Raw genomic sequence first — 56,490 nt, 5'->3', positions numbered from 1 at the left:
ATGCGCGCCCGAGCGGATCGGCGGGTTCATCTGGGCATAGCTGCCGAGGCGCGGATAGGCCTCTTCGCCCGCCAGCGTCAGATGCTGGGGCGTCACCTCGCAGGTGGCGATATCCTTGTTCTGGCCCAGGAACTCCAGCTCGGCGGGGGTGGTGACGTGGAGGACGTGGATGCGCCGCCCCGCCTCGCGCGCCAGCTTCACGATGCGGCGGGTGGCGAGCATCGCGCTCTCGTCGTCGCGCCACACCGGATGCGAGGAGGGATCGCCCGCCACGCGCAGATGGGCGCGCTCCTGCATCCGCGTCTCGTCCTCGGCGTGGATCGCGACACGGCGGCGCCCATGCGCCAGCACGCGCGCCAGCTCCTTGTCGTCGGACACGAGCAGGTCGCCGGTGGAGGCGCCCATGAACACCTTGATGCCGGCCGCGCCGGGCAGCATCTCCAGCTCGCCCAGCTCGGTCGCGTTGGCCGCCGTCGCGCCGACATAGAAGGCGTGGTCGCACCACATGCGATCCTTCGCGCGCTTCAGCTTCTCGTTGAGCGCGTCGACCGAGTCGGTGTTGGGCTTGGTGTTGGGCATCTCGAACACGGCCGTCACGCCGCCAAGCACGGCCGAGCGGCTGCCCGACTCGAGATCCTCCTTCTGCTCGAGGCCGGGCTCGCGGAAATGGACCTGGCTGTCGATCACGCCCGGCATCACGGTGAGGCCGGTGCAGTCGATCGTCTCGCCCGCATCGCCGCTCGCGCCGATCTCGACGATCCGGCCGCCGCGCACGCCCACCGACGTCTCGACCGGGCCGGAGGGCGTCCAGACGGTGCCGTTCTTGAGGATCAGATCATATGTTTCAGCCACAGCCCACTCCGTTCGTCCTGAGCGAAGCCGAAGGACGTGCCGGCCCGCGCGCCTCGCCCGCCGCACGCACTCCGACAAGCTCGGTGCGAACGGGTTTCATTCCGATTGGCTCCTCCCTACCTTGCCGGCATGAGCACCGCCACCCTTCTCGCTTCCCGCGCCGTCCTCCGCCTGTCCGGCCCGGAGGTGCGCGACTTCCTGCAAGGCCTCGTCACCAACGACACCCGCGAACTGGCCGAGGGGCGGCCGGTGTGGGCCGCGCTGCTCACGGCGCAGGGCAAGGCGCAGTGGGATTTCATCCTCTGGCCCGACGGCGAGGATGTGCTGATCGATTGCGAGGGGAGCCAGGCCGATGCGCTGGCCAAGCGGCTCACCCTCTATCGCCTGCGCCGCCCGATCGCGATCACGCGGGACGAGACGCTGGGCGTCCACTGGTCGGCCGAGGGGACGGGCGACCCCCGCCTCCCCGCGCTCGGCCGGCGCTGGCTGGGGGCGCCGGCGGGTGAAGGGGTGGAAGGGGCGTGGCTGGCCCATCGCCTCCGCCTCGGCGTGCCGGAGGGCGTGGCCGAACTCGGCGCCGACAAGACGCTGTGGCTGGAGGCGAACGCCGTCGAGCTGCATGGCGTCTCCTTCACCAAGGGCTGCTATGTCGGCCAGGAGAACACCGCGCGGATGAACTGGCGGCAGAAGGTCAACCGCCGGCTGATCGTGGCCGAGGTCGACTCCGATCCGGGCGAGGCTGCGCGGGCCTATTATCCGGCGCTGGGCCTCGCGGTGGCGCAGGTGCGCGTCGAGCAGCTTCGCGCGAGCGATATGGTGAAGCTCGGCGCCGTCGAAGCCCGCCCGCTCCGCCCCGACTGGCTGGAAGCCGCCATCGCCGAGGAGGAACCCGCATGAGCGATCCCGTCCACAGCCGCCCGCCGAGCCGCTCGGCCGCGCTGGGCGGCGTGGGGGTGATCTTCGTCACCGGCAGCTTCGCCATCGTCGCGACGGGTGCGGTGCTGCTGCTGGCGCGGAGCTACGGCTTCCATATGGAGGCGATCGACTGGGTGCTGCTCGGCCTCGTGCTGGCGCTCACCATCGGCGGCGGCCTCGCGCTCGCCCGCTTCATCCGCGCCAACCCCGGCGCCATCGGCGAGGCGCGCTTCGACACCTCCCACCCGGACGACCCAGCCCCGCGCTAGCCTTTGGTTTGACGCGATTTCCGAGCCAGCGGATGATCCCATCCGCTTCGAAATCGCTCTAGGCCAGCTCCATCTCCACCTTGTTCTGCGCGAAGGCGGCGACGATGCTGGCGCGCAGATGCGCCTGCCGGAAGGGCTTGGAGAGGCGCACGATATCGGGCGCGATCAGGTCGATCCCCTGATAGCCCGAGACGATCAGGATCGCGATCTCCGGGTGATCCGCGCGCAGCCGCACCGCCAGTTCCGCACCCGTCATGCCCGGCATGATATGATCGGTGACGACGATATCCGGCCGATAGCCGCCCTCGATCAGCGCCAGCCCCTCCCGCGCGCTCTCCAGCTCGCGGACGGTGAAGCCCAGATCGCGCAGCATGTCGGCGGTGCCGATGCGGACCAGCGGATCGTCCTCGATCAGCAGCAGCTCGGCCCGGCCGACCGCGGAGCGCGCCGGCGCGGCGGACACCACGCGCACGGCATTGTCGCGGCGCGCGAGCGGCAGCCAGAGAGTCACCTCGGTGCCCCGGCCCGGCTCGCTGGTGAGGGTGAGCGCGCCGCCCATCTGGCTGACCAGCCCGTCCACCATCGACAGGCCGAGGCCCGTGCCATGGCCCACCGCCTTGGTGGTGAAGAAAGGCTCGGTGGCGGACGCCAGCGTGCGGGCATCCATGCCGACGCCCTCGTCCCGGATCGCGAGCCGGATGAACTCGCCCGCCGGCAGCGTCTCCGGCCGGTCCGCGCCGGAGAGCCCGGCCGAAATCCGCACCGTCCCGCCCGCGGGCATCGCGTCGCGCGCGTTCACCGTCAGGTTGAGGATCGCCATTTCGAGCTGATGCCGATCCGCGCGGATGGCGGGCAGGCCGTCGTCCACCGCGATCTCCACCGCGATACGCGTGCCGACCGTGCTCTGGAGCAGGCCCCGCATCCCCTCGACCAGCGGGCGCAGGTCCAGCACGGTGGAGACCAGCGGCTGGCGGCGCGCGAAGGCGAGCAGGCGCTGGATCAGCGTCTTGGCGGTCTCGGCCGCCTCCATCGCCACCGCCGCGCTGCGCGAGACGATCTCGGGCGCGGCACGGCCGGCCAGCACCATGTCGAGGCTCGACATGATCGGCGAGAGCAGATTGTTGAAATCATGGGCGACATTGCCGGTGAGCTGGCCGATGATCTCCATCTTCTGGGTCTGGCGGAGGCTTTCCTGCGTCCGCTCCAGCTCGGCCGTGCGCTCGGCGACGCGGCGCTCCAGATCGGCGCCCATCGCCTCCAGCGCGGACATCAGCCGGCCATTCTCCAGCGCGGTCGCCGCGCTGCGCGCCAGCGCCTCCAGCAGCGCGATCTCGTCGCCGCCCGGCTCATGCACGGCGGCCCAATAGGCGCCCAGCGCCGCCACCGGCTCGCCCGCGCCGATCGGCACCATCAGGATGCTGCGGACGAACGTGTCCTTATAGGCCTGGAACGGCACGCGCGGATCGGTGGCGATGTCGGGGATCGAGACGATCTCGCGATGCCGCATCGCCCAGCCCGAGACGCAACTCCCCGCCGGAAAGCGCTGCCCCTGCCACAAGGGCTCCTTCGCGTCCTCTGCGACATAATGGCAGGCGTCGCCCTCGCGCAGCACGACGGCGATGCCGTCCGCGCCGACGATCCGCCGCGCGGTGCGGCGCAGAAGCTCGACGACATCGTCCAGCGATCGGGCCTGCGAAAGCTGCTCCATCGCCGCCGCCACGCGCGCCCAGCGGGTCGCGAGCACCGAGGGATCCAACACCGCATCTGCTCGGCGATCGTGCGACATCGCATACACCACGCTATGGCGCCCCCTGTCATGGGCAGCTCTGGAAACCTTCGATCCGGCTGGTAAGCGAATCTCTCAATGATCGCGGTTAATTCGAAAGGAACGGCTGTCGTAAGCGGCGAACGGATGTTTGCAATGAGACCTTTGGATAAGGTCGTTCGCGACCTTCCCGCCCCGTTGTCGCCCGCCGGGAGGCCTGCCAGACTGTTTGCCTCAAACCTTGGGAGAGATGCGATCATGACGTTTGTTCGAGGCGGAGCGCGCATGGCCCTCGCCGGCCTGATGATGGCGACGGGCGCGCGGGCGGCGTCCCCGGCCCCGGCGGCCGACCCCACCAGCTTCGCCACCTCGGCCGATGTGCAGGCGCAGGTGGCGGCGATGGACAAGGCGATGAAGCCCGGACAGGGCTTCGCCTGGGCGCCGCTGGTCCGCCATGGCGACACCGCCGCCGGACTGGAGATTTGGAAGAAGCCCGGCAAGCCGGCGGTCCACCCCACCGACGGCGAATATACGATCGTCATCGCCGGCGCGGGGACGCTGGTGTCCGGCGGCACGCTGGTCGACGCGAGCGTCACCAAGCCCGGCCTCACCGAGGGCAGCCGGATCGAGGGCGGCACCACGCGCGCGCTCGCGCCGGGCGATGTCGTGCTGATCCCGGCGGGCACGCCGCACTGGTTCGGCATCACCGGCGCGCGGCTCGTCCTGCTCGGCATCAAGCTGCCCGCTCGGGCGAAGTAAACCGCGAAAACGCGGGACGAAGAATCAGCGTAAACGCTTTTTTAACCAGCCACGACAATCAAGTCTTGGAGGCTACGGCTTATCCCGCCCTCATCTGAGGAGGTACGGCTGGTGAAATCTGCGACCCTGATCTGCGCCATGCTCGGCCTGGCGACATTCTCCGTCCCCGCGTCCGCCGCCGATGGCGAGCTGGGCTTCGCCTCCTCGGGCACCGCCACGGTGACGGTCATCATCCCGCCGATCCAGGCCGGGATCGCCGCCACCGAGGAAGGCGCGGTCGGCCTCTGGACGCTCCAGCCGGGCGCGGCCGGGCTGATGGTGCGCCTGCCCGATCAGGTGGCGCTGGGGGGCCATTCCAGCCTCGACGTGTTCCGCGCCAACGGCAACGTCTTCGACGTCAGCCTGCCGGCGAGCACGGGCTTCCACCTCCAGCCCGCGCTCCAGAGCGAGAACAAGGGCCTCACCCGCCAGAACTACACGCTGTCGAGCGACGGCATCGCCCGGCACGATCCGTTGCAGGTGATGATCCGGGGCATCTGACGCCCGCCTCCACGCCGGGGCGACGTTTACCATTTCTGTCAAGTATTTTTGTTCGCGTCGAAGGGCGGGAGCCGAAAACCGGCTCGCCGCCCCGACCGGCGTCGCGCCGCCTTGCGATCGACGCCGCCAACGGCCGACATCATTCTGAAAACTCTTGCCGAATTTCCCCCGACTCGCGCCGATCGCCGCGAAATCGGTCGGGAACGGCCTCAGTCCCCATGTCCAGATATGGCACAGTCGACACGGGGACTGCTTTGACTCCCCCAAGGCGTCATCTACCTACCGCCTCAGCGTTAAGGGGTAACGCTTTTGGGGGATATATGGCGTCTCGGTCATGGTTCGCTTGCACGCTGCTGATGCTGACGGGACTGGCAATGCCGGCCCGAGCGCAGCTTGCGGTCGACCGCCTGTGGGTGGATTTCGAGCCCCGGTCCACGCCCCGCGCGGACGTCATCGTCCGCAACGAGAGCAAGGACCGTTATTATATCACGGTCACGCCCTCCGAGATCGTCAACCCCGGCACCGACAAGGAACAGCGCGTCGAGCAAGCCGATCCCGAGAAGCTCGGCCTGCTCGTCACCCCCAATCGCCTGATCCTCGATCCGGGCGCGATCCGCTCGATCCGCATCGTCTCGCTCAACGCCGATCTGAAGAGCGACCGCATCTATCGCGTGAAGATCTCCCCCGAGGTCGGCGACATCGACACGCCGGCGGCGGGCGACAACCATGCGGTCGCGATCAAGATCCTCGCCGCCTATGACGTGCTCGTCACCGCCCGCCCCCGCAACGCCAAGGCGCAGCTCGTGACGACGCGGGGGACGGACGATCTCGTCATCCGCAACGACGGCAACACCAACATCCTTCTGTTCGACGGGCAGCTCTGCCCGCCGGGCGCCGACGACAAGGCCGCCCCCGACGCCAAGCCGGCCGAGGGCAAGCCCGCCTGCGAGGCCGTCGGTTCCCACCGCATCTATCCGGGCGCAAGCTGGGATCTCAAGACCCAGACGGCGGCCGACAGCCTTCACGCCAAGGCGCGTTCATTCGCGTCAATCGACCCGAAGAACGTCACCTTTCCCTGATTTTCCGCGCGGCTCCCGCATCGGGCCTGCCCCTGTCGGGCGGGCCGGGGGACGCGCCAGTATCCGTGTAGCGTCCGCTTATGTGCGAAAGGCCGATGCCGCCACAGCATCGACCCTTCGTCGAACATGCCCTTCGAAAAGCCTGTTTCCAAAAAACCCTACCGACTGGGAGGTTAATGAATGTCTAAGCTTCTTCGCGCGCTCGTCGCGGTTTCCGCTCTCGCCGCCGCGCCGGCGTTCGCCGCCACCGACGGCAACCTCGACACTTCGAGCAGCCAGGGCTCGGTGGACTTCACCACCGTCATCCCGCAGATGGTCCGCATCTCGGGCCTGACCGACATGACCCTCAACGTCACGCCGGCCGCGCTCCAGAACAAGTATTTCAGCCGTCAGGACGCCGAGAGCCAGTTCTGCGTCTACTCGAACGTCGGCGCCGACGGCGGCTACACGATGAAGGTCGACGGCGACGCCGGCGACGGCAGCCACGGTTTCGGCCTCACCGGCCCGAGCAAGCTCGCCTACAATGTGTGGGTTTCCGACGACGTCAACAACCACTTCAAGAACTACACCTGGCCGGGCAACGTCGTGACCGGCTACAAGACGACCTCGGGCGGCAAGGCCCGTCCGACCGACCTGAACTGCTCGGGCGGCAAGGACGCGCTGGTCCATGTCGGCGTCGACAACAAGGACATCTTCGCGGCTGTCGCGGGCACCTACAAGGGCACGCTGAAGATCACCGTCGCGGTGAACTAAGTCCTGGGCGCGGCGGCCTCCCCGCGGGGCCGCCGCAACCTTTTCCGGGGGCAGATTTCCATGCATCGAACAGCTCTTTTCGGGCTTGCCGCGATCGCGGCGTGCGGGCAGGCGGCCGAGGCGCGCGCGCCGCTGGGCGCACCGTCGATGGCGCCATCGCCGTCGGCCATGCACGCGCCGATGGCCAGTCTCCGGGTCTATGGCCCGAGCCAGCGCGACGTCTGGCAGGGGCGCGGCGATGCCCGGCAATCGGTCGATCTGTGCGTGGTCAGCACCACGGGCCGCTTCCGCCTTCGGATCACCAGCCAGAGCGGCGGCGCGCTCATCAACCAGAAGAACCGCGTCCACTACACGCTGAGCTTCCGCGACGGCGCGGGCGCCGTGCATGACGTGGACGTGTCCGATCAGGCGCTGATCCTGATCGAAGGCAGCGCGCCCAGCGCCGCCGACTGCACCCACGGCCCCAATTCGACGCTCTCGCTGCGCGCCGCGCAGGCCGATCTGCTGAAGGGGCCGGCCGGCGAATATTTCGACAGGCTCCGCCTCGTCGCCGATCCGCTTTGAAGGGTGGCCGATCGGTGAAGCCCGTTCCGTCGCATTCCGCTTCCCCGCGCGCGCTGCGCCGCTCGCTGCTGATCGCGGGCGTGGCGCTGCCCGCGCTCGCCGCCCATGCCGCCGAGGCCGCCAGCCCCGTGCGAGGGCCTGCGATCGCCATGCTCGGCCAGACCGACCGCGCGCAGATGAACAGCCAGCCCAAGGATCTGCAATTGCAGACCAAGGCGCCGGCCGGCTTCGAGGACATCGGCACCAAGGTCACCACTCTCTTCGACCTGAGCTTCCAGGGCCGCCATATCGGCTCGTTCAGCGCCACCTACGACAAGGGCAGCCTCCAGTTCGCCGATCCCGCGCGGGTCGCGGCGGCGCTCGGCGGGGATGTCGACGCCGACAAGGTGAAGGCGCTCCTCTCGCAGGCGCTGCCCGGCAACGAGCAATATCGCTGCCGCCCCGGAGACCTCGCCACCGCCACCTGCGGGGCGCTGCCGGTCGGCCAGTCGGGCGTGGTGGTGACGCCGGAGAGCTTCTCCGTCTCGCTGTTCCTCGCCCGCGACTATTTCCATCTGATCGTGCCCACCGCGCGCGTGCTGGGGGCGCCCATCTCCGGGCCGTCGCTGATCCAGGGCGCGCGCGTGTCGGTGGCGGCGGAAAGCGGGGAGGTGCGCTATGGCGGCACCTTCGACACGCTGGCCAGCATCGGCCGCACCGCGCTCGTCGCGCAGACGGTGCTGAGCGACGATCAGGGCTTCCGCGCGCAGGAGCTCTACGCCCAGCGCATCTGGTCGGACCGGCGGATCGCGGCCGGCCTGTTGCAGGATCTCAACCTGCTGACCTTCACCAGCTACCGCATCGCGGGCGCGGAGTTCGGCAGCTTCTACGGCACCTATCTGGATAGCGCGAACGATCTCGCCTCGCCGCTTCAGGTGGTGCTGCCGCAGCAGGCGCAGGTCGAGGTGTATCGCGACAATGTGCTGATCTTCACGGGCCAGTACAGCGCGGGCCTCGCCACGATCGACACGCGCTCCTTCCCGAACGGATCGTACAACGTCCACATCGTCGCGCGCGACGGCGGCAACGTCATCCTCGACGAGAACCGCAACTACACCAAGCTCGCCGGCCTGCCGCCGCCCGGCAAGATCGCCTTCGACATCCGCGTCGGCGAGCGCACCTCCGACAATTTCGAGGATGACGGCCTCGGCAGCACGCCCGCGCACCCCTTCTTCCCCCGGCTGACCGGCGAGTTCGCGGCCACCGCCTCCGCCCAGACGCGCGTCGGCCATTCCTTCGCGCTCGGCGAGAAGGTGCTGGCGTTCAATTCCGACATCTATGCCGAAACCTCGCTGGAGGTGTTCCGCGGCAAGGTGCAGGCGGTGATCGCCGGCGGCGTGGGATCGCACGGCACCTATTCGGGGCTGGTGAGCGGCACGCTCACCTTCGAGAAGACCTCGTTCAACATCTCGGCGCGCAGCACCCACACCAACGAGACGCTGCTCGACGATGCCGGCGGCTTCGACCTCAAGAAATACCGCCCCTTCTTCCGCAACGAGGATTCGATCTTCGTCTCCGCCCAGCGCAAGCTGTTCGGCGGCACGCTGTCGCTGAGCGGCGGCTATACCCGCTCGCAGGATCTGCCCAACCGCTACACCTACAGCGCGCAATATACCCGCCCGATCGTGCTGCCGCTGGTCGGCATGGCGCTGATGACGATGCAGGGCAGCGTGTCCGACATCGATCGCCGGGTGAGCATCGGCTTCTCCTTCTACCGCCAGGTGGACCGCCACACGACCGCCGCGTTCAACATGGGCGGCGAGGTCGCGCATGGCGACGACGGCTCGCTGCGCAGCGGCTTCTCGCCGGTCGCGCTCGGCACGCTCACCCGCACGCAGCAGATCGGCGCGACCGACGTGATGGCGCAGGTCGGCGGATCGACCGACGCGGACAGCGATCGCCTGTTCGGCACCGCCCGCGCCGAGGCCGCGCTCGGCGAGGTGGACGCCACCGCCCAGTATCAGCATCAGGCGAGCGGCAGCGGCGACACCTCGGTGCTGGTCAACGCCCAGACCGGCTTCGTGATCGGCGGCGGCTCGGTGAAGCTCGGCCTGCGCAACCCGTCGGACGCGATCGTGCTGCTCGACATCAAGAGCGACAAGGGCGCCGCGCAGGCCGCCTCCGACGCCCCCGCCCCGTCCGCCGACGGCCATGACGATCCGGTGGTGTCCGAGGGCGGCTATCGCGTCACGGTCGACGACCGGCCGGGCGAGTTCGTGCGCGCGGGCCAGCGGATCGCGGTCGGCCTGCCGTCGCTCGCCTCCTACCAGATCGGCCTCAAGCCCGAGAACGCGCCGCCCTTCGACATCGACGCGGCGACGCGCACCGTGCCGCTCTATCCGGGCAACGTCGTGCGGCTGGAGTTCAAGGCGCGCGAGATCGTCAGCCTGTTCGGCCAGGCGGTGGACGCGCATGGCAAGCCGATCGCCAATGCGCGGGTGGAGGCCGGCACCGATTTCGCCATCGCCGACGATCATGGCTATTTCACCGTCACCGCCCCGCGCGGCGAGGCCATGACGGTGAAGACGCCATCCGGCGGCGCCTGCCTCAACAAGCGGATCGACGATGTGATCGGCAAGGAACAGTACGGCCTGATCTATCGCGTCGGCACGGTCGCCTGCAACCAGTGACCGGGCTCGCCCCCCGGCCGGCGCGTCATGCGCTTTGAGGGGCAGGAGTTTCGCGGCCAGACGCTGCTGCTGGACGGCAACGAGTTCGTCCGCTGCACCATCATCGGCTGCCTGCTCCGCTACAGCGGGACGACGGAGATCCACCTCGCCGAATGCCGCATGGGCGGCAACGAGTTCAGCTATGACGGCCATGCCGCCAACACGGTGCGCGCGTTGCAGGCGCTCGCGCGCTCGGGCGGCGGCGGGCTCGATCATGTGATGCGGCTGTTCCTCGCCGGCGCGCCGGTGGATTGGCACGGGCTGGCGGAGATCGCGCGCCTCCCCACCCTGCCGGACGAACCGCGCTGAGCCTTTCCCCTTGCAACCGCCTCGATTCCGGCGCGTTCTGCCCGCAGCGCCGTTCCGGCGTACAACAGAGGATTCGACATGAACGTTGGATTTGCGACCCTCGCCGCCGCCGGCGCGCTCTGCCTGACGGCCGCCGCGCCCGCGCTGGCCGAGACGGTGCATTACACCGCCCAGCTCGACGGCAAGTCGGAAGTGCCGGCCAACGCCACCGCCGGCAAGGGCTCCGTCAAGGCCGAGCTGAACACCGCGACGCGGGCCTTCACCTACACCATCACCTATTCGGGCCTGACCGGCCCCGCCTCCGCCGCGCATTTCCACGGCCCGGCGGCAGCGGGCGTCAACGCGCCCCCGGTCATCGCGATCAAGAACCTCGCCAGCCCGATCAAGGGCAAGGAGGTGCTGACGCCCGAGCAGGTGGCCGATCTCCAGGCCGGCAAATGGTATTTCAACGTCCACACCAAGGCGAACCCCGGCGGCGAGATCCGCGGCCAGCTCGCCAAACCCTGAGGCCTTCCTCTGGCAGGTTCGGGATCGTGCCCTATCTCGGTCCCGAACCTCAGCGGAGACGCCCCATGTCGAGCAAGCCCGTCAGGATACCCGGCCCCGATCATCCCATCACCGTCGAGCCCGCCGCCGCCCGCATCGTCGTGACGGTCGCCGGCAGGACCATCGCGGACAGCACGCACGCCCTCACGCTCCGCGAGGCGAGCTATCCGGCGGTCCATTACATCCCGCGCGCGGATGTCGACATGGCGGCGCTCGAACGCTCGGCGACGACGAGCTACTGCCCCTACAAGGGCGAGGCCTCCTATTTCAGCATCCCCGCCGGCGGGGATCGCTCGATCGACGCGATCTGGACCTATGAGGCGCCGCACGACGCCGTCGCGGTCATCAGGGATCATCTCGCTTTCTATCCCAGCCGGGTGGACGCGATCGAGGAGCGTTGACCGTCACCGCCGCGCCCGACATGGAGGAAGCCTTCAGTTTCGGGGGCGGCGATGACCAGCATCTATGATTTCACGGCGACCGGCATCACCGGCGAGCCCCGCGCGCTCGCCGACTATCGCGGGCGGGTGATGCTGATCGTGAACACCGCCAGCAAATGCGGGTTCACGCCCCAATATGAGGGGCTGGAGGCGCTGCATGAGGATTATGCCGCCAAGGGCCTCGCCGTGCTGGGCTTCCCCTGCAACCAGTTCGGCGCGCAGGAGCCGGGCGACGCCGCCGAGATCGCGACCTTCTGCAAGCTCACCTACGACGTCGATTTCCCGATGTTCGCCAGGATCGAGGTCAACGGCGACGGTGCCCACCCGCTCTACCGTTACCTGAAGAAAGAGGCGAAGGGCCTGTTCGGCACCCAGCGGATCAAGTGGAACTTCACCAAGTTCCTCGTCGACCGCAGCGGCAAGGTCGTCCGCCGCTTCGCCCCCAACGCCCGGCCCGAAACGCTGCGCCCCGCGATCGAGGCGCTGCTCTAGGGCTCAGGCGGCGGCGCGCATCGGCTCGGCGGCGGCCTCGGCCTGCTCCGGCTGGCGGACGGGCTTGGCGCCACGCGGCGCGCGGACCAGCAGGCGGCTCGCCAGCACGGTGACGGCGAGGATGCCGTAGACGATCAGCGTATATTCCGGCTTCACGATCAGCGAGATCGCCAGCGCGATGCGCAGGAAATCGGGGTTGAAGCCCAGCCCCTCGCCGACGGCCTTGCAAACGCCGATCAGGCTGGCCTGCTTGCGGGCGGCAACGGTCTCGTCGTGGGTCATCGGTCGGCTCCATGCGGTGGAGGAGCGGGCCTGCTCCCCTTCGCACGGACCATTGCAGGGCGCGTGCCAAACCGCCGGAAGCCCGGATTTCGGGGCGTTCGCAACGATCGGCGCTTCGCCACATCGGCGAGATACGCCAACAGGTGGCGGAAATGCCTATCCCGCGACGGCGTCGCGGATCGCCAGCGTCCGGCGGGCGGCCACCAGATGCAGTCGCTCGACCATCCGGCCCTCGACGCGGATCGCGCCCTTGCCGGCATTCTCCGGCAGATCGAACGCGGCGAGGATCGTCTCCGCCCAGCGGATCGCCTCCGCCGAAGGGGAAAAAGCGGCGTTGCACGGCTCGATCTGGCGGGGATGGATCAGCGTCTTGCCGTCGAAGCCGAACTCGACGCCCTGACGGCATTGCTCGACGAGGCCGGCCTCGTCCTCGAGCTCGTTGAACACGCCGTCGAGGATGGCCAGCCCATAGGCCCGCGCCGCCGCCACCGCGAGGCCAAGCGCGCCGACGAAGGGCAGGCGCGGGGTGGTGAGCGTCGCGCCCATCTCCTTGGCGAGATCATTGGTGCCAAGCACGAAGGCGGAGAGGCGCGTGTCGGCGGACATCCGCGCGATCCCGTCGAGGCGGAAGAGGCTGCGCGTCGTCTCGATCATCGCCCACAACCGCACGGTTTCGGGCGTTTCGGAGAGGAAGGCCTGATAAGCCGCGATGTCTCCGCCGTCGGAAACCTTGGGCACCAGCACCGCATCGGGCGCGAGCCCGGCCAGTGCGCGCAGATCGTCGGCGCCCCATGGCGTCTCCAGCCCGTTGACGCGCACCACCAGCTCGCGCGCGCCGAAGCCGCCCGCCCGCACCGCCTCGACCGCCTGCGCGCGCGCCAGCGCCTTGGCGTCGGGGGCGACGGCGTCCTCCAGATCGAGGATCACCACGTCGCAGGGGAGCGTCCGCGCCTTCTCCAGCGCGCGCGGGTTGGAGGCGGGAAGATAGAGCGCGCTGCGCCGGGGGCGGATGTTCACGCTCGATCTCCTGTCCTCATGGGGGCCACTCCGCCAGCCTAGCCGGCGGCCGCGGGAAGGTCGACCGGTTCGGCGAGGCTAGCGCCCCATCGCCTCCGCCGTCAGCCGGGCGAAATGGGCCTTGAGCCGGGGCACCGCGAAATCGGCGAAGGCGCGCACCTTGGGCACCTGAAGCCGCCCCTGCGGCGCGATCAGGTGGACGGGCAGCGGCGGCGCCTCGGCATCGGCGAGCAGGATACGGAGCTTCCCCTCCCTCAGTTCGTCGGCGATGTGATAGGAGAAGATGCGCGTCACCCCCCGCCCCTCCACCGCGCTCGCCACCGCGCCCCGGATGCTGTTGATGAGGAGGCGCGGCGCGAACTGCACCGTGCGCGGCACCGAGGAACCGGGCAGCGGCGGGAAGCTCCAGCTCTCCAGCCCGAAATGCGTCATGGCGACGATCTGGTGCTTGGCGAGATCGGCGGGCTCCTCGATCAGCGGGTGCTGCTCCAGATAGCGCGGCGCCGCCACCACCACGCGGCGCACCTCGCCCACGCGGACCGCCACCAGCGTGGAATCCACCAGATTCTGGATGCGCAGCGCGAGGTCGATGCCCTCGTCGATCAGGTTGGCCGGGCGATCGAGGAAATAGAGGCGGACGTTCACCGCCGGATATGCATCCATGAAGGCGTCGACGATCGGCCTGAGCACCGTCTCGCCCGCCGCCACCGGCGCGGTGATGGTGAGCAGCCCGCGCGGGGCCGAGCGCTCGCCCGCCGCGATGATGTCCGCCTCCTCCAGATCGGTCAGCACGCGGCGGCAGGCGACGGCGTAGCGCTGCCCCGCCTCGCTGAGCTTGAGCGACCGCGTGGTGCGGTGGAGCAGCTCCGCGCCGACATGGTTTTCGAGGAAGGCGATCGCCCGGCTCACCGCCGCCGGGGACTTGCCCAGCCTGCGCCCCGCGCCCGCGAGGCTCCCCTCGTCGAGGGTGGCGACAAAGACCTTCATCGCGTCGATGCGATCCATCAGCGTTCCGTGGAGCGGAGGAATGACCCCCGCTTCATAGGAATTGTCTCGCCCGGCGACAATCAGCGCCGCGTGGCGTGCGCCGTGAAGCCCAGCGTGACGAGCGGCGACAGCAGCCCGAAGGCCAGCACCCAGCCGATGAAGGCGAGCAGCCCGCCGCCCGCCATCATCGCGGCGGCGAAGGAAAGCGCCAGCAGCGTCGCGCCCACGCCCTTCGCCTGCCGCCGCCGGCGCGCGGAAAGGCGGAAGCGTTCGGCGACGCGGCGGCTCGCCATCGCCAGCGACAGGGTCGCCGCCAGCATGAGCAGCAGCGCCCCGATCATGCCACCGCCGCCCGCTCGCGCCGCATCGCGCGGAGCTTCGGGCGCCAGCCCCGGCGCGCGGCATGGCCAAGGCCTGCCGCCAGCAGCAGCGCGGTCAGCCCGACGCCGAGGCCCGGCCCGTCGGCCCGCGCCGTCCCGCAGGCGATGTCGACCAGCGGGATCGCCGCGCACGCCGCCGCCGAGAGGGTCAGCAATTCCGTCCATGCCCGCTCGGGCCTGCGGATCGCGCCGAACAGCAACACCGCGCCCCATGTCCAGAAAACGGCATGGACCTCCGCCATCTGCCGTCCCGCCATCGCCACGGGCAGCAGCCGGTTGGCGAGGAAGAAGGCCGCGAACGCCGCCGGCGTGCCGCCGACGAAGCCGACATTGAGCCGCTCGACCAGCGCGAAGCCCCGGCCCCGGCGACGCTCGCGCCGCTTGGCGGTCCACAGGATCAGCCCGGTCGCGATCAGCCCGGTCAGCATCCAGCCGGAGATGAAATAGAGCCAGCGCGACAGCGCGCCCGCGAAACGCGCGGTGTGCAGGCCGTAGAAGGCGTTGAACACGCTCAGCACCGGCCGCCGCTCGACCTGTTCGGCGAGGATGCGGCCGGTCGTCCCGTCGAAGCTGATGACGTGGTGGGCGATCTGGAGCCGGTCGTCATCCGCGCTGGTGACGCTGATGACCGCCGACGCATCGCCCGGATCGATCACCGAGATGAGGCCGATATGCCCCCCGATGCGCTGCTCCGCCCGCCGCAGCAGCGGCCCGATCGGCACCAGCGGCGCGGGCCGTCCGGTGGCCGCGCGCGTCACCTCGGCCGGATAGAGATCGCGGCGCAGCGCCGCCTCGTCGCCCCGATAGCCGGCGATCGCGCCCCACGGCATCAGCAGGTTGGCCAGCGTCAGCGCGCCGGTGAACGAGATCAGCAGATGGAAGGGCAGGGCCGCGACGCCGAGCAGATTATGCGCGTCGAGCCAGCTCCGCTGCCCCTTGCCCGGCCGGAAGGTGAAGAAATCCGCGAAGAAGCGCCGGTGCGCGACGATGCCGGTGATGATCGCCAGCACCATCAGCATCGCCGCCGAGGCCGACAGGATGCGCCCCCACGGATAGGGAAGCTGCAACTCGAAATGGAAGCGGTAGAAGAACTCGCCGCCCAGCGTGTCGCGGATGCCCGCCGGGCTGCCGGTGCGCGGATCGAGCGCGCGCGTCACATAGTCGTTGCCATCGAGCCAGAGCGCCTGCGTGGTCGAGGAGCGATCGTTCGCGGGCTGGAGATACCAGGCCGGCGACTTCGCGGCATGGGCGGAGAGCCAGCCGATCGCCGCCTGCGTGGACTCCACCGGATCGACGGCGGCGCGCGCCACTTCGGGGCGTGCCCAGCTTCCGATCTCGGGGCGGAAGACGGCGAGCGTGCCGGCCAGCGCGATGGCGAGCAGCAGCCAGCCGATGACGAGGCCGGACCAGTCGTGCAGCCACGTCATCGAAGGGCGGAAGCCGGGCTTCACGGGCGCCACCCCGCCGCCCACGCGATGCCGCCGAACAGCGCCGCCGCGATCAGGATGCCCGCCCATGCCCGCGCCGCGCTCTTCGCCCAGAAGCAGCCCATGGCCGCCACCGGCAGCGCCAGCATCCCCGCCAGCGCGCCGGCCGTCCCCGCCTCCTCGCGCGCGATCGGCAGCGCCACGCCGAGCGCGATGGCGACGAGCGCCGCCACCGCATAGCCCCCCGCCAGCGCCGCCGCGACCCGCGCCGCGACGCCGAGGCGGTAGCGCACCGGCAGGGCGCGCGCCTTCGTCACCAGCGATAGCCGATCGTGCCCTGCACTGTGCGGCGCTGGCCGTACCAGCACCACGAATATTGGGCGAGGCAGCTCGTGAGATACTTCTTGTCGAAAATGTTGGTGGCGTTCAGGCCCAGCTCGAGGCCCTTCAGGCGCGGGCTGACCTTGGACAGATCGAGCCGCATCAGCGCGTCGAACACCGTGTAGGAGGGGGTGCGGAGCGGACGCGTCGTGCCATCCGTGAAGGTGTAATAATCCGCATAGACGCTGTCGACATGGCGCACCGCGCCGCCGATCGCGAAGCCCTCGGCCGGACCGGATTTGGGCGCCCACTCCAGATTGGCGGAGACGCCGCCGCGGGCGGTCGAGTCGAGCGGCTGGCCGATATGGGCGGGCACGACATCGTCCAGAACCTTCACGCTCTGGCGGCTGAAGGCCACCTTGGCGTTGAAGCCGTAGGGCAGCGATCCGCTCGCCTCCAGCTCCACGCCGCGCGAGCGCACGCGCCCGGCCTGATGATAGCTGAAATTATTGTCCGGCACCGCGACGTTGGTCTGGTGGATGTCGAACCAGGCGCCGGTGAGCAGGATGTCGGTGCCCGGCACCTGATATTTGGCGCCCGCCTCGATCTGCTTGCCGAGCGAGGGCTTGGCCAGCGTCCCGTCGGACAGCACGCTCGCCTGCGGCTCGAACGAGGTCGAGTAGCTGACATAGGGCGCGATGCCCCACTGCGTCTTGTAGAGCGCGGCCGCGCGCCAGGTGAACTTCTTGTTGTGCTGCACCTGGGTGCCGTCGGTCTGGCGCGTCCAGTCCTGCCGGCCGCTCAGCGTCACGCGCAGATCGCCGACCGAGATCTGGTCCTGCGCATAGACGCCCTGCTGGCGTTGGTGGACGTCGGTGAATTGCGCCGCCGCCAGGCCCGTGTCGAAGGGCGGACCATAGCCCGGCACCTCATAGGGATTGGCCGGCGTCGGCATCGTGCCATAGACGGGGTTGAACACGTCGATCGGCGTCGCCGTGCCGAAGGCATACAGTTCGGCCGAATGCGCTACCTGCCGATCGACGCCGATCAGCAGCGCATGGTGGAGCGGGCCGGTGTCGAACTGGCCGCTCAACTGGTTGTCGTAGGTCCAGTTGTTGAGCTGCTCGTGCGTCGCATAGGAGGCGCGGGAATAGAGCGTCGGCGCCGGATCGGTCGCGTCGACGGGCGCGCCGCTGGTGTAGACGATGCCGAGGTCGCTCTTCACATATTGGTAGCGGCCCGAGGAGCGGAACGTCCAGCCGCCGCCGAAATCATGGCGCAGGATATAGGTGATGCCCGCCTGCTTGCGGCTGAAATAGTCGCCCGGCTCGCCGCCGTAGAAGCGGGTGGAGATGCGCCCGTTCGGATTGTCGACCAGCGTGCCCAGCGTCGGGAACACGCCATAATTGCCGTTGGACGGATCGTGCGAATAGGCCGCGAGCACCGTCAGGCTGGTCGGCGTGCCGTCGCCCACCGTGACCGCGCCCGACACCGTCTGGCGGCGGCGCTTGCCATAGGTCTGCTGGTCGTGCGCGCCGTTCACGCTGCCATAGAGCCGCCACAGCACCTTCTGGCCCGCGCGACCGCCGACGTCGGCATCGATACGGTAGAGATCGTCATTGCCATATGTGGCGGACATCGCGCCGTAGAAATCGCGCGCGATCGGCAGCTTGCTCTCCTCCGCGATGAAGCCGCCGGGGCTCGACGCGCCATAGAGCGCGGAGGCCGGACCCTTCACGATCTCGATCCGCTCCAGCCGCGACACGTCGACCTGCGGGGCAACATAGCCGCTCGGGCTGCCGAACTGCTTGAGGCCGTCGAGATAGACCGGCGCGTCGAAGCCGCGCAGCTTGAACTGGTCATAGACCTCGGCCGACGCGCCGCGCGTCTCCGGCGTCACGCCCGAAACGAAGCGCAGCGCCTGGTTGAGGTTCTGAAGGCCGAGGCCGGCGATCTCGGAGGCGTCGATCACGCTGATCGACTGCGGCGTCTCGATGAGGGGCGTGTTGCTCTTGGTGCCCGAAATCGCCTCGGTCGTCGGGCGGTCGCCGGTGACCACGATCTCCTCTGCGCTCGATCCGCCATCGGCGGCGTGCGCGGCCCCGGCCAGCAGCGCGGAGGCGGCGATGCCGGCAAGCAGACCGGACCGGCGGACGGACATGAACATGAATCGAATACCCCTAGTCACCTGTGTGTGATCGACGGGGCGCGCTATACATTAATGATAGCTATTCGCAATAGCGCGATTGCCAAATCATAGGACAAAAGCCGGGTCCACCCGCTCGACCCGCCGGACGAGGCCGGGCAGGCACATCCCGAGCGACAGCGCGCGATAGACATAGCTGGCGAGCAGGGCGGCCCAGACGCCGACATCCCCGAGGCCCCTGAGCGCGGCGTCGGTGGCGAGATAGGCGACGGTCACCGCCACCGCCGCGTTGCGCAGCACCCGGCCTCGTGTGGCGCCGATGAAGATGCCGTCCAGCAGCCAGCTCGGCGCGCCGAGCAGCGGGATCAGCGCGCACCAGGGCAGCATCGCCGCCGCCTGCGCGCGCACCGCCGGATCGCGGGTGACGAGGTCGATCAGCACGCTCCCACCCAGCGCGATGAGCAGGGTGAAGACCAGCCCGCCCGCCAGCGAGAACTCCCCCGTCAGCCGCACCGCGCGCAGGAAAGCCGTCCGCGATCCCGCCCCCACGGCCGCGCCGACCCGCGCCTCCGCGGTGAAGGCGAAGCCGTCGAGCACGAAGGCGCTGACGCTGACGAACTGCATCAGCACATGGTTCGCCGCGAGCGGCACCGCACCGAGCCGCGCCCCCGCCCGCGCGAACCATGTGAAGAGGATCAACAGCGCCAGCGTGCGGATCATGATGTCGAGATTGACCGCGATCAGCCGCCGCATGGCCGCGAACGCGAACAGCCCCTCCCCCTTCAGCATCCGCCACCAGCCCGCGCCCAGCACGCGATGCACCGCGATGAGGCCGACGCCGAGCGCGCTCCATTCGGCCAGCGCCGTCCCGATCCCGACGCCCAGCGCCCCCATGTGCAGCCCGCTCACGAACAGCAGGTCGAGCGCGATGTTGAGCCCGTTCATCAGGAGCTGGCAGCCAAGCGCCAGCCGCGTCCGCCCCATGCCGAGCAGCCATCCGTTGATGACGTAGAAGCCGAGCGCGCCCGGCGCCCCGAAGAATCGCGCGGCGGTGAAGGCGTGGGCCGCGCGTTCGGCCTGTTCCGGCACGCTCATCAGCGCCAGCGCGGCGGGCACGATCAGCCCCGAAAAGGCCAGCAGCAGCGCCCCGATCGCCACGCCCAGCACCAGCCCGCGCAGCAATGTGGCGGGCACCTCGCGCATGTCGCCGGCGCCCTTGGCCTGCGCGGTCAGCCCCGTCACGCCCATGCGCAGGAAGCCGAAGGTCCAGAAGACGAGGTTGATGACGGTGACGCCCAGCGCCACGCCCGCCAGAGCGCCGGCATCGCCGGTGCGCCCGATCACGGTCGCGTCGACGATGCCGACGAGCGGCACCAGCGCCTGACCGAGGATGATCGGCCAGGCCTGGGCGAAGATGGCGCGGCGGGAGAGCGGTTCCATCACCGCGCCATAGCCCGGCGGACCGCCTTGCCGGAAGACGGCCCGCTTGGGGGCGTCAGAATTCGGCGGTGACGCCGAAGGTGAAGGTGCGGCCGCTGGTCGTGTAGACCTCGGTGCGGTCGGCCTTCAGGTCGGTGAACTGCTCGATCGCCTGATTGGTGAGGTTGATGCCCTCGACCACCAGCTTCAGGCGCGGGTTGATGTTGAAGTGCGCCTGCGCGTCGACATTGTTGGTGGCGCGGATGCCGTCGCCGACATTGCCGCCGCTGCCGCCGCTCGTCAGATACCGGCTGCGGTACGCGGTGGAGATGCGGGCGCCCCAGCGGTCCGTGTCGTAATAGAGGGTGGCGTTGGCCGCCCATTTGGACAGGTTGAACAGCGGGATGCGCACCGCAGCACCGCTGATGATCGCGGACTGGTGGCCGTCGAAATAGGTGCCGTTCACGTTGATGCCGAGATGCCTGAGCGCGCCCGGCAGGAAGTCGAAGTCGTGCTGGAACGACGCCTCGACGCCCTTGATGTCCGCGCCCGGCCCGTTGATCGGGCGGCTAACGTCGAAGATCGTGTCCGCCGTCTCGCCCGGAATGAGCAGCGACAGCGGCAGGCCGGTCTGGCTGTAGGGAAGCTGCGTCGTCGTCGGCGTCGTGAAGCTGTCCATATGCTTGTAGAAGAAGCCCAGCGACGCGAAGCCCTTGCCGCCCATGTAATATTCGAGCGAGCCTTCCACCGAGGTCGCCTTGTAGGGCTTGAGGAAGGGGTTGCCGAAGCTCACCGAGCCGCCGTTCGGGCGGGTGGTGATCGAGCCCGCCGCCGCGAGATCGCCGAGCGCCGGACGGTTCACGTTGCGGCTGACGCTGAGGCGGCCGATCAGGTTCTTCTGGATGTTCACCGCGAGGTTGGCCGCGGGCAGCCAGCCATGGCTGTGCGTGGTGATCGACACCGGCACCAGCGTCGTCACGCCGTTCACCGGCGCTGTCAGGTGGCCCGACGACACCAGCGCGGTGTCGTAATAGCGCACGCCCGCATTGGCGCGGACTTCCATGCCGAACAGCCAGGTATCGAGATCATATTGGGCGTATCCGCTCCATGTCTTCTCGTCGACGCGATAGTCCGAACCCGCCTGGAGGAAGGCGGCGTTGAGGTTCCGCGGATCGCCGATCAGCGAATAGATGCCGTCGATGTCGCCGCCGACATAGGGGATCAGCGAATCCTTATCGATCACCTGCTTGAGCGAATCCGGGATGATCGTGTCGGTCGGGACGTTGTGGAAGACCTTGTTGTTGTACTGGTATCCGCTGTTGGTGAAGTGCTTGTACTCGCCGCCGACCTCGAAGTTCGAGGCGTCGCTCAGCTTGTAGTTCGCGGCCAGCTTGCCGTTGGCATATTTGTTGGTGATGGCGTTCTCCTGCGTGTCGAGACGCATGAGCTGCCACTGGGACGGATCGGCGACGTCGAAGCCGTAGGTGTTGGTCGGGATGGTCGGCTGGTTGTCGAAGCTGAACGCATGGTTCTGCGATTCCAGAAACACCTTGTCGAACACCGGCTGGCGGAAGTCGGACTGCTCATAGCCGCCGAGCGCGCTGAATTTCAGCCGGTCGGTCGCCTGCCAGCTACTGGTGAGAGCGCCCTGATAGAAATCGGTGTGGTTCTTGACGATATGGTGTTCGGAGCGCTGGTCGACGCCGGTATAGCTCGCCTGCTCCAGCGTGTTGCCGACGATCGTGGCGGACTGGATCACCTGCGTGCCGCCGACCGGGCTGCCGGTCAGCGCATTGCTGCCGGCGGCCGCGATCGCCCAGTCGTCGCGATGGTCCTGCATCCGCCCGTAGAGCAGGTCGAGGTCCACCTTCAGGCTGTCGCCATGATATTGCAGCGCGCTGGTGACGCCGAGGCGCTTGCGATCGGTCCACCAGGTCGAGGGCGATTCCGCCTGGGGCGCGTAGATCGTGCCCGATTCCAGCTTGGCGGCGGTGGCGGCGTCGATGCCCGGCCCGATATTGGCCGGGTTGTACTTCACCTGCCCCCAGCCCCAGTTGCGATAGCCATATTCGTTGCTCTTGATCTCGGAGTAGGCGACCGAGACGAGCGCGCCGAAATCGCCCCAGCGATCGGATGCCAGCGCCACCACGCGCGGCGTCACGCCGCTGGTGTTGGTGTTGGTCTGTCCCTTGGCGGAGACGACGAACTTGGCCCCCGCATAGTCGAAGGGCTTGGCGGTGTAGAGCTGCACGGTGCCGGCGATGCCGCCCTCGTCCTGATCGGCCGAGTAGGACTTCTGCACCGATACGCGGTTGAACAGCTCGGAGGCGAACAGGCTGAAGTCGAACGAGCGCGAGCGGCTCACCGCGCCGCGATTGTCCATGCCCGATGCGGTGTTGCCGAGCACTTCCATGCCGTTCAACTGGGTGCGCGTGAAATCCGGGCCAAGGCCGCGCAGCGTGATCTGGCGGCCTTCGCCCGAATCCCGGCTGATGGTGACGCCCGGCACGCGCTGGAGCGATTCGGCGAGGTTGAGATCGGGGAAGGCCGCGATGTCCTGCGCGACGATATCGTCTTCCGAGCCGACCGCCATGCGCTTGTAATCCTGCGCGATCTTGAGGCTGGCGCGATAGCCGGAGACGATGATCTCGTCCGGGTTCGCCGCCGCGTCGTCATGGCCCTGCTCGATGCCGATCCCGATCGCCGTGTCAGTGGCCGCCACGCGCTCGGCCGACGCGCGGCGCGGCATAGGGCGGGGCTTGAGCACCACGATATTGCCCGAGACATGCGGCGTCAGCCCCGTGCCGGCGAGCAGGATCGAGAGCGCCTCGCGCGCGCTGTGCTGGCCGCTGACGCCCGCCGTGCTGCGCCCCTCGACCGCCGAAGGCGGCACCACCACCTGCACGCCCGTCGCCTGCGAGAAGGCCGAGAGGCCGCCGCGCAGATCGCCCGCGGCGATGCTGAAACTCGCCGGCTGGCCGAGATCGCCGTCCGCCGCCTGCGCCGCCACCGGCGTGGCGATGCCGCCCACCGCCAGCGCCAGCGCGAGGCTGTTCATCGAGAGTCCGTTGAAGCGTTGCATGGATATGTCCTCCGCTCGACCGCCGTTCAGCGGCCCCGAGCGGAAGACGGGCGCCTCCACGAAACCCGGACAAAAGAATTTTGTGTGATTTTTCAGTCTCTTTTACGTCAGTTCCGTGACGATCAGGAACGCAGTTCGAGGCGCAGCCCATCCGCCTCGCGCTTCACCCGGAAGCCATAGGCGTCCCCGATCGCATCGAGCAGCATGGCCGGATCGTCGAGCCGGAAGCGGCCGGCGATGGACATGTCGGCCAGCGCCGCCGGCGGCGCCAGCACCACCGGCCCACCCTGCCGGTTGAGCGCCTCCACCACATCGCCGAGGCGCATCCCGTCGGTGTCGAGCCAGCCCTGCCGCCAGCCTTCGCGGGTCACATCGAAGCGCCAGGGCTCGGAGGCCGCCCCCTCGCTGAAGCGCGAGCGCCAGCCGGCGCGCACCACCTGCGCGGAAGGATCGCCAGAGGCCCGCCCGAAGCGCACCGCGCCGCGATAGACCGCCAGATCGACCCGCCCGCGCGTCAGATCGAGATCGAAGGCGGTGCCGAGCACGCGCGCGCTCGATCCGCCGGCCTCGACCGTGAAGGGCCGCGCCGGATCATGCGCGATGTCGAAATAGGCCTCGCCCGCCGTCAGCGCGACCGTCCGTCTGTCCGGCGCGAGGGTGACGTCAACGCGAGTCGCGCCGTCGAGCGTGAGCGTCGATCCGTCGGCCAGCTCGACGGTGGCGCGCTCGCCGCGCGCGGTGGCGAAATGCTCGGTGCGGATCGGCGCGGGGCCGGGCCGGAGCCCCCACCAGCTTGCCCCGCCGATCGCGAAGACCAGCGCCAGCGTGCCCGCCATGCCGATCCGCTGCCGCCGGCGCGCGCGCATGGCGTGGACATCCGCGTCGGACAGCCGCTCGAAGCCGATCGGATCGGCGAGCGCCTCGGTCAGCGCCGGGTCGGACAGCAGCGCCCTGGCCGCCGCGTCGCGCGGGGTGGTGACGGGACGCGCGCTCATCGCCCGCCCTCCAGCGCGAGGCCGCGCTTCTCCAGCGCGCGGCGCAGATCGGCGACCGCGCGGGTGACATGCTTCTCCACCGCCGAGCGTCCGATGCCGAGCGCCTCGGCGACGGTGGCGGCATCCTGCTCGTCGAGGCGGCGGCGCAGGAACACCTCGCGGCGCAGCGGCGGCATCGCGCGCAGCGCCTGCCGCAGCACGTCGACCCGCTCGCGATAGCCCAGAATCTCGTCGGCGCGCGGCGCGGGGCAGGCGATCGCCTCGGTCGGCTCCTCGGTCAGCGGCGCGGCGCGGCGGCGGCGGACATGATCGCGGATCAGGTTGCGCGCCACCGCGAAGCAGAAGGCGCCGACATCGGCCACCGTCCGCGTCCGGCTATAGTCGTAGAGGCGCAGGAAGGTCTCCTGCACGATGTCCTCGCTGTCGGAGCGATCGCGCAGCCGGCCCTCGATGAAGCGCTGGAGCGCCGGATGCAGCGCGGCATCGACCGCCACCGAACGGCGGGCCGCAACGGAGCTATACTCGTTCATGCCGACACCACCGGGCACATGCCAGGCCGCCGGCCAGCCACTCTCATCATGGCGAAGCGTCCCCCTGGATCGATTCTCTGGCCGATTATTCGGGGCACCTAGGGCCGCTGCATGAAACTCCCGTGACAACGGGGCTGGCGGGCGGGCGACTTCGCTGCCATCGGGCGCGCCTGCCACACCGAAGACGGGACATGCCATGCGCCTCCTCGCCGCCGTCGTCCTCGCCGCCACGCTCGCCACGGGGGCCTTCGCGAAGGAAGCGCAGCCCGCCTTCAGCATCGGCGCGATCGCGGACTGCCAGTTCGCGGCCGAGCCCAACGCCCCGCCCCGCCTCTACGACACCGCGCCGGGCAAGCTCGAAGCGGCGGTGGCGGACTTCAACCGGCGGAAGATCTCCTTCGTCGTCCATCTCGGCGACTTCATCGATCGCGACTGGGCGAGCTTCGACACGCTGATGCCGATCACCCGGAAGCTCCGCCATCCATGGCATTTCGTGCTGGGCAACCATGATTTCGCGGTGGACGACGCGCACAAGCCGCAGGTGCCCGCGCGGCTGGGGATGCCGGCGCGCTATTACAGCTTCGAACAGCATGGCTGGATGTTCCTCGTCACCGACGGCAACGGGCTCTCCAGCTATGGCTGGTCGGCGGGCAGCGCGGAGCTGGCCCACAGCATGGACGTGCATCAGCGCCTCTATCCGCAAGCGCCGCTGTGGGACGGCGGCATCGACGAGGCGCAGATGCGCTGGATCGACGCCCGGCTCACCGACGCCGACCGGCGGGGCCTCAAGGTGATGCTGTTCAGCCATTTCCCGCTCTGGCCGGAGAACCCGCACAATCTCTGGAACGCCGCCGAGGTCCGCGCCCTGCTCGACCGGCACGCTTCGGTGAAGATCTGGCTCGACGGCCATAATCACGAGGGCAATTACGGGGTGCGGAGCGGCATCCACTATCTCAACCTGAAGGCGATGCTCGACACGCCCGAGACGGCCTATGCCCGCCTCGATTTCTTCGCCGACCGGGTGGAGGTCCACGGCGTGGGCAAGCAGCCGAGCATGACGCTGAAGCTGCGCTGAGGTCTACCGGGCGCGATCCGCCTTCCTACATGAAGGGCCACACCTTGCCGGACGCCCGTTCCGGCGGCCTTTCAGGAGCGCGTATATGCCCCGGTTCTCGATCCTCGATCTCGTCCGCGTCGGGCAGGACTGGGGGGTGCGCGAAGCCCTCGACCGGGCGCGCGACCTCGCCGCTCATGCCGAGCGCTGGGGCTATACCCGCTTCTGGGTGGCCGAGCATCACAACATGCCCGGCATCGCGAGTTCCGCCACCGCGCTCGCGATCCAGCATATCGCGGCGGGCACCAGCACGATCCGCGTCGGCTCGGGCGGGATCATGCTGCCCAACCATGCGCCGCTCATCATCGCCGAGCAGTTCGGCACGCTGGCGAGCCTCTTCCCCGGCCGCATCGATCTCGGCCTCGGCCGCGCGCCGGGCACCGATCAGGCGACGCTGCGCGCGCTGCGCCGCGCGCCCGCCACGGCCGATCATTTCCCGCAGGACGTGCTGGAGCTTCAGGCGTTCCTCGCCCCGCCGGAGGAGGGCCAGACCATCCGCGCGACCCCCGGCGCGGGCACCGAGGTGCCGCTCTGGATATTGGGCTCCAGCACCTTCGGCGCGCAGCTCGCCGCGCATCTGGGGCTGCCCTACGGCTTCGCCTCGCACTTCGCGCCCGACATGCTGAACGACGCGCTGCGCATCTATCGCGACACGTTCCGCCCGTCGAAGCAGCTCGCGAAGCCCTATGCGGCGATCGGCGTCAACATCATCGCCGCCGACAGCGACGCGGCAGCCGAACGCCTCGCCACCACGCAGAAGATGTCCTTCGCCAATCTCTTCCGCGGCGCCCGCGGGCTGAGCCAGCCGCCGATCGACGATATCGAGGCCTATTGGTCCCCGATCGAGAAGGCGCAGGCGATGCGGATGCTGTCGCGCTCGATCGTCGGATCGAAGGAAACCGTGCGCAAGGGGCTGGAGATGCTGTCCTTCGAGACGGGCGCGGATGAGTTCACCATCGTCTCCGACGTCTACGACCATCAGGCCCGGCTCCGCTCCTTCGAGCTGATCGCCGAGCTGATGGCGGACCTGCGCTAGACGACCGCGCGCACGCCCAGCGAGGGCTGGGCGAGCAGGCCGGAGAGCACCGTCAGCGCATCCTCCAGCACCGCCCTGTCCGGCGCGACGCCGAGCGAGACGCGCACCGCCTCGACCGGCGGAGGGCCGACCGAGAAGGCCGTGCTGGGCACGATCCCCACGCCCAGCCGGTCGGCATGGTCGGCGAAGTCGGCGGCCCGCCAGTGCGCGGGCAGGCGCAGCCAGAGATGATGGCCGCGCGGATCGGCCGCCATGTCCTGACCGGCGAGAATGGCGGCGGCGAGCTTCTGCCGCTCGCGATTCTCGGCGCGGATGGCGGTGGTGATCGCGCGCAGCCGATCGTCCCCGATCCATTGCGAGGCGAGCGCCGCCGTCAGCGGCGAGGCCATCAGGTTGGTCGCGCGCAACACCCCCGCCAGCCGCAGCGCCTGCGCGCCGCCCGGCGCCACGACATAGGCGATCCTCAGCGCCGGCGTGGCGCATTTGGACAATGTCGCGACATGCCAGGTGATATCCCCCGCGATATCCGCGAAGGAGGGGATCGGCTGGTCGAGCAGCGGCGAATAGGGATCGTCCTCGACGATCGCCACCCCGAAGCGCCGCGCGATGGCGACGAGCTGGCGCCGCCGCTCCTCCGGCATCGTGGCGGTGGTGGGGTTGTCGATCGCCGGGATGACGTAGAGCGCGTGCGGCGGCGTGGTGCGGCAGGCCTCCTCGAACGCGTCGGGGATGATCCCCTCCCCGTCCATCGCGAGCGGCATCAGGATCAGGCCGGTCTGCGCCGCGATCGCCTTGAGCCCCGGATAGGTGAGCGCGCCCGCCGCGATGCGGTCGCCGGGGCGGAACAGCGTCTCGCACAGCGCGAACAGGGCGCTCTGCGCGCCGCCGGTCACGAGGATGCGGCTGGCGGGCACCGCCTCCATCCGCGCCCTGAGCCAGGCCGCCGCCGCCATGCGATCCGCCTCGGCGCCGGTGCTCTCCTGATAATGGAGATGCAGCATCCCGCGCGGGCTCGACAGGAGCCGGGCGATCCCTTCCGGGATGCGGGTGCCGAGCTGGGCCGCCACCGGCTGCGGCGGGATGTTCATGCTGAGATCGAGCCGGGGCGCCCCGTCGAAGAAGCGGGCCGGCTCCTGTTCCAGATCCTCGCGGATGAAGGTGCCGCGACCGGCATGGGCGTCGACCAGCCCGCGCCGCCGCGCCTCGTTGAACGCGCGCGTGACGGTGGTGAGATCGACCTTCAGCGCCTCGGCGATGGCGCGCTGCGAAGGCAGGCGGTCGCCCTGCGCCACCCGCCCGGAGCGCAGGTCCGCCTCCAGCGCCTCCACGATGCCCAGATATTTCATCCGGGCATTCTCGACGAGCCTCGGTTGCCAGGACGGCATGGCCGCTATCTCACAGGGCTTTTCAGCATGGGGCGTGGCTAACACGCCATACCGGGGCACGCAAAGGCCGGGCCGTCACTCGTGGGCCATGGCGTGCTCGGCGGACATCTGCATCGGCATCATGTTGAGATTGGCGTTGTGCATCACCCACAGCGATCCCGAGACGAGGATCGCGATCAGCGCGGCGGTGAGCAGGAAGATCACGCTGTTGCCGCGCTGCGAGGGCGCGCTGCCCAGATGCAGGAACAGCACGAGCTGCACGAGGAGCTGCACCACCGCGAGGCCCACGATCGCCGGCAGGATCATCGCGTGCGGCACCGCCCCGCTCATCACCGCCCCGAAGGACAGGCCGGTCAGCGCCAGCGAGAGCAGGAAGCCGATGGTGTAGGAGGCCAGGCTGCCATGCGCGCCGTCGTCGGCATGGGGCTGGGAATGGGCGGTCGACATCACAATACCCCGCGCAGATAGACGAAGGTGAAGACGCAGATCCACACCAGATCGAGGAAGTGCCAGAACAGGCTGAGGCAGGCGAGCCGGCGGCGGACGATGCCGTCGAGGCCATAGCGCGCCACCTGATGCATCATCGTCACCAGCCACAGCAGGCCCGCGGTGACATGCAGGCCGTGCGTGCCGACCAGCGTGAAATAGGCCGAGAGGAAGGCGCTGCGATCCGGCCCGGCATGCTCCGCGATCAGGTGGGTGAACTCGCGCACCTCCATCCAGATGAAGCCGGTGCCGAGCAGGAAGGTCGCCAGCAGCCAACTGATGACGCTCTCCGTCTTGCGCGCGGCCATGTTGAGCATCGCCACGCCGAAGGTGAAGCTGCTGACCAGCAGGATCAGCGTCTCGCCCGCCACATAGGGCAGGTCGAACAGCTCCTTGCCGGTCGGGCCGCCGGCATAGCTGGAGGCCAGCACGCCGAAGGTGGCGAACAGGATCGCGAAGATGAGGCAGTCGCTCATCAGGTAGATCCAGAAACCGAGGACGGTGTTGCCCCCGGCATCATGGCCATGGCCGTGATCGCCATGGCCCGCGTCGATGGTGGTAACCGGGCTGCTCATCTCAGGCGGCCTTCTTCAGGAGGGCGTAGCGCGCATTCTCGATCGCCTCGACCTCGGCGGCGGGCACCCAGTAATCGACGTCGCGATCATAGGCGCGGAACAGGAAGGTGCCGATCACGCCGAGCAGGCTGACGCCGGCGATCGCCCACATGTGCCACACCATCGCGAAGCACAGCACGAAGCCGAACGCCGAGATGATGAAGCCCGTGCCCGTGTTGCGGGGCATGTGGATGTCCTCATAGCGGGTCGGCTGGATGAGGTTGCGGCCGCTTTCCTTGTCCGCCCAATGCTGCTCGACCGAGCTGATCTCGGGCAGCACCGCGAAGTTGTAGAAGGGCGCGGGCGAGGCCGTCCCCCATTCCAGGCTGCGCGCGTCCCACGGGTCGCCCGTGAGATCGCGGTTCTGCTCGCGGTCGCGGATGCTGACATAGAACTGGATCAGCAGCGACAGGATGCCCATCCCGATGATGACCGCGCCGATCAGCGCGACGATCAGATAGGGATGCCAGTCGGCATGGTCATAATGGTTCATGCGCCGCGTCATGCCCTTGAAGCCGAGCAGATAGAGCGGCGTGAAGGCCAGCCAGTAGCCGACGAGCCAGCACCAGAAGGAGACCTTCCCCCAGAACTCGTTGAGGGTGAAGCCGAACACCTTGGGGAACCAGAAGCTGATGCCCGCGAGGCAGCCGAACACCACGCCGCCGATGATGACGTTGTGGAAGTGGGCGACGAGGAACAGCGAGTTGTGCAGCACGAAGTCCGCGCCCGGCACCGCCAGCAGCACGCCGGTCATGCCGCCGACCGCGAAGGTGACCATGAAGCCCACCGTCCACAGCACCGACGTGTGATAGCGGATGCGGCCGCGGAACATCGTGAACAGCCAGTTGAACAGCTTCACGCCGGTCGGGATCGAGATGATGCTCGTCATGATGCCGAAGAAGGCGTTGACGTTCGCGCCCGAGCCCATCGTGAAGAAGTGGTGCAGCCACACGAAGAAGCTCAGCACGCCGATCGACGAGGTGGCGTAGACCATCGATTTGTAGCCGAACAGCGGCTTGCCCGAGAAGGTGGGCACGATCTCCGAGAAGGCGCCGAACGCCGGCAGGATCAGGATATACACCTCCGGGTGGCCCCAGACCCAGATGAGGTTGATGTACATCATCGCATTCCCACCAAGCTCGTTGGTGAAGAAGTGCATCCCCAGATAGCGGTCCGCCGTCAGCAGCGCGAGCGTGGCGGTCAGCACCGGGAAGACGGCGACGATCAGGATGTTGGTGATGAGCGCCGTCCAGGTGAACACCGGCATCTGCATCAGCCTCATGCCGGGCGCGCGCATCCTCAGGATCGTGACGATGAAGTTGATCCCGGTCAGCGTCGTGCCGAGGCCCGATATCTGGAGCGACCAGATATAATAGTCGACGCCCGTGGTCGGGCTATATCCCAACTCCGAGAGCGGCGGATAGGCCACCCAGCCGGTCGCCGCGAAGTCGCCGATCCACATCGACGCCATCACCAGCACCGCGCCGAACGCGGAGAGCCAGAAGCTCAGCGAGTTGACGAAGGGAAAGGCCACGTCGCGCGCGCCGATCTGGAGCGGCACGATGACGTTCATCAGCCCGAGGATCAGCGGCGTCGCCACGAAGAAGATCATGATGACGCCGTGCGCCGTGAAGATCTGGTCGTAATGATGCGGCGGCAGGAAGCCGGCGGCGTCGTTGGCGGCGAACGCCTGCTGCAGGCGCATCATGATCGCGTCCGCGAAGCCGCGCAGCAGCATCACCAGCGCGAGGACGATATACATCACGCCGATCTTCTTGTGATCGACCGACGTGATCCAGTCCCGCCACAGCGGCCCCCACAGGCGGAAATATGTGAGTGCGGCGAGCACCGCCAGCCCTCCGAGCGCGACCACCGCGCCCGTGCCCATGATGATGGGCTCGTGCCACGGGACCGCATCGAGCGTGAGTTTTCCGAGCATGTGATGTTTACTCCGAGGCCGTGGCGTCGTGGCGCATGGCCATGGCCTTCATCGGCGTGGCGCCTTGGTTCGGGGCGGCCATGTACTGGTTGACGATCCCGTCGAAGAGCCCCGGCGAAACGCGGCCGTAAATGCGGACCGGGTTCTTCTCGCTGGGCTTCGCAAGCGTGGCGTAGCTGCCCTTGTCGAGCGTCAGCGGCGAGGCCGAGGCCTGCCCCACCCATTGCTGGAAGCCGCGCTCGTCGGTGGCGATCGTGTCGAAATGCATGTCCGAGAAGCCGGGGCCGCTGAACGCCGAGGACAGGCCGCGATAGGTGCCGGGCTTGTCCGCGATCAGGTGGAGCTGCGTCTGCATCCCCGCCATCGCGTAGACCTGGCTGCCCAGCTCCGGGATGAAGAAGCTGTTCATCATCGACTGCGAGGTGAGCTTGAAATCGATCGGATGGCCGGCCGGGATCGCCAGCCGGTTGACCGAGGCGACGCCGTAATCGGGATAGATGAACAGCCACTTCCAATCGAGCGCCACCACTTCGACGCGGACAGGCGTAGCCTTGGATTCCAGCGGCCTATAGGGATCGAGCGTGTGGGACGTGCGCCAGATCAGCACGCCCAGGAAGGCGACGATCATGCAGGGGATCGACCAGACCACCAGCTCGATCGCGGTCGAGTGATGCCATTTCGGCTGATAGTTCGCGCGGGTGTTGGACGCGCGATAATGCCACGCGAAAACCAGCGTCAGGATGATGACCGGGATCACGACCAGCAGCATCAGCCCGCTCGCGATCAGGATCAGCGACTTCTCCTGCTCGCCGATCGCGCCCTGCGGATCGAACAGCTCGAAACGGCAGCCGCCCAGCGCCAGCAAGGCGAGCGGAGCCAGCTTGCGCCTCGCACGAAGCACTCCGGCTGAGGTCTTGAATGTCACCACGGCAATCCTTCGATGCATCCGGCACGGCCGGCCGCATCTCCGGGCCGCCACAAACCGAATCGACGGGAGGGCGATGCCCTTTGCATGGGCCGATATCCATGCATGCATACATTTGCAATGATTGTCTGGATGCAAAACCGGCATCGAAGCCGGACGTAATTTGCAATTACCCGTACAAACTCACAGAATTACGCGCAATTCCGTATTCAGCAGTGCCACAAATCCATACAATATGAGCATATGACTCGATATAAATCCCTACAATTCAGGGATGGCCCAGCCTTGTCCGGCATCGAGCGTGCGGAAGCGACCGGGGGCGATCCCGTTGGCGGCGAGCGTCTCGTCCAGCCGCCTGGGCGGATCGTTGATCGGCTCGCTGCCCAGCTCGAACGTGCCCCAATGGACGCCCAGCGCATAGGCCGCGCCGATCTGCCGGAAGGCGGTCACCGCCTGCTCGGGCATGATGTGGTTGCCGGTCTGGCGGCCGGTCATGTGATAGGGCGCGATCGGCAGCAGCGCGAAGCGGATCGGCGCGGCGCCCTTCGCCTCCGTCGCCCAGCGCATGTCGCCCGGCCCGGTGTCGCCGGCATAATAGACGTCGCCCCCCGGCAGCCCGATGCGGAAGCCCACCCACAGCGCCCGGTCCATGTCGTCGATCCAGCGTGCGCTCCAGTGGTGCGCGCGGGTGAGCGTCACCGTGATGCCGGGGCGGATGGGGAAGCTCGCGCCCCAGTCGCCGGCCTTCGCCTCGATATGATGCTCCGCGATCAGCCGGTCATTGCCGAGGCCGGTCAGGATCGTCGGATGGTCGCGCCGGGCGAGATAGCCGAGCGCGCGCATGTCGAGATGGTCGTAATGGTTGTGGCTGATGAGGATCAGGTCGATCGGCGGCAGATCGTGCAGCCGCACGCCCGGCTTGCGCACCCGCTTGGGGCCGACGAGCTGGACCGGCGAATCCCGCCACGCCCATACCGGATCGATCAGGATGTTGAGCCCCTGCGTCTGGAGCAGCGTGGTCGCGTGGCCGATCCAGGTGACGCGCATCGCCATGCCCTCGACGCGCCTCGGCGGCACCGTCTGCTGCACGGGCACCTTGGGCCAGAAGGGCTTGTGCGTGCGCCCCGTCGCGATGCGGACGAAATCGGAGGCGTGATAGTTGCGCGGCCCGCCCGTGCCGGACTCGCCATCGGGATTGAAGAAGCGCTGGCCGTCGAAATGATCGCTCGCCGGCCCGCGATAATAGACGCGGGACGGCGGCGTATGCTTGCGATGGACGCAGCCTGCGAGGATCAGCGAGCCCAGCGTGACGGCCAGAACAAGACCCCGGCCCCGGACACTCCTCATGCGCCGCTCCATCCAAGAGAGAGGGCGCATGATGGAGAAAAGTCCGCCGGATTTGAAGCCTCAGTCGACCGCCTCGAAGACCCGGCCCTCGGCCTGGAAATCGCCCTTCATCGGCACGTCGATGCCCGCGTTCATCCAGTAGGCGCCGCTCTGGACGGGATCGTCCGCCGAGGCGGCCGCGTCGATCGCACGCACGCGATAGCGCCGCTCGGGGTCGAGCCCCGCGACATGGATCCTGGGCAGCACGTCGATCTTGGTGCTCGAATGGAGGAAAGCGAACAGCACCGCCTGCCGCTTGTCGCGCGAGACGGAGAAGGTGGCCGAACGCTCCGATCCGTTCTGCGGGCTGATGAGGCGATAGAGATCGCCCTGCTGCACCGTCTGGCGCACCTGCTTGTAGGCGGCGACCAGCTTGGCGGCCTCGGCAAAATCACCGTCCGCCCATTTGTTGAGGTTGGCGCCGATGCCCAAGCCCCCCTGCATCGAGGACAGGAAGCGATATTTGAGCGAGGTGCTGCGGTTGTTCACCCAGTTCGGGCTGTCCGTCACCCAGGCCATCATCACCGCCGGCGTATAGGCATGGGTGAAGCCGTCCTGGATGGTCAGCCGGTCATAGGGATCGGTGTTGTCCGACGGCCAGACCTCGTCGGTCAGCCCCATGATGCCAAGATCGACCCGGCCACCGCCGCCCGAGCAGCTTTCGATCTCCAGCTTCGGGTGCCGCTTCCGGAGTTCCGCGAAGATGCCGTAGAGGTTGCGGACATAGGCGACATAGAGCTGCTGCTGATCCTGCGGATCGACGCCGGGCCAGCCGGGCTCGGACCAGTTGCGGTTGTGATCCCACTTCAGGAAGGCGATGTCGTTCTGGCTGACCAGATCGTCGACCGCCTTCAGCACATAATCCCGCACGTCCTGCCGGGCGAGGTTGAGAACGAGCTGGTTGCGCTGCTCGGTGCGCGGCCGGCCGGGCATGGAGATCACCCAGTCGGGGTGCTTGCGGTAAAGATCGCTGTCCGGGTTCACCATCTCGGGCTCGACCCACAGGCCGAACTCCATGCCTAGCGAATGCACCTTGTCGATCAGCGGCTTCAGGCCGTTGGGGAATTTGGTGCGGTTGACGGTCCAGTCGCCCAAGCCCGCATGATCGCTGTTGCGCGCGCCGAACCAGCCGTCGTCCATCACGAAGCGCTCGACGCCGATCTTCGCCGCCTTCTCGGCGAGCGCCATCTGGCCCTTCTCGTCGACGGCGAACTCGGTCGCCTCCCAGCTATTGTAGAGCACCGGGCGGAGCTTCGGCGTCGGCCCTTCAGGCAGGATCTTGGCGATCTCGAAGCGGTGCAGCAGGCGCGAGGCGCCGCCCATGCCATGATCCGAATAGCCCGCGTAGAACACCGGCGTCTCGAGCGTCGCGCCCGGCTTCAGGCGATAGGCGAAGTCGAACGGGTTGAAGCCGCCGACCACGCGCACGTCGCCGATAGGGTCGCGATCGACGCTGATCCGCCACGATCCGCTCCACGCCAGCGCGCCGAACCAGACGGGGCCGCTCTCCTCGGTGGAGAGCCCCGCGCGATCGATCGCGAACCACGGATTGGCCTGATGGCTGGTCGAGCCCCGGCGGCTCTCGATCACCGTCGAGCCGGCGCTGACGGGTCGTTCCTGCAAGGTCCATTCGGACGCCCAGCGGCCGGTCAGATAATGGAGGCGATAATCGTCCCCCACCGGCAGCGACCACGCCGCCGACGATGCCTGATCGATCCTGACCGGCGCCTTGCCCTCGTTGCGGATCACCGCCGAGCGGCCGACGATGCCGGTCGCCTCGTCGATCGTGTAGCGCAGCGTCACATGGATCGGCCGCGCGATGTCCGCCATCTCGACGAGGATCGCGCCGCCCTCCGCCCGCGCGGAGACATAATGGAGCACGACGTCGCGCACCCCGTCCGGATAGGCGACCTTGAGCGCGGGCTCGGTGTAGAGCCCCCCGCCCCAGCCCGGATATTCCTGCGTGTCGATCGAGGATGAGGGATCGACGCTCGAAAGCTCGTGCGGCGATCTCGCCTCCAGCCGATCCGAATCGGCGAGGCGCGGCCCCCAGTAGAGCGCCTTGAGCAATCCCTCCTTCGTGACGCCGAAGGCATAGCTGCTGTTCCCGCCGTCCAGCCGGAACAGCCGCGCGGACGTGTCGACGCTCACCTTCGCCTGCGCCGGGAGCCCCAGCGAAGCGGCGCCCAGAAGCGCCCCGCCAACCGCCATATTCCACCGCCAACGCCGCTGCCCCATGCTTCTCATCCTCCGTCCGATGCCCGCCTCTGCGCGGCTTGGGTCACTCGTTTCAACCGGCCATCACGATAGCGACAAATGCGCTGGACACCAGAGTATATATGTCATACTTATATGTGAAGAACGGACCTCTAATAAGATCCGGCCATTCAGAGAGGATTGAGAATGAAGGGGATTACCTGTCGTCGCGCGTCCATGCTTTTCCTCGGCAGCGCGAGCGTCGCGGCACTGACGCTGCCCACAGTCGCCATCGCCCAGGATAGCACGCCGGCCAGCACCGTAGCGTCACCCGAGGCCGGCGTCGCCCAGGACATCATCGTCACCGGCACGCGCGCCAGCCTCAACCGCGCGCTGGATATCAAGCGGAACACGATCGGCATCGTCGATTCGATCTCGGCCGAGGATATCGGCAAGTTCCCGGATCAGAACGTCGCCGAATCGCTCCAGCACGTCCCCGGCGTCTCGATCGACCGGTCGGGCGGCGAAGGCCACACCATCACCGTTCGCGGCTTCGGCCCGCAGTTCAACACGGTGCTGCTCAACAACCGCCTGCTCGCCACCGAGAATCCGGGCCGCGAGTTCAGCTTCGACATCCTGCCCTCCGAACTCATCAGCGGCGCCGACGTCTACAAGTCGTCCACGGCGGACCAGCAGGACGGCGGCATCGGATCGACCGTCAACCTGCGCACCGCGCGTCCGCTCGACCATCCGGGCTTCCACGCCTCGGCCAGCCTGTCGGGCAAGTTCGACAGCACGCGCAACAAGGGCACGCCGGTCGGCTCGGCGCTCATCAGCGACACCAACGACGACAACACTTTCGGCATCCTCGCCAGCATCGACTATGACAAGCGCGACAGCCGCTTCACCGACGTCGACACCAGCGGCTGGATCGCGCAGCCGACCCAGAATGCGGACGGCACCCCCTGGCTCTCGCCCGATCATCTCCACGGCATCACGGCGGGTCCGGGCGTGAACGCCTATCTGCCGCGCACGCTGAACTTCACCTCCACCGACAACCGGCGCGAGCGCATCGGCGGCACGCTGGCGATCGACTGGGTCGCCTCCGACAAGCTGAAGTTCCAGCTCGACGGCCTCTACACCCAGCTCAAGATCCATTCGACCACCAACCAGGTCGGCTGGTACACCGATCCGGGCGACATCCAGGATGCGACGATCAATCCCAACGGCACCGTCACCAACTTCGTCCGCAAGGCGGACGGCGGCCTGAAGACCGACAACATCCTGTCGACCGGCCCGGAGAACACCCACACCTATCAGATCGGCGTCAACGCCCACTGGACGCCGACCGATCGCACCACGATCGTCACCGACATCTCCCACTCCCGCGCGCGCAATCGCGTGGACTCGATCTTCGATGTGATCGGCGAGACCAATCCGGGCGTGAACCCGACCTTCAACCTCAACCCCGGCAGCGTGCCGACGATGAGCGGCCTGCTGCCGACCTTCGATCCCAACCGCGCCTATCTCCACTGCTGCTCGGAACGCGGCAGCGGCGTGACGGACGACGTCTGGCAGGCGAACATCGACGGCAAGCAGGACTTCAACCGCGGCATCCTGTCCGACATCAAGTTCGGCGTGCTGGGCACGCGGCGCAAGAAGTCGATCCTCTCGGTCGTCTCCCCGAGCCCGCTCGACTGCTATTATTGCGGTTATTACGCGAGCGCCGATCCGTCGCTCTTCACCGAGTTCAGCCCCGGCAGCATCCTCGGCGAGCCGGCGATCTCCTGGCTGAACTACAACCACGACGCGCTGGTCGCCTATGAAGGCAGCCCGGCGGCGGTCACCCAGAACAGCAGCGCGGCGGCACAGGCCAACTACAACGCCGTCTATGCCGCCGACGGCAACAGCACGGCACCGATCTACGATCCCAAGGGCTCGGGCGCGGTGCGCGAGCTGACCGGCGCGATCTACCTCCAGGCCGACCTGAAGGGCGATATCGGCAGCCACAACTGGACCGCGGCGGTCGGCGGCCGCTATGTCTATACGGACGAGCGCGCCACCGGCAATTCGGTGGAGATCACCAACATCTCCCAGAATCCGGGCGATCCCACCGCCTCGGTGGCGACGTTCAGCGCGCCGGTGCCGGTGACGGCGAAGAACCATTACGGCTATTTCCTGCCGTCGGCGACCTTCCGCTTCAACTGGAGCCACGCCTTCGACGTCCGCGCCGCCGTGTCGCGGACGCTGACCCGCCCGACGCTGACCCAGCTCACGCTGAGCCAGAGCTTCACCTTCCGTCCGCCGGCGCAGAGCACCATCTCGGTCGGCAACCCGATGCTGAAGCCCTATCTGGCGTGGAACTTCGACGTCGGCGTGGATTATTATCTCGGCCGCACCAGCTATATCAGCCTTGCCGGCTTCTATAAGCGGATCAGCAACTTCGTCTCCGACGGCACCTTCCCCCAGACGATCCTGGGCGAGCAGTTCCTCGTCACCACGCCGATCAACGCCAACAAGTCGACCGTCTACGGCTTCGAGGCGACCGTGCAGTACACGTTCGACAAGCTGCTGCCCGCGCCGTTCGACGGGCTCGGCTTCTCGGCCAACTACACCAAGGTGGAAAGCTCCACGACCTTCGATCCGGCGCTCACCACGCAGGTGTTCAACGTCGAGGGCCTGTCGGACAGCGCCAACGTCGTCGGCTTCTACGAGAAGGGACCGGTGCAGGTTCGCGTGGCGTACAACTGGCGCGCGCCCTTCCTGCGCTCGACCTTCGGCGACAACGGCCTGCCGACGAACGTCGACAGCTATGGCCAGCTCGACATCACGGGCAGCCTGAAGGTGACGCGCAACTTCTCGGTGTTCGTCGACGTGCTGAACGCCACCGACTCCCGCCAGCGCATCTACTCGTCGTTCAAGGACCGGTTCGCCGGCCTCTACGACACGGGCCGCGTGATCTCGGGCGGCGTGCGCGCGACCTTCTGATAGACTGTTCTCCCAAACTGGCGGGCGGCCCTTCCGGGGGTCGCCCGTCCCTGTATGGAGCCGCGATGATCGACCTGCGCGCATGGGGCCGGCTGCCGGGCGGAGAGCCGGTGACGCTCGCCACCCTCTCCGACGGCGAGGGGCTGGAGGTGCGCGTCGCCAGCTATGGCGCGACGCTCACGTCGATCCGCACGCCCGATCGCGACGGGCGGGTGGAGGATGTGCTGCTCGGCTTCGACCGGCTGGAGTCCTGTCTCGACCCGGCCCTGCAGGCGGGCTGGCCCTATTTCGGCTCGACCATCGGCCGCACCGCCAACCGCATCGCCGGCGCGCGCTTCGCCATCGACGGGCGGGAACATCGCCTCACCGCCAATGAGGGCGTCAACCAGAATCATGGTGGCCGGCGCGGTTTCGACCGCAGGCTCTGGACGATGGAGGCGCTCGACGATGCCAGCGGCGTCCGCCTGCGCTATCGCAGCCCCGACGGGGAGGAAGGCTTCCCCGGCACGCTCGATGTCGAGGCGGAGATGCGGATCGAGCGGCCCGGCACGCTGCTCATCGCCTATCGCGCCACCACCGACGCGGCGACCCATGTCAGCCTGGCGAGCCATGGCTATTTCAACCTCGCCGGACGGGCCGCGCGGACGATCGGGGACCATCACCTCTCGGTCGCCGCATCCCGCTTCCTGCCGATCGACACCGCCGCCCTGCCCACCGGCGAGCAGCGCCCCGTCACGGGCACCCCTTTCGACCTGCGGAACGCAGCGCTGCTCAGCGACGTGCTGGCCCGCGACGACGAGCAGCTCCGCATCGGCGACGGCCTCAACCATTGCTTCGCGCTCGATGCCGGCGCGGCACCGGCGGCCCGGCTCGTCCACGAACCCAGCGGCCGCGCGATGGAGCTCAGGACCACCGCCCCCGGCCTGCAGGTCTACAGCGCCAACGCCTTCGACGGCTCGCTCCACGACGAGGCCGGGCGCCCCTTCGTCCGCCGGCAGGCGGTGGCGCTGGAGGCGCAGCATTTCCCCGACAGCCCGAACCGCCCCGATTTCCCGCCGACGCTGCTGCGCCCCGGCGAGGTCTATCGCAGCGAGACGCGGCTGCGCTTCCTCACCCTCTGACTAATCGACCCGTTGCGGATGACCGCCCGCCGCCAGCAGCAGGTTCAGCGCGCTCTCGATCATCATGTACATCTCGGTCGACGCACGCGCCGCGTCGCCGGCGATGATCGCGTCCGCCACCACCTTATGCTCCTCGGCGCTGGCGCGCGGCACGCCTTTATAGGCGTTGGTGCGGCGGATGCTGAAGCGCAGCGTCGCCTCGGCGAGATCGGTGAACTGGCGGAAGAAGCGGTTGTTGCTCGCCTCCAGCACCGCGACATGGAAGGCGATGTCGGCGGTCAGCGCATCGTCGTCGCCCGCGTCTGCCGCGCGCATCCGCTCGATCGCGTCGGCGATGCGGGTGCGCTGCACGTCCGTCGCGTCGCGCGCCGCGAGCGCCGCCGCGCGCGGCTCGATCGCGAGGCGCACCTCGGTGAACTCCACCATCAGCTCGATCGTGAACTTGCGCTCCATCATCCAGCGCAGCACGTCGGGGTCGAACAGGTTCCACTGGTCCTCGGGCTGCACCGACGTGCCCTGCCGCGGCCGCGCCTTGAGCAGGCCCTTGGCGGTGAGCATCTTCACTGCCTCGCGCAGCACGGGGCGGCTCACCCCATATTGCTTGCAGAGATCCGCCTCGTAGGGGAAGACCACGCCGTCGCTGAACTTGCCCGTCACGATGGCGCGCCCGAGATCCTGCGTGATGGCGCTGGTGAGATTGCCGCCCTCGCGACTGGATCGGGTGAAACTCTCGCTCATTGTTCCTGCCTCGCCTGCCTCGGATCGCATGGCAAGCCTATGCTTTCGCCCAAGGGCACAACATTTCCCTGCTTGAACCAGCAGGACGCCGGCCCCGTCCGGGCCGATATCCGCGCCTTGAAGCTTACTTATATTACTTAATCTTGACCCGGAGGGAAAGCCGCTCATAATGGGCGGCGAAAAGAGACGCGGCGCGGGCCGCACGGAGTGGAGGCGGGGCTTGATCTCAAGGCGGCACTTTCTGGGCTGCACGGCGGCCGCGGGCGCGGTGTCGCTGCTCGGCGGGTGCGCGCGGCCGGACGGGAAGATCCGCATCGGCTTCCTCGTCAAGCAGCCCGAGGACCAGTGGTTCCAGGACGAATGGCGCTTCGCCGCGATGGCCGCGCGCGACAAGGGCTTCGAACTGATCCGCATCGGCGCCGAGGATGGCGACCGCGTGCTCTCCGCCATCGACAATCTCTATGCCCGCTATGCGCAGGGCTTCGTGATCTGCACGCCGGACCCGAAGCTCGGCACCGCGATCCGGCTGCGGGCCGAGGCGAACGGGCTCAAATTCCTCGCGGTGGACGACCGGCTGCTCGGGCCGGACGACCGGCCGATCGCGTCCGTCCCCTATCTCGGCATCTCGGCGAGCGCGATCGGCGCGATGGCGGGGCGCGAGGCGGTGGCCGAGGCGAAGCGGCGCGGCTGGCCGCTCGCCGAAACGGGCGTGCTGCGCCTCGCCTTCGACAGCCTCGACACCGGCCGCGAGCGCACCGAGAACGGCGCCCGCGCCGCGATCGAAGGCGGCATCGCGCCGGCCCATATCTTCAGCGCGGCCCAGAAGACCACCGACACCGAAGGCGGCTTCACCGCCGCCGACCCGGTGCTGACCCAGCAGCAGGCGATCCGGCGCTGGATCATCCTCGGTTTGAACGATGCCTCGGTGCTGGGCGGGGTGCGCGCGGCGGAGGGGTTGGGGCTGGGCGCGGACGCGGTGATCGGCGTCGGCATCGGCGGCTCGGGCTCGGCCAGCGCCGAGTTCGACAAGCGCGAGCCGACCGGCTTCCACGCCTCCGTCCTGCTCAGCCCGCGCCGTCACGGTTATGACAGCAGCGCGATGGTCTATGACTGGATCGTCCATAACATCCGGCCGCCGGCCGTCACCTACACCACCGGCCAACTCATGACCCGCGCCAACTACCGCGCGCTCCTCGCGGCGGAGGCGGCATGAGCGCGCTGATCGCCTATCGGGGGGTCGGCAAGGTCTTCCCCGGCGTCGTGGCGCTGGACGACGTGTCCTTCTCGGTCGCGGGCGGCGAGGTCCGCGCGCTGATGGGGGAGAATGGCGCGGGCAAATCGACGCTGCTCAAGATTCTCGCCGGTGAGCATCGGCCGGACAGCGGCGGCCTCCTGGTCGAGGGGCGACCCGTCGCCTTCGCCAGCCCGCGCGACAGTCAGGCGGCGGGCATCGCGATCATCCATCAGGAACTCCATCTCGCGCCCGACCTCAGCGTCACCGAGAATCTGCTGCTCGGCATGATGCCGACGCGGTTCGGCATCATCGACCGCCGCGCGGCCCGCGAGCGCGCACGGGCCATCCTCGCCCGGCTCGGCGAGGAGATCGATCCCGACGCCAGGGTCCGCACGCTCTCGATCGGCAAGCGGCAGATGATCGAGATCGGCAAGGCGCTCGCCCGCGACGCCCGCATCATCGCCTTCGACGAGCCGACCAGCTCGCTCTCCGCCCGCGAGACGCGCACGCTGATGCGGATCATCGACGATCTGCGCCGCGACGGCCGCGCCATCCTCTATGTCAGCCACCGGATGGAGGAGGTGTTCGAGATCTCCGACAGCGTGACCGTGCTGCGCGACGGCCGCCATGTCGCCGATTATCCCGACATGAAGGCGCTGACGCAGGACCAGCTCATCATCGCGATGGCGGGCCGCACGATCACCGACATCTATGATTATCGCGCCCGGCCCTTGGGCGATGTCGCGGTGGCGGTGAGCGGCCTCGAAGGGCCGGGCCTGCGCGCGCCGCTGAGCTTCGAGGCGCGGCGGGGCGAAATCCTCGGCTTCTTCGGCCTTGTCGGCGCGGGGCGATCGGAGCTGTTCCGGCTGATCTACGGCGCGGTGCCGTCGACCGGCGGCGACGTCCTCATCCATGGCGAACCGCTCGTGTCGGCCGACCCGCGCCGCGCCATCGCCGCCGGGCTCGCGCTCTGCCCGGAGGACCGCAAGGACGAGGGCATCGTTCCCCTCGCCGCCGTCGCCGAGAATATCGCGCTCGCCCGCCGCAACCTCCTCGGCCGCCCGCTGATCGACGAACGCGACGAGGGCACGCAAGCCGCCGACCTCATCCAGCTCATGCGGGTGAAGACCGCCTCGCCCGCCACCGCCATCGCCACACTCTCGGGCGGCAACCAGCAGAAGGCGATCATCGCCCGCTGGCTGGCGGCGGACTCGCGCATCCTGCTGATGGACGAGCCCACCCGTGGCATCGACGTCGGCGCGCGCAGCGAAATCTACGCCCATATGTACCGCCTCGCCGAAGAGGGCCGGACCATCCTCTTCGCCTCCTCCGACATGCCCGAGGTGATGGGCGTGGCGGACCGCATCATCGTCATGCGCGAGGGCCGCGTCGCCGGCATCGTGCCGCGCGCCGACGCCACGCCCGACCGCCTTCTCCGCCTCGCCCTGCCCGACGCCTCCACAGGACAATCATGAGCGCATCCCCTCCCCTTCTCCGCCGGCTGGGCGCCCTCGGGCCGCTGCTGATGCTGCTGGTGCTGTTCGCGCTGCTGGGCGCGCTGGTGCCGGACTTTCTGGGGCTGCGGAACATGCGCGGCCTCGTCCTGTCGGTGACGCTGGTCGGCACGATCGCGACGACGATGATGCTGGTGCTCGCGCTGCGCGAGGTGGACCTCTCGGTCGGCTCGATCACCGCGCTGTCGGGCGTGCTCACCGCCGTGGTGATCGCCCGGACGGGGAGCGTCGCCGCCGGCATCCTCGCGGGGCTCGCGGCGGGTGCGGCGGCGGGCTTCCTCAACGGCTGGGTGGTCGCGCGGCTCAAGGTCAATTCGCTGATCGTGACGCTCGCCACGATGGAGATCGTGCGCGGCCTCGCCTTCCTCGTATCGGGGGGCCAGGCGGTGTCGATCCCGGCCGAGCGCTTCTATGCGCTGGGCTCGGGGACGCTCTTCGGGATCAACTATCCGATCTGGCTGATGCTGCTGGCGTTCATCGGCTTCGGCTTCCTGCTCAAGCGCACCAGCTTCGGGCGCAACGTGCTGGCGATCGGCGGCAACCCGGAGGCCGCGCGCCTCGCCGGCGTTCCCGTCGACCGGGTGCGGATCGCCGTGTTCGTGCTGCAAGGCCTCGTGACCGCGCTCGCCGGCATCGTGCTCGCCGCGCGGATCACCTCGGGCCAGCCCAACACCAGCCAGGGCCTCGAACTCGCGGTCATCTCCGCCTGCGTGCTGGGCGGCGTATCGCTCTCGGGCGGCGTCGCGACCATGATCGGGGTCGTCATCGGCGTGTTCATCATGGGGGCGGCGCAGAACGCGCTCAACCTGCTCGATGTGCCCACTTTCTACCAATATGTCGTGCGCGGCGGAATCCTGCTCGCGGCCGTGATCTTCGATCGCCTCCGCCAGACCGGCGGCCTCTCGCTTCCCACCCTCCTCACCCGCTTCACCCAAAAGGACAGGCTTGCCTCATGAGCCGGATTGCCCAGATCGATGCCTTCCTCGTGCCGCCCCGCTGGGTGTTCGTCCGCGTCGGGACCGACGACGGCCTGATCGGCTGGGGCGAGGCCAGCCTCGAAGGCCATGGCGAGGCGGTGCTCGGCGCGTTGGAGAGCGCGCGGGACCGGCTGATCGGCACGGAGGCAGACCGCATCGAGGATGCGTGGCAGACGCTCTACCGCCTCGGCTTCTATCGCGGCGGGCCGGTGCTGATGTCGGCGATCTCGGGCATCGACCAGGCACTGTGGGACATCAAGGGCAAGCGGCTGGGCGTCCCCGTCTGGCAGTTGCTCGGCGGCCAGGTGCGCGAGCGGATCGACGTCTATGCGTGGATCGGCGGCGACCGCCCGCATGACGTCGCCGAGGCCGCCGCCGCGCGGCAGGCGCAGGGCTTCCGCGCGGTGAAGATGAACGGCACCGAGGATCTGGGCTGGCTCGACAGCCCGGCGAAGCTCGACGACAGCGTCCGCCGCCTCCAGCTCGTCCGCGAGACGGGGATCGACGCCGGCGTCGACTTCCACGGCCGCGTCCACAAGCCGATGGCGCGCCAGCTCGCGCACGCGCTCGAACCGCTGCGCCCGCTGTTCATCGAAGAGCCCCTGCTCTCCGAAAACCCCGAGGCCATCGCCCAGCTCGCCGCCCAGACCAGCACGCCCATCGCGCTCGGCGAGCGGCTCTATACACGCATGGATTTCAAGCGCCTGTTCGAGCTGGGCGCGGTCGACATCATCCAGCCCGATCTCAGCCATGCCGGCGGCCTCTCCGAAGCCCGCCGCATCGCCTCGATGGCGGAGGCTTACGACGTCGCGGTGGCGCCGCATTGTCCGCTCGGGCCGCTGGCGCTCGCCTCCTGCCTCCAGCTCGCGGCGGCGACGCCGAACTTCGTGATCCAGGAGATGTCGCTCGGCATCCATTACAACACGCCATCGGCCGATCTGCTGACCTACGTCACCGACGCCGGCGTTTTCGACATCCACGAGGGCAGCGTCGCCGTGCCGACCGCGCCGGGGCTCGGCGTCAGCATCGACGAGGCGCGCGTGCGCGAGGCGGCGAAGGATGCCCATCGCTGGCGCAATCCGGTATGGCGGGGACCGGATGGGAGCCTGCGCGAATGGTGAGGCGGTTCGAGGGCAAGCGCGCGATCGTCACCGGCGGGCTGGGCGGCATCGGCCTCGCCACCGCCGAGCGGCTGGCGGCGGAAGGCGCGAGCCTGATGCTGGCGGACCTCCGCTCGCCGGACGCGGCGCTGATCGAGCGGCTCCATGCGCTCGGCGCGCCGCACGTCTCCTCCTTCGCCTGCGATATCGGCGACGAGGCGGCCGTGGCCTCGCTGGTCGAGCGCACGCTGGCCGAACTCGGCGGGCTGGACCTGATCGTCAACGTCGCGGGCATGATGATCTACAGGCCGCTCGCCGAGATCGGCGGGGCGGAGTGGCGGCGGCTGCTCGACGTCAACTTCCTCGGCGCGGCGCTGCTCGCGGGAGCGGCGTTGCGCGACATGGCGGACGGCGGCGCGATCGTGAACGTCGCCTCGATCCACGCGCGGCAGACCTCGCCGCTGGTCGCGCCCTATGCGGCGGCCAAGGCGGCGCTGGAGAGCCTCACCCGCTCCACCGCGATCGAGGGCGCCGCGCGCGGCATCCGCGCCAACGCCGTGCTGCCGGGTGCTGTGGATACGGAGATGCTGCGCTCCAGCCCCAATATCGCATCGGGGCTGGAGGTGATCGCGCCCGAGGATATCGGCACGCCCGCCGAGATCGCCGCCGCGATCCTGTTCCTCGCCTCCGACGAGGCGCGGTTCGTCACCGGCGCCTCGCTGCTGGTCGACGGCGGGCGGCTGGCCCGCCTCTAGGGGCTCAGTCCATCTTCAGCACGACGCGGAAACGCGCCTTGCCGCTCATCATGCGATCGTAGGCGGCCTGCGCCTCGGCGAAGGGATAGATCTCGTTCATCGAGCCGATGGCGTGCAGCTCGCTGAAGCGCAGCGTGTCCTCCGAATCCGCCGACGTGCCCGAATACCAGCCCTTCACGCCCGCGCTCTTCATCAGAAGCTCGATCGGGTTGATGCTGATCGGGCCGGTCGCGCCGATCAGCATCATCGTGCCGCCCGCGCCCAGCCCGCCGACGATCGCCTGCATCGCGTCGGCATTGGTGACGGTGGCGATGATCGCCCTGGCGCCGCCCATCTTCTGGAGGGCCTCTGCGGGATCGTCCGCCGCGCTGTCGATATAGTCGTGCGCGCCGAGCTTCCGGGCCAGCGCCTCCTTGTCGCGCCCGCGATTGACCGCGACCGTGCGGAAGCCGAGCCGCGCCGCGAACTGGATGCCAAGGTGGCCGAGGCCGCCGATGCCCTGCACCGCGACGAGATCGCCCGCCCGCGCGCCCGAATTGCGGATCGCGTTGAAGGTGGTGATGCCCGCGCACAGCAAGGGCGCGGACTCGACCGAATCGAGCGAGGCCGGCACGCGCGCCAGCGCCGAGGCGTCCGCGATCATGTGCGTCGCATAGCCGCCGTCGCGCGACACGCCGGTGGCGCCATGGACATTCTCGCAGGCGAAGGCCTCGGCCCGCCGGCAATGGCCGCAATAGCCGCACGAGCCCGGAAACCAGCCCACGCCGACACGCTCTCCGGCGCTCCAGCCATCCACGTCGGCGCCGACGGCCTCGATCGTGCCCACCACCTCATGGCCGGGCACGCGCGGATATTCGATGCCGGGGAACAGGCCCTGCACCGTCACCGAATCGCTGTGGCAGACGCCGCAGGCATGGACCCTGATCCGAACTTCATGGCGGCCCGGCTCGGGAACGGCGCGTTCCACCAGCTCCAGGGAAGCTCCGGGTTGCGGAACGATCATCGCGCGCATCGTCGACATAATGGCATCTCCAGCGAAGGGGCCGGGTGGCTATAGCGCGATTATCCGCCAGCAGCAGCGTCGATTCCGGGCAGCTACGCCGTCCCCGACCGGGGGTACGGAAAAAATAAATCGCATACGATTGTTTTGGGGGTTGACGCCGCGCGGCGGCCAAGCCTAATAACTCGCATCCGATCTGATCGGACACGATTTAACAGGAGTGACGGACATGACTGACACGATCCTCTACACCGGCCGCACCCACACCACCGGCGGCCGCGACGGCAGCGCGCAGAGCAGCGACGGCCGGCTGGACATCCGCCTGTCGCCTCCGGGCAGCGCGGGTCAGGGCACCAATCCCGAGCAGCTCTTCGCCGCCGGCTGGTCCGCCTGCTTCATCGGCGCGATGGGTCTGGCCGCGCAGGCGGCGGGCGTGAAGCTCCCGGCCGATACCGCGGTGGATGCCGAGGTCGATCTCGCCAAGGGCGACAGCGGCTATTTCCTTCAGGCCCGCCTCAAGGTGAGCCTGCCGGGCCTCGATGCCGCGACGGCGCGCGTCATCGCCGATCAGGCGCACCAGACCTGCCCTTATTCCAAGATGACGCGCGGCAACATCGCCGTGGAGATCACCCTGAACTGACATCCTCTCCCCGTGCGGGCCGCCCCCTCCGGCCCGCACACCCCCTCCATTCCCCGGAGAAACCCGATGCCGGCTCACCCCCTCAAGGATATCCGCTTCCATGCCGTCTCGCTGGTCGTCGCCGCCGTCGCGGGTGTCGCGACCTACGGCACGATCGCGGTGATGCTGCCCGCCTCCGCCATGTTCCTCGGCTGGGTGGCCTATAATCTCGCCGGCGCCTCGACGCGGGACAATCTCGCCGATCTCGGCTGCTTCCTGCTGGGCCTCGCCTTCGGGATCGGAACCGCGATCGCGATCAGGCTGCTGACGCCGACGCTGGGCGACGCCGCCACGCCGCTGGCCGTCTCGGGCGTCGTCATCCTCGTGCTGAGCCTGCGGACGCTGGCTCCGCTCAACAATCCGATCGCCTATTTTCTCGGGCTGACAAGCTTCTTCTATTCGGGTCTCGCGCCCGTCGCCTCGACGTACGCCATTCTGGCATGTTCCGCCGCTATCGGTGCGGCCTCCTGCGCCGCAGCCACGCTGCTTCAGGCGGCCGTCCAGCCGCGGGCGGAACCCGAAGCGCAGGCCTGAACGGGGAGATCATCCATGACACGCAACATGACGCTCCGCACGCTGGGGCTCGCCACGCTCCTCCTCCTGCCGGCGACGGGCGCAGTCTGCGCCCAGACGGCGGGCGAGATCCTCGGCCCGGCCGGCGTCGTCCCCCTCGCCGAGCCGCAGCCGCCGGCGCGCCTCATCGTCGGTCCGCCGCTCCCCGGCCCGCTCGCCGAAGGCCGTGTGTTCATCCAGTACCGCGCCGAAAATCTGCGGATCGAGCCCGTGTTCGGCCCCAAGGCGCTCGACGTCAGCCCGCGCATCGGCCACATCCACGTCGCGGTCGACGGGGCGCCATGGCATTGGGCGGATGCCTGCGGCGAACCGCTGATCCTCGTGGGCCTGCCCGCAGGCCCGCACAGCGTGGAGGTGATCCTTGCCAATGCCAACCACCAGCCGCTCGATCGCAAGACCATCCGCTTCGTCGTGCCGCAGACAGACGCCCAGCCGCACGCCGCCCACTAAGACCCTCGCAGGAGATATCGACATGACGACCCTTCCTTCGGATCAGCCGGCCGATCCGAGCCGTCGCAATTTCTTCGGGCTGGCCGCGATGGGCGTCGCGGCGCTCCAGATCGGCGGGGTGGAGGGCACGGCCCGCGCCGCCGTCCCCGCCACGCCGACCGGGAACGCTTTCCCCCCGCTCCGCCAGATCGATGCCGGCCCGCTCAACGTCGGCTATGTCGACATGGGGCCGGCGAACGGCGCGCCGGTGATCCTCTTCCACGGCTGGCCCTATGACATCTACGCCTTCGTGGATGTGGCGCCGCTGCTGGTGAAGGCGGGGCATCGGGTCATCATCCCCTATCTGCGCGGCTCGGGGAGCACCGTCTTCCGTTCGGCGGACACGGTGCGCAACGCGCAGCAGGCGGCGCTCGCGCTCGATGCGATCGCGCTGATGGACGCGCTCAAGATCCCCAAGGCGCTGCTCGCCGGCTTCGACTGGGGCGCGCGGACCGCCGACATCGTCGCGGCGCTGTGGCCGGAGCGGTGCGCAGGGCTCGTCTCGGTGAGCGGCTACCTGATCGGCAGCCAGCACGCCAATGCCGCGCCGCTGCCGCCCAAGGCGGAGCTGGCCTGGTGGTATCAGTTCTACTTCGCGACCGAGCGGGGCAAGCTCGGCTATGAGCAGAACCGCCACGATTTCAACAAGCTGATCTGGCAGCTCGCCTCCCCGCAATGGCATTTCGACGATGCCACCTACGAGCGCACCGCCCGGTCCTTCGCCAACCCGGATCATGCCGCGATCGTGATCCACAATTATCGCTGGCGGCTCGGGCTGGCCGAGGGCGAGGCGAAATATGACGCCTATGAGCAGAAGCTCGCCACCGCGCCCGCCATCGTGGTGCCGACCATCACCATGGAGGGCGACGCCAACGGCGCGCCGCATCCCCAGCCGGCCGCCTATCGCGCCCGCTTCACCGGCCGCTACGAGCATCGCCTGATCCGCGGCGGCATCGGCCACAACCTGCCGCAGGAGGCGCCCGCCGCCTTCGCCGACGCGGTGCTGGCGCTGGCCCGCCCGGCCTGACTTGCCTCAAGGGGGCGGCGGGCCTAACCTGCCGCCCTCGTTACCCGGAGTGCCCGACAATGGATCTTACCCTGACCGCAACGCCCATCCGCCTTGCCGCCAGGAAAGCCTCGATCCATGCCCGCCATCTCCGTTTCGCATCTCGCCTGGTCCACGCCTGACGGCCGGGCCGTCCTCGACGATCTGACGCTCGATTTCGGCCGCGAACGCGCCGGTCTCGTCGGCCGCAACGGCGTCGGCAAATCGACGCTGCTGCGCCTGCTGACGCGCGAGCTGGAGCCCTCCCGAGGGTCCGTCCGCATGCAGGGCACGGTCGGCACGCTGCGCCAGATCGTCCAGCTCTCGCCGCGGGAAACGCTGGCCGACCTGCTCGGCATCGCCGATGGCCTCGCCCTCCTCCACCGCGCCGAGGCGGGCGTCGCCACCCTCGACGAGCTGGCCGAGGCGGACTGGACGCTTGAAGCGCGCGCCGAAGAGGCGCTGGCGCAGGTGGGCCTCGACCTGCCGCTGGACGCCCCGCTCGTCCGCCTGTCGGGCGGGCAGCGGACGCGGGCGGCGCTGGCGGGCGCGATCTTCGCCGCGCCCGATTTCCTGCTGCTCGACGAGCCGACCAACAATCTCGACCGCGACGGACGGCAGGCGGTGCGCGATCTCCTCCACGGCTGGCGTGCCGGGGCGATCGTCGTCAGCCATGACCGCGAACTGCTCGACGCCATGGACGCCATCGTCGAACTGACCACGCTCGGCGCCCAGCGCTATGGCGGGAACTGGAGCCAGTATCGCGCGCGCAAGGCGATCGAGCTGGCGGCGGCCGAGCAGGATCTCGCCTCCGCCGAGCGGCGCGTCGCCGAGGTGGAACGCAAGGCGCAGGTCGCGACCGAACGGCAGCAGCGCCGCGACGCCGCCGGCAGCCGCAGCGCCGCGAAGGGCGGGATGCCGCGCATTCTTCTGGGCGCGCGCAAGGAGAAGGCGGAGAATAGCGGCGGCGGTGGCGCCCGTCTCGCAGACCGGCTGCGCGCCGACGCCTCGCAAGCCTTCGAACAGGCCAGGGAGAGGATCGAGCGGATCGAGCCCCTCTCGGTGCAGCTCGCCCCCACCGGGCTGGCCCCCAGCCGTGAGGTGCTGGCGCTGGCCCATGTGACGGCGGGCTATGATCCGGCCGAGCCGGTCCTGCGCGATGTGTCGCTGAAGATCGCCGGGCCGGAGCGGGTCGCCATCGTCGGCGCCAACGGATCGGGGAAATCGACGCTGTTGCGCGTCGTCACGGGCGATCTCGCGCCTTTCTCGGGCCGGGTGGTCGTCCATGTCCCGGCCGCACTCTTCGACCAGCGGGTAAGCCTGCTCGATCCGGCCGGGACGATCGCGGAGAATTACGCCCGCCTCAATCCGGGGGTCGACGAGAATGGCTGCCGGGCAGCCCTCGCCCGCTTTGGGTTCCGTGCCGAGGCCGGCGACCGGCGCTGCGACACGCTGAGCGGCGGCCAGATGCTGCGCGCCGGCCTCGCCTGCGTGCTGGGCAGCCCCGCGCCGCCGCCCCTCCTCATCCTCGACGAGCCGACCAACCATCTCGACATCGAGTCCGTGACGGCGGTGGAGGCGGGGCTCCGGGCCTATGACGGCGCGCTGCTGGTGGTGAGCCACGACACGGCGTTCCTGGAGAATATCGGCGTGACGCGCCGGCTCCCGCTCGACGGGGCCTAGCCGGCCGCCTCGAAGCGGATCGTCCGGCGCGCCATGTCGACGCCGTCGAGCTTCACCCGGATCATGTCGCCGGGATGCAGCCCATCCGTCGCCACCCGCGCCACGACTGGGCGATCGCAAAGCTGGATGCGCGCGCCGCGATCGTCGACGTCGGTGACGGTGGCGGAGAAGGCCTCGCCCTCATGATCGGCGAGCAGCACCGCCTCGGCGAGATCGATGACGGCGCGCTCGATCTGGCCGGAGCGGGCGTCGGCGCGGGCCATCACGGGAGGAATCCGCTCGAACGCCGCGCTCACAGCATCGGGCACGGGCCGGCCGTTGGCGACCGCCAGCGCGGCGCGGATCACATAACGGTCGGCCAGCCTGCGGAGCGGCGCGGTCGCCTGCGCATAGGTCGCCGCCATCGCCGCGTGCCACGGCGTCACGCCATCGCGATAGGGCGCGTAGGAGGCGCCGTTCCCCGCGCGGCGGATCGCCAACATGAACGCGGCCTGCTTCGGATCGTTGGCGCTCAGAGTCTGCGAGAACTGGTCGAGCGGCTGCCCGGCCGGCCAGTCGAGCCCGAACGCCCCGGCGGTATGGCGCAGCCGCGCGATCGCGCCGGGATTCGGGCCGGCCATGACGCGGAACAGGCCGGTGCGGTGCGCCTGAAGCGCATCGGCCACCGCGAGGTTGGTGGCGAGCGACAGCGCCGCGTTGCGATCCTCGGAGACGCAGCGGGGCCGGAAGGCCAGCCGCAGCCTGCCGTCGTCGTCGCGCGCCACCTCCTGCTCCGGCGGATCGACGCGGGCCGCGCCGCGCGCCGTCTCGGCGGCGTCGATGCGGCGGGCCAGTTCCTCGAAATCGGGCGGCAGATCCTCGGGCCGCACCGTCTCATAAGCGAGCTTGGCGGCCGAGCGGATCACCGCACGCTCCGCCCCCTCCAGCACCGACTTGCCGTCACCGCCGACGCGCACCGTGAAGATCACCGCCGCCCTGTCCCCATTGGGCAACAGGCTGGCGGCCTGCTCGCCCAGGATCGGCGGATGCAGCCCCGCCTTGCCGTCGGGCAGATAGAGCGTCTCGCCACGCGCCCACGTCTCGGCATCGATCGCATCGCCGTCGGTGACGAACCACGCGACGTCCGCGATGGCATAATGGAGCAGGATGTCGCCCCCCGCCCGCTCGATCGCGAAAGCCTGGTCGAGATCGGTCGAGGACGCCGGGTCGAGCGTCACGAAACGCATCGCGGTGCGGTCGACATGCTCGGTGAAGGGCCTGCGCGCGGCCGCCTCGGCGGCGGCGAGCACGGCGGGCGGGAAGCCGGCCGGCACCTGAAATTCGGCTCGGAGCGCGGCCAGTCCGTCCGCCAGCGCGCGATCGGGATCGACGATTGTTTTCATGCTCCCATCTGATGCCGCCTGCGCCGGGCAATGGGAAGAGCGGCTTGCCTGCCCGGCGATCGTCGCTAAAGCTCTGCCGCGTATCTCCGGGGGGAAATGGAGATCGATCTTGCGCCGCAGACAATTTCTCGCCTCGCTCCCGGCCGCCGCGATGGCCGCCCCGCTCCTCGCCGAGACCCGGCCGGCCGACCTGCCGAAGTTCGAGCCCGCCGGCGCCGAGCGCTTCATCCGCCCCGACGTCCATGCCGGTGATCGGCCGGTCGGCGCCAGCTTCGCCTCGCGCAGCGCGGTCTACGGCACGCATGGCGCGGCGGGCTCGGCCCAGCCGCTGGCGACGCTCGCCGCGATCGATATCCTCAGGAAGGGCGGCTCGGCGGTGGATGCCGCCATCGCCATGAACGCCTGCCTCGGCGTGCTGGAGCCGACATCGTCGGGGATCGGCGGCGACTGCTTCGCCATGCTGTGGGATCCGAAGGCGAAGAAGGTGATGGGGCTTGCGGGCTCCGGCGGCTCGCCGCGCGGGCTGAGCCTCGAGACCGCCCGCTCGCGTGCGAAGAACGGGGCGCTGCCGGCCCTCGGCGCGATCTCGGTGTCCGTGCCGGGTGCGCTCGATGCGTGGTGGATGCTCCATCAGCGCTACGGCAAGCTCAAATGGGCCGAGCTGTTCGAGCCCGCCATCGGCTATGCCAGCGAAGGCGCGCCGGTGCCCGAGATCATCGCTTATTATATCCGCCGCAACCTCAAGATATTCCTCCGTCCCGGCTCGGGCGTCGAGGAGACGGAGAATGCGATCCGCACCTACGGCCTCGGCCATGGCGGGCCGGAGACGGGGCAGATCTTCCGCAACCCCGATCTGGCCCACACCTACAGGCTGATCGCGCAGGGCGGCCGCGACGTCTTCTACAAGGGCGAGATCGCGAGGACGATCGATGCCTATTTCAAGCGGATCGGCGGCTGGCTGCGCTATGAGGACTTGGCCGCGCATCATGGCGAATGGGTCGAGCCGCACCAGACCGACTATCGCGGCACCACCGTCCACGCGCTCGGCGCCAACACGCAGGGCATCGCCACGCTTCAGATGCTCAACATGCTGGAGCATTTCGACATGCGCGGCGCGGGCTTCCAGTCGCCGCTGTCGATCCATTTGCAGGTCGAGGCCAAGCGCCTCGCTTATGAGGACCGCGCCCGCTACTACGCCGATCCGCACTTCTCGAAGGTGCCGGTCGAGTGGCTGATCTCCAAGGAATATGCCGCCGAGCGCGCCAAGCTGATCCGGCCGGACCGCATCCTCACCCCCGTCTATCCGGGGCAGGCGCCGAGCCATGGCGACACCACCTATTTCTCCTGCGCCGACAAGGACGGGATGATGGTGTCGATGATCCAGTCCAACTTCCGCGGCATGGGATCGGGGCTGGTGGCGGACGGATTGGGCTTCATGTTCCAGGATCGCGGCCAGCTCTTCAGCCTGAAGGACGGGCACCCCAACATCTACCAGCCCGGCAAGCGCCCGTTCCAGACGATCATCCCCGGCTTCGCCACCGTGAAGGGCGCGCCATGGCTCGCCTTCGGCGTGATGGGCGGCGACATGCAGCCGCAGGGCCAGACCCAGATCATCGTCAACCGCACCGATTATGGCCTCGACGTGCAGGCGGCGGGCGACAGCCCGCGCTGGCACCATGAGGGCTCTTCGGAGTCGATGGGCGAGGATAGTCCGGGAATGCCCGCCAACGGCCTGCTCCGCCTCGAAAGCGGCGTGCCGGAGGCGACCAGGGCGGCGCTCGCCAATATGGGCTGGAAGCTTGGGGAATCGGATGGTGGCTTCGGCCGCTACGAATGCGTCGAGTTCAAGCCCGATCAAGGCCAGCTCGTCTACGCCGCCGCGTCCGAGATGCGGGCGGACGGCTGCGCGCTCGCTTATTGAGGCGGGCCGAACTGGATCGGGGAGCGCAGGTGCGGCCGGTAGAAGATATGGTTATGAACCTGCGCGATCTTGTCGAGCGAGCCCTTCCAATAGGGCACGATCCAGTTGGCATGATAATGGGTCGCGGTGCTGACGGGCGCGAAGACATAGCCGCCGAGCGCGCGCTTCGCCTCCGCCCGCGCCGCGTCCCAGCCCTCATGCTCGGGGCGACGCGCCTGCGATCCGTCGCAGGTGAAGGAGAACTGGCACCCTGTCACCCGTGACGCGCCCTGATAGACCACCCCGCACACCGTCTTGGGATATTGCGGCAAGGCGAGCCGGTTGAGCACCACCTGCATCACCGCCCTGCGGCCCCGCTCGTCGCTGCCGGCCTCGTAGATCGCGGCGGTGGCGAGGCATTGCACCGCCTGCTCGCGCGCCGCCGGGCTTCCCTGGAAACGGAACGGCCGGGCCGCGCGCGGATGATCGTCGGCAAAGGGCGTGGCGGCGTTGACGGCGCGCGCTTCCTCGGCGGTGAGACGATGGGGCGCCGCCGGCGGCGGAGCCGGCCGCCAGTCGCGCGTCGCCAGCCACACTCCCACCACCGCGATGGCGAAGGCGGACAGCACCGCGATCTCGAGGCGCGTCCAGCGATGCGCGCGGGACGCCTTCCTCCCCTTCCGTCTCGCGCGTGTCGCCATGCGGCCCGATTATCGAGGGGATCGGACCCCGCCAAGGCGCATTTCCGTTGCCGCCTCGCCCCGGCGTAGTAACATGCCTACATCAGAGAGGCTTTCGGGGGGCCGGTCGAGGGGCCATGAAGATCGTCAGCAGCCGCGATTTCAATCAGGATGTCAGCCAGGCGAAGCGCGCGGCGCGGATCGAGCCGGTGTTCATCACCGATCGCGGGCGGCCCACCCATGTGCTGATGAGCATCGACGCCTATCGCCAGATGAGCGGCCAGACGGAGAGCATCGTCGATCTGCTCGCCATGCCCGCCCCGGCTGACGCCGCCGATCCGCCGCGCTCGACAGGCGTGTGGAGCCGTCGCGGTGCGGCCGACTGATGTATCTGCTGGACACCCCCGTTCTCGTCGATCTCGGGCGCGCCAAGGCGGGCCGGGCCGATCCCGGCCTGATCGCCTGGGCGGGCAGCGTGTCGCGGCAGACGCTCTTCATCTCCGCGCTCACCCTGCTGGAGCTGGAGAATGGCGCGCGCAAATCGGGCAGGCCGGGCAAGGCCGCGGGCGCCGCGCTCCGCCCGTGGATCGACGAGCAGGTGATGCGCGCGTTCGAGGGCCGCATCCTGCCCGTGGACGCCGCCGTGGTCCGCCGCAGCGGGCAGCTCGGCTATGCCGATGCCCGCGACGGCCTGCTCGCCGCCACCGCGATCGAGCACAAGCTGACACTCGTCACGCACCAGACCACCGCCTTCAAGGCGGGGCGGGTCAAGCTCCTCAACCCGCGCGGCTGGTCCGCCGGGGACGAGGATGATGGCGACGACTGGCGTCAGGCGGCGCGCACCGGGCCGGCATGGCTCAAGAATCTGTTCGTGAGGGCTTAGGGCATGCGCTCGATCCTGATTATCGGCGGCGGCACCGCGGGCTGGCTGACGGCGGCCTATCTCGCCCGCTTCCTCGATCTCGCCGATCATC

At 68.9% G+C, this 56,490-nt stretch carries 54 protein-coding genes (2 of these 54 running past the window's edge); 30 read left to right on the top strand and 24 right to left on the bottom strand.

Annotation, left to right across the window (positions count from 1 at the left end; genetic code table 11):
- Positions 1-852: the 5' portion of a dihydroorotase gene (locus FHS98_RS13200; protein ID WP_167105746.1), read on the bottom strand. The gene continues 477 nt to the left of window position 1, outside the view; 852 of the gene's 1,329 nt are visible here — the first part of the coding sequence; it begins with the start codon at positions 850-852; the stop codon falls past the left edge of the window.
- A gap of 129 nt (positions 853-981) precedes the next feature.
- On the opposite strand from FHS98_RS13200, the gene ygfZ reads away from it, so the two are divergent.
- Complete coding sequence (ygfZ, locus tag FHS98_RS13195) at positions 982-1,749, top strand: CAF17-like 4Fe-4S cluster assembly/insertion protein YgfZ (protein WP_167105743.1); 768 nt, start codon at positions 982-984, stop codon at positions 1,747-1,749.
- Positions 1,746-2,036: a hypothetical protein gene (locus FHS98_RS13190; RefSeq protein ID WP_167105740.1), complete on the top strand. Its 291-nt coding sequence runs from the start codon at positions 1,746-1,748 to the stop codon at positions 2,034-2,036. The genes ygfZ and FHS98_RS13190 overlap by 4 nt, the downstream gene beginning before the upstream one ends.
- 58 nt (positions 2,037-2,094) lie before the next feature.
- Here the strand turns inward: FHS98_RS13190 and FHS98_RS13185 are convergent, their stop codons facing one another.
- The gene (locus FHS98_RS13185; protein ID WP_341786068.1) at positions 2,095-3,795 is read right to left on the bottom strand and encodes an ATP-binding protein; all 1,701 of its coding nucleotides are present in this window, start codon (positions 3,793-3,795) and stop codon (positions 2,095-2,097) included.
- 291 nt (positions 3,796-4,086) lie between these two features.
- Here FHS98_RS13185 and FHS98_RS13180 point away from each other — a divergent pair, with 291 nt between their 5' ends.
- From FHS98_RS13180 to FHS98_RS13135, 10 genes are all read left to right on the top strand, one after another.
- On the top strand, positions 4,087-4,560 hold the full coding sequence (locus FHS98_RS13180) for a cupin domain-containing protein (RefSeq protein ID WP_208402261.1): 474 nt from the start codon (positions 4,087-4,089) through the stop codon (positions 4,558-4,560).
- 111 nt (positions 4,561-4,671) lie between these two features.
- Positions 4,672-5,100, top strand: a complete 429-nt coding sequence (locus FHS98_RS13175) for a hypothetical protein (RefSeq protein WP_167105734.1) — start codon at positions 4,672-4,674, stop codon at positions 5,098-5,100.
- A gap of 356 nt (positions 5,101-5,456) precedes the next feature.
- Positions 5,457-6,179 carry a hypothetical protein gene (locus tag FHS98_RS18990; RefSeq protein WP_167105731.1) on the top strand — a complete coding sequence of 241 codons (723 nt, stop codon included), beginning with the start codon at positions 5,457-5,459 and terminating at the stop codon, positions 6,177-6,179.
- Positions 6,180-6,359: 180 nt separating this feature from the next.
- Complete coding sequence (locus FHS98_RS13165; RefSeq protein WP_167105728.1) at positions 6,360-6,932, top strand: hypothetical protein; 573 nt, start codon at positions 6,360-6,362, stop codon at positions 6,930-6,932.
- A gap of 60 nt (positions 6,933-6,992) precedes the next feature.
- Complete coding sequence (locus FHS98_RS13160) at positions 6,993-7,496, top strand: hypothetical protein (RefSeq protein WP_167105725.1); 504 nt, start codon at positions 6,993-6,995, stop codon at positions 7,494-7,496.
- A gap of 14 nt (positions 7,497-7,510) precedes the next feature.
- On the top strand, positions 7,511-10,165 hold the full coding sequence (locus FHS98_RS13155) for a TcfC E-set like domain-containing protein (RefSeq protein ID WP_167105722.1): 2,655 nt from the start codon (positions 7,511-7,513) through the stop codon (positions 10,163-10,165).
- Between the two features lie 27 nt (positions 10,166-10,192).
- On the top strand, positions 10,193-10,513 hold the full coding sequence (locus tag FHS98_RS13150) for a hypothetical protein (RefSeq protein WP_167105719.1): 321 nt from the start codon (positions 10,193-10,195) through the stop codon (positions 10,511-10,513).
- A 78-nt stretch (positions 10,514-10,591) separates the two neighbouring features.
- Positions 10,592-11,020, top strand: a complete 429-nt coding sequence (locus FHS98_RS13145; protein WP_167105716.1) for a CHRD domain-containing protein — start codon at positions 10,592-10,594, stop codon at positions 11,018-11,020.
- A 65-nt stretch (positions 11,021-11,085) separates the two neighbouring features.
- Complete coding sequence (locus FHS98_RS13140; protein WP_167105713.1) at positions 11,086-11,460, top strand: DUF427 domain-containing protein; 375 nt, start codon at positions 11,086-11,088, stop codon at positions 11,458-11,460.
- Positions 11,461-11,511: 51 nt separating this feature from the next.
- Positions 11,512-11,991 (top strand): glutathione peroxidase, encoded by a 480-nt coding sequence (locus tag FHS98_RS13135; protein ID WP_167105710.1) that lies wholly within the window; start codon positions 11,512-11,514, stop codon positions 11,989-11,991.
- A 3-nt stretch (positions 11,992-11,994) separates the two neighbouring features.
- Here FHS98_RS13135 and FHS98_RS13130 read toward each other — a convergent pair whose 3' ends face one another.
- From FHS98_RS13130 to FHS98_RS13080, 11 genes are all read right to left on the bottom strand, one after another.
- Positions 11,995-12,273, bottom strand: a complete 279-nt coding sequence (locus FHS98_RS13130; protein ID WP_167105707.1) for a PspC domain-containing protein — start codon at positions 12,271-12,273, stop codon at positions 11,995-11,997.
- A gap of 156 nt (positions 12,274-12,429) precedes the next feature.
- Positions 12,430-13,290 (bottom strand): aldolase/citrate lyase family protein, encoded by an 861-nt coding sequence (locus tag FHS98_RS13125; protein ID WP_167105704.1) that lies wholly within the window; start codon positions 13,288-13,290, stop codon positions 12,430-12,432.
- A 78-nt stretch (positions 13,291-13,368) separates the two neighbouring features.
- Complete coding sequence (locus FHS98_RS13120; RefSeq protein WP_167105701.1) at positions 13,369-14,295, bottom strand: LysR family transcriptional regulator; 927 nt, start codon at positions 14,293-14,295, stop codon at positions 13,369-13,371.
- 62 nt (positions 14,296-14,357) lie between these two features.
- On the bottom strand, positions 14,358-14,618 hold the full coding sequence (locus FHS98_RS13115; RefSeq protein WP_167105698.1) for a hypothetical protein: 261 nt from the start codon (positions 14,616-14,618) through the stop codon (positions 14,358-14,360).
- The gene (locus FHS98_RS13110; protein ID WP_341786067.1) at positions 14,615-16,117 is read right to left on the bottom strand and encodes a PepSY-associated TM helix domain-containing protein; all 1,503 of its coding nucleotides are present in this window, start codon (positions 16,115-16,117) and stop codon (positions 14,615-14,617) included. Before FHS98_RS13110 ends, FHS98_RS13115 begins: the two co-directional genes overlap by 4 nt.
- Positions 16,105-16,401 (bottom strand): DUF3649 domain-containing protein, encoded by a 297-nt coding sequence (locus tag FHS98_RS13105; RefSeq protein ID WP_341786066.1) that lies wholly within the window; start codon positions 16,399-16,401, stop codon positions 16,105-16,107. Before FHS98_RS13105 ends, FHS98_RS13110 begins: the two co-directional genes overlap by 13 nt.
- Positions 16,398-18,572, bottom strand: a complete 2,175-nt coding sequence (locus tag FHS98_RS13100) for a TonB-dependent siderophore receptor (protein ID WP_167105695.1) — start codon at positions 18,570-18,572, stop codon at positions 16,398-16,400. Before FHS98_RS13100 ends, FHS98_RS13105 begins: the two co-directional genes overlap by 4 nt.
- An 87-nt stretch (positions 18,573-18,659) precedes the next feature.
- Entirely contained in the window at positions 18,660-19,991 is a 1,332-nt protein-coding gene (locus FHS98_RS13095) for an MATE family efflux transporter (protein ID WP_167105692.1), read from the bottom strand.
- 55 nt (positions 19,992-20,046) lie between these two features.
- Entirely contained in the window at positions 20,047-23,052 is a 3,006-nt protein-coding gene (locus FHS98_RS13090) for a TonB-dependent receptor (RefSeq protein WP_167105689.1), read from the bottom strand.
- Between the two features lie 122 nt (positions 23,053-23,174).
- On the bottom strand, positions 23,175-24,047 hold the full coding sequence (locus FHS98_RS13085) for a FecR family protein (protein WP_167105685.1): 873 nt from the start codon (positions 24,045-24,047) through the stop codon (positions 23,175-23,177).
- The gene (locus FHS98_RS13080) at positions 24,044-24,577 is read right to left on the bottom strand and encodes an RNA polymerase sigma factor (protein ID WP_167105681.1); all 534 of its coding nucleotides are present in this window, start codon (positions 24,575-24,577) and stop codon (positions 24,044-24,046) included. The genes FHS98_RS13085 and FHS98_RS13080 overlap by 4 nt, the downstream gene beginning before the upstream one ends.
- A 196-nt stretch (positions 24,578-24,773) precedes the next feature.
- On the opposite strand from FHS98_RS13080, the gene FHS98_RS13075 reads away from it, so the two are divergent.
- Both FHS98_RS13075 and FHS98_RS13070 read left to right on the top strand, forming a co-directional pair.
- Positions 24,774-25,652 (top strand): metallophosphoesterase, encoded by an 879-nt coding sequence (locus tag FHS98_RS13075; protein ID WP_167105678.1) that lies wholly within the window; start codon positions 24,774-24,776, stop codon positions 25,650-25,652.
- A gap of 85 nt (positions 25,653-25,737) precedes the next feature.
- Positions 25,738-26,727: an LLM class flavin-dependent oxidoreductase gene (locus FHS98_RS13070; RefSeq protein ID WP_167105675.1), complete on the top strand. Its 990-nt coding sequence runs from the start codon at positions 25,738-25,740 to the stop codon at positions 26,725-26,727.
- Here FHS98_RS13070 and FHS98_RS13065 read toward each other — a convergent pair.
- The 7 genes from FHS98_RS13065 to FHS98_RS13035 all read right to left on the bottom strand — a co-directional run bounded on the left by FHS98_RS13065 (position 26,724) and on the right by FHS98_RS13035 (position 35,673).
- On the bottom strand, positions 26,724-28,112 hold the full coding sequence (locus tag FHS98_RS13065; RefSeq protein WP_167105672.1) for an aminotransferase-like domain-containing protein: 1,389 nt from the start codon (positions 28,110-28,112) through the stop codon (positions 26,724-26,726). The two genes, FHS98_RS13070 and FHS98_RS13065, sit on opposite strands and share 4 nt — an antisense overlap.
- Before the next feature lie 75 nt (positions 28,113-28,187).
- Positions 28,188-28,559, bottom strand: coding sequence for a cytochrome o ubiquinol oxidase subunit IV (cyoD, locus tag FHS98_RS13060; RefSeq protein ID WP_167105669.1), 372 nt, complete (start codon positions 28,557-28,559; stop codon positions 28,188-28,190).
- Positions 28,559-29,173: a cytochrome o ubiquinol oxidase subunit III gene (gene cyoC, locus FHS98_RS13055; RefSeq protein WP_167105666.1), complete on the bottom strand. Its 615-nt coding sequence runs from the start codon at positions 29,171-29,173 to the stop codon at positions 28,559-28,561. Before cyoC ends, cyoD begins: the two co-directional genes overlap by 1 nt.
- Position 29,174: 1 nt before the next feature.
- Positions 29,175-31,151, bottom strand: coding sequence for a cytochrome o ubiquinol oxidase subunit I (gene cyoB / locus FHS98_RS13050; RefSeq protein ID WP_167105663.1), 1,977 nt, complete (start codon positions 31,149-31,151; stop codon positions 29,175-29,177).
- 7 nt (positions 31,152-31,158) lie between these two features.
- Complete coding sequence (cyoA, locus tag FHS98_RS13045; protein WP_341786065.1) at positions 31,159-32,076, bottom strand: ubiquinol oxidase subunit II; 918 nt, start codon at positions 32,074-32,076, stop codon at positions 31,159-31,161.
- A gap of 261 nt (positions 32,077-32,337) precedes the next feature.
- Entirely contained in the window at positions 32,338-33,423 is a 1,086-nt protein-coding gene (locus FHS98_RS13040) for an MBL fold metallo-hydrolase (RefSeq protein ID WP_167105657.1), read from the bottom strand.
- 60 nt (positions 33,424-33,483) lie between these two features.
- Positions 33,484-35,673, bottom strand: coding sequence for an alpha-galactosidase (locus tag FHS98_RS13035; RefSeq protein ID WP_243848023.1), 2,190 nt, complete (start codon positions 35,671-35,673; stop codon positions 33,484-33,486).
- A 222-nt stretch (positions 35,674-35,895) separates the two neighbouring features.
- Here FHS98_RS13035 and FHS98_RS13030 point away from each other — a divergent pair, with 222 nt between their 5' ends.
- Both FHS98_RS13030 and FHS98_RS13025 read left to right on the top strand, forming a co-directional pair.
- Positions 35,896-38,646 carry a TonB-dependent receptor gene (locus FHS98_RS13030; protein WP_167105651.1) on the top strand — a complete coding sequence of 917 codons (2,751 nt, stop codon included), beginning with the start codon at positions 35,896-35,898 and terminating at the stop codon, positions 38,644-38,646.
- Between the two features lie 65 nt (positions 38,647-38,711).
- Complete coding sequence (locus FHS98_RS13025; protein WP_167105648.1) at positions 38,712-39,767, top strand: aldose epimerase family protein; 1,056 nt, start codon at positions 38,712-38,714, stop codon at positions 39,765-39,767.
- On the opposite strand, the gene FHS98_RS13020 is transcribed toward FHS98_RS13025, so the two are convergent.
- Positions 39,768-40,505, bottom strand: coding sequence for a FadR/GntR family transcriptional regulator (locus FHS98_RS13020; protein WP_167105645.1), 738 nt, complete (start codon positions 40,503-40,505; stop codon positions 39,768-39,770).
- A gap of 220 nt (positions 40,506-40,725) precedes the next feature.
- Here FHS98_RS13020 and FHS98_RS13015 point away from each other — a divergent pair, with 220 nt between their 5' ends.
- From FHS98_RS13015 to FHS98_RS12995, 5 genes are read left to right on the top strand one after another with little or no spacing between them, the layout of a single operon-like run.
- Positions 40,726-41,718, top strand: a complete 993-nt coding sequence (locus FHS98_RS13015) for a substrate-binding domain-containing protein (protein WP_243848022.1) — start codon at positions 40,726-40,728, stop codon at positions 41,716-41,718.
- Positions 41,715-43,214, top strand: coding sequence for an L-arabinose ABC transporter ATP-binding protein AraG (araG, locus tag FHS98_RS13010; protein WP_167105642.1), 1,500 nt, complete (start codon positions 41,715-41,717; stop codon positions 43,212-43,214). Before FHS98_RS13015 ends, araG begins: the two co-directional genes overlap by 4 nt.
- Positions 43,211-44,209, top strand: a complete 999-nt coding sequence (gene araH / locus FHS98_RS13005) for an L-arabinose ABC transporter permease AraH (RefSeq protein WP_167105639.1) — start codon at positions 43,211-43,213, stop codon at positions 44,207-44,209. Before araG ends, araH begins: the two co-directional genes overlap by 4 nt.
- On the top strand, positions 44,206-45,351 hold the full coding sequence (gene dgoD, locus FHS98_RS13000; protein WP_167105636.1) for a galactonate dehydratase: 1,146 nt from the start codon (positions 44,206-44,208) through the stop codon (positions 45,349-45,351). Before araH ends, dgoD begins: the two co-directional genes overlap by 4 nt.
- Entirely contained in the window at positions 45,345-46,085 is a 741-nt protein-coding gene (locus FHS98_RS12995) for an SDR family NAD(P)-dependent oxidoreductase (protein ID WP_167105633.1), read from the top strand. The genes dgoD and FHS98_RS12995 overlap by 7 nt, the downstream gene beginning before the upstream one ends.
- Before the next feature lie 4 nt (positions 46,086-46,089).
- Here FHS98_RS12995 and FHS98_RS12990 read toward each other — a convergent pair whose 3' ends face one another.
- On the bottom strand, positions 46,090-47,106 hold the full coding sequence (locus FHS98_RS12990; protein WP_167105630.1) for an alcohol dehydrogenase: 1,017 nt from the start codon (positions 47,104-47,106) through the stop codon (positions 46,090-46,092).
- Positions 47,107-47,314: 208 nt separating this feature from the next.
- Between FHS98_RS12990 and FHS98_RS12985 the strand changes: the two genes are divergently transcribed.
- The 5 genes from FHS98_RS12985 to FHS98_RS12965 all read left to right on the top strand — a co-directional run bounded on the left by FHS98_RS12985 (position 47,315) and on the right by FHS98_RS12965 (position 51,554).
- On the top strand, positions 47,315-47,725 hold the full coding sequence (locus tag FHS98_RS12985; RefSeq protein ID WP_167105627.1) for an organic hydroperoxide resistance protein: 411 nt from the start codon (positions 47,315-47,317) through the stop codon (positions 47,723-47,725).
- A gap of 66 nt (positions 47,726-47,791) precedes the next feature.
- Positions 47,792-48,298 (top strand): DUF1097 domain-containing protein, encoded by a 507-nt coding sequence (locus tag FHS98_RS12980; protein ID WP_167105624.1) that lies wholly within the window; start codon positions 47,792-47,794, stop codon positions 48,296-48,298.
- A gap of 15 nt (positions 48,299-48,313) precedes the next feature.
- A complete protein-coding gene (locus FHS98_RS12975; protein WP_167105621.1) occupies positions 48,314-48,787 on the top strand; it encodes a DUF6130 family protein in 474 nt (157 codons plus the stop codon).
- 22 nt (positions 48,788-48,809) lie between these two features.
- Positions 48,810-49,853 carry an alpha/beta fold hydrolase gene (locus tag FHS98_RS12970; protein ID WP_167105618.1) on the top strand — a complete coding sequence of 348 codons (1,044 nt, stop codon included), beginning with the start codon at positions 48,810-48,812 and terminating at the stop codon, positions 49,851-49,853.
- 117 nt (positions 49,854-49,970) lie between these two features.
- The gene (locus FHS98_RS12965; RefSeq protein WP_167105615.1) at positions 49,971-51,554 is read left to right on the top strand and encodes an ABC-F family ATP-binding cassette domain-containing protein; all 1,584 of its coding nucleotides are present in this window, start codon (positions 49,971-49,973) and stop codon (positions 51,552-51,554) included.
- On the opposite strand, the gene FHS98_RS12960 is transcribed toward FHS98_RS12965, so the two are convergent.
- A complete protein-coding gene (locus tag FHS98_RS12960; protein WP_167105612.1) occupies positions 51,551-52,936 on the bottom strand; it encodes an RNB domain-containing ribonuclease in 1,386 nt (461 codons plus the stop codon). The two genes, FHS98_RS12965 and FHS98_RS12960, sit on opposite strands and share 4 nt — an antisense overlap.
- A 109-nt stretch (positions 52,937-53,045) precedes the next feature.
- Here FHS98_RS12960 and FHS98_RS12955 point away from each other — a divergent pair, with 109 nt between their 5' ends.
- On the top strand, positions 53,046-54,857 hold the full coding sequence (locus FHS98_RS12955) for a gamma-glutamyltransferase family protein (RefSeq protein ID WP_167105609.1): 1,812 nt from the start codon (positions 53,046-53,048) through the stop codon (positions 54,855-54,857).
- On the opposite strand, the gene FHS98_RS12950 is transcribed toward FHS98_RS12955, so the two are convergent.
- Positions 54,851-55,537, bottom strand: coding sequence for a cell wall hydrolase (locus FHS98_RS12950; protein ID WP_167105606.1), 687 nt, complete (start codon positions 55,535-55,537; stop codon positions 54,851-54,853). The genes FHS98_RS12955 and FHS98_RS12950 overlap by 7 nt on opposite strands.
- Before the next feature lie 116 nt (positions 55,538-55,653).
- On the opposite strand from FHS98_RS12950, the gene FHS98_RS12945 reads away from it, so the two are divergent.
- The 3 genes in view from FHS98_RS12945 to FHS98_RS12935 are tightly spaced (at most 3 nt apart) and all read left to right on the top strand, a layout consistent with a single transcriptional unit that may run on beyond the window.
- On the top strand, positions 55,654-55,902 hold the full coding sequence (locus tag FHS98_RS12945) for a type II toxin-antitoxin system Phd/YefM family antitoxin (RefSeq protein ID WP_167105603.1): 249 nt from the start codon (positions 55,654-55,656) through the stop codon (positions 55,900-55,902).
- Positions 55,902-56,399 (top strand): PIN domain-containing protein, encoded by a 498-nt coding sequence (locus FHS98_RS12940; RefSeq protein ID WP_167105601.1) that lies wholly within the window; start codon positions 55,902-55,904, stop codon positions 56,397-56,399. The genes FHS98_RS12945 and FHS98_RS12940 overlap by 1 nt, the downstream gene beginning before the upstream one ends.
- Positions 56,400-56,402: 3 nt before the next feature.
- On the top strand, positions 56,403-56,490 hold the beginning of the coding sequence (locus FHS98_RS12935; protein ID WP_167105598.1) for a tryptophan halogenase family protein. Its footprint extends 1,445 nt past the window's final position; the window shows 88 of its 1,533 coding nt (coding positions 1-88); the start codon lies at positions 56,403-56,405; its stop codon lies off the right edge, out of view.

Source organism: Sphingomonas oligoaromativorans (assembly GCF_011762195.1).
In the GTDB taxonomy this organism is placed as follows: Bacteria; Pseudomonadota; Alphaproteobacteria; order Sphingomonadales; family Sphingomonadaceae; genus Solisphingomonas; species Solisphingomonas oligoaromativorans.
Note: the sequence above shows the minus strand (reverse complement) of the source record. Positions and strands in the feature narration are given on the sequence as shown.

Excerpts from the sequence above, each read along its gene's own strand:
- FHS98_RS13080 (WP_167105681.1), bottom strand. The coding sequence starts at position 24,577 with ATGAACGAGTATAGCTCCGTTGCGGCCCGCCGTTCGGTGGCGGTCGAT.
- araH (WP_167105639.1), top strand. The coding sequence starts at position 43,211 with ATGAGCGCATCCCCTCCCCTTCTCCGCCGGCTGGGCGCCCTCGGGCCG.
- FHS98_RS13070 (WP_167105675.1), top strand. The coding sequence starts at position 25,738 with ATGCCCCGGTTCTCGATCCTCGATCTCGTCCGCGTCGGGCAGGACTGG.
- FHS98_RS13135 (WP_167105710.1), top strand. The coding sequence starts at position 11,512 with ATGACCAGCATCTATGATTTCACGGCGACCGGCATCACCGGCGAGCCC.
- FHS98_RS13160 (WP_167105725.1), top strand. The coding sequence starts at position 6,993 with ATGCATCGAACAGCTCTTTTCGGGCTTGCCGCGATCGCGGCGTGCGGG.
- FHS98_RS13085 (WP_167105685.1), bottom strand. The coding sequence starts at position 24,047 with ATGAGCGCGCGTCCCGTCACCACCCCGCGCGACGCGGCGGCCAGGGCG.
- FHS98_RS12985 (WP_167105627.1), top strand. The coding sequence starts at position 47,315 with ATGACTGACACGATCCTCTACACCGGCCGCACCCACACCACCGGCGGC.
- FHS98_RS12950 (WP_167105606.1), bottom strand. The coding sequence starts at position 55,537 with ATGGCGACACGCGCGAGACGGAAGGGGAGGAAGGCGTCCCGCGCGCAT.
- FHS98_RS13075 (WP_167105678.1), top strand. The coding sequence starts at position 24,774 with ATGCGCCTCCTCGCCGCCGTCGTCCTCGCCGCCACGCTCGCCACGGGG.
- FHS98_RS12995 (WP_167105633.1), top strand. The coding sequence starts at position 45,345 with ATGGTGAGGCGGTTCGAGGGCAAGCGCGCGATCGTCACCGGCGGGCTG.
- cyoD (WP_167105669.1), bottom strand. The coding sequence starts at position 28,559 with ATGTCGACCGCCCATTCCCAGCCCCATGCCGACGACGGCGCGCATGGC.
- FHS98_RS12975 (WP_167105621.1), top strand. The coding sequence starts at position 48,314 with ATGACACGCAACATGACGCTCCGCACGCTGGGGCTCGCCACGCTCCTC.
- FHS98_RS12940 (WP_167105601.1), top strand. The coding sequence starts at position 55,902 with ATGTATCTGCTGGACACCCCCGTTCTCGTCGATCTCGGGCGCGCCAAG.
- FHS98_RS13090 (WP_167105689.1), bottom strand. The coding sequence starts at position 23,052 with ATGCAACGCTTCAACGGACTCTCGATGAACAGCCTCGCGCTGGCGCTG.
- FHS98_RS13025 (WP_167105648.1), top strand. The coding sequence starts at position 38,712 with ATGATCGACCTGCGCGCATGGGGCCGGCTGCCGGGCGGAGAGCCGGTG.
- FHS98_RS13180 (WP_208402261.1), top strand. The coding sequence starts at position 4,087 with ATGGCCCTCGCCGGCCTGATGATGGCGACGGGCGCGCGGGCGGCGTCC.
- FHS98_RS12980 (WP_167105624.1), top strand. The coding sequence starts at position 47,792 with ATGCCGGCTCACCCCCTCAAGGATATCCGCTTCCATGCCGTCTCGCTG.
- FHS98_RS13150 (WP_167105719.1), top strand. The coding sequence starts at position 10,193 with ATGCGCTTTGAGGGGCAGGAGTTTCGCGGCCAGACGCTGCTGCTGGAC.
- FHS98_RS12970 (WP_167105618.1), top strand. The coding sequence starts at position 48,810 with ATGACGACCCTTCCTTCGGATCAGCCGGCCGATCCGAGCCGTCGCAAT.
- FHS98_RS13130 (WP_167105707.1), bottom strand. The coding sequence starts at position 12,273 with ATGACCCACGACGAGACCGTTGCCGCCCGCAAGCAGGCCAGCCTGATC.
- FHS98_RS13065 (WP_167105672.1), bottom strand. The coding sequence starts at position 28,112 with ATGCCGTCCTGGCAACCGAGGCTCGTCGAGAATGCCCGGATGAAATAT.
- FHS98_RS12945 (WP_167105603.1), top strand. The coding sequence starts at position 55,654 with ATGAAGATCGTCAGCAGCCGCGATTTCAATCAGGATGTCAGCCAGGCG.
- FHS98_RS12965 (WP_167105615.1), top strand. The coding sequence starts at position 49,971 with ATGCCCGCCATCTCCGTTTCGCATCTCGCCTGGTCCACGCCTGACGGC.
- FHS98_RS13030 (WP_167105651.1), top strand. The coding sequence starts at position 35,896 with ATGCTTTTCCTCGGCAGCGCGAGCGTCGCGGCACTGACGCTGCCCACA.
- cyoC (WP_167105666.1), bottom strand. The coding sequence starts at position 29,173 with ATGAGCAGCCCGGTTACCACCATCGACGCGGGCCATGGCGATCACGGC.
- ygfZ (WP_167105743.1), top strand. The coding sequence starts at position 982 with ATGAGCACCGCCACCCTTCTCGCTTCCCGCGCCGTCCTCCGCCTGTCC.
- FHS98_RS13020 (WP_167105645.1), bottom strand. The coding sequence starts at position 40,505 with ATGAGCGAGAGTTTCACCCGATCCAGTCGCGAGGGCGGCAATCTCACC.
- cyoB (WP_167105663.1), bottom strand. The coding sequence starts at position 31,151 with ATGCTCGGAAAACTCACGCTCGATGCGGTCCCGTGGCACGAGCCCATC.
- FHS98_RS13120 (WP_167105701.1), bottom strand. The coding sequence starts at position 14,295 with ATGGATCGCATCGACGCGATGAAGGTCTTTGTCGCCACCCTCGACGAG.
- FHS98_RS12960 (WP_167105612.1), bottom strand. The coding sequence starts at position 52,936 with ATGAAAACAATCGTCGATCCCGATCGCGCGCTGGCGGACGGACTGGCC.
- FHS98_RS18990 (WP_167105731.1), top strand. The coding sequence starts at position 5,457 with ATGCTGACGGGACTGGCAATGCCGGCCCGAGCGCAGCTTGCGGTCGAC.
- FHS98_RS13190 (WP_167105740.1), top strand. The coding sequence starts at position 1,746 with ATGAGCGATCCCGTCCACAGCCGCCCGCCGAGCCGCTCGGCCGCGCTG.
- FHS98_RS13095 (WP_167105692.1), bottom strand. The coding sequence starts at position 19,991 with ATGGAACCGCTCTCCCGCCGCGCCATCTTCGCCCAGGCCTGGCCGATC.
- FHS98_RS13035 (WP_243848023.1), bottom strand. The coding sequence starts at position 35,673 with ATGGCGGTTGGCGGGGCGCTTCTGGGCGCCGCTTCGCTGGGGCTCCCG.
- FHS98_RS13165 (WP_167105728.1), top strand. The coding sequence starts at position 6,360 with ATGTCTAAGCTTCTTCGCGCGCTCGTCGCGGTTTCCGCTCTCGCCGCC.
- FHS98_RS13100 (WP_167105695.1), bottom strand. The coding sequence starts at position 18,572 with ATGTTCATGTCCGTCCGCCGGTCCGGTCTGCTTGCCGGCATCGCCGCC.
- FHS98_RS13115 (WP_167105698.1), bottom strand. The coding sequence starts at position 14,618 with ATGATCGGGGCGCTGCTGCTCATGCTGGCGGCGACCCTGTCGCTGGCG.
- FHS98_RS13145 (WP_167105716.1), top strand. The coding sequence starts at position 10,592 with ATGAACGTTGGATTTGCGACCCTCGCCGCCGCCGGCGCGCTCTGCCTG.
- FHS98_RS13040 (WP_167105657.1), bottom strand. The coding sequence starts at position 33,423 with ATGAGGAGTGTCCGGGGCCGGGGTCTTGTTCTGGCCGTCACGCTGGGC.
- araG (WP_167105642.1), top strand. The coding sequence starts at position 41,715 with ATGAGCGCGCTGATCGCCTATCGGGGGGTCGGCAAGGTCTTCCCCGGC.
- FHS98_RS12990 (WP_167105630.1), bottom strand. The coding sequence starts at position 47,106 with ATGTCGACGATGCGCGCGATGATCGTTCCGCAACCCGGAGCTTCCCTG.
- FHS98_RS13140 (WP_167105713.1), top strand. The coding sequence starts at position 11,086 with ATGTCGAGCAAGCCCGTCAGGATACCCGGCCCCGATCATCCCATCACC.
- dgoD (WP_167105636.1), top strand. The coding sequence starts at position 44,206 with ATGAGCCGGATTGCCCAGATCGATGCCTTCCTCGTGCCGCCCCGCTGG.